The following is a 57,671-nucleotide window of genomic DNA, read 5'->3' as shown; positions in this document are numbered from 1 at the left end:
AAATCACGTGAGGGGATCATTCATATTCGTCCGATTTATCCGCAAATGGAGCTGGAGCTCGAACAGATTTCCCGTTCACGTATGCCTGTACAAGAATTGTTCCGTAAATTCTATCAGCGCCAGACGGGCGGGGCGGAGCCGGAGGATCGTTTGATTGAGCTGTTCTTACAGCTAACCGAAGAAGAACGGCAGCAGCCGGAGGAAGGAGAGGAGAACTAAGGTGAAGCCTATTTTATTAAAAGTTGCAGGATTGCAGAGTTATAGAGAAATGCAGGAAATAGATTTTGAAAGTCTGTGTGAGACCGGGCTGTTTGGGATTTTTGGACCTACGGGCAGCGGCAAGTCCAGTTTGCTGGATGCTATTACTTTGGCGATGTACGGCAAAGTGGAGCGCGCCGTTAATGGAACACAGGGGATTATGAATCACTCTGAGGATTCACTCAGCGTGGCGTTTACCTTTGAGCTCACTTCTTCCGCTGGGGCACATCGTTATCGCGTTGAACGTAAGTTCAAGCGGACAGGTGAGCAAACAGTCAGTAACACCATTAGCCGTTTCATAGAAGTTACACCTGACGGGGATAACGTTATGGCGGATAAACTCGCAGATGTTACACGTTGTGTGGAAGAGCATATTGGGCTCAAGATGGATGACTTCACGCGAGCAGTTGTATTGCCGCAGGGGAAATTCGCCGAATTCTTATCGCTTCGGGGCGTAGACCGCCGACAAATGCTGCAGCGCCTGTTCCATTTGGAACAGTATGGCGATCAGCTTGCGTTGAAGCTTAGCCGACGGGTGAAGGAGAATGAGGCTGCGCTCCGCGCACTCGAAGCGGAGCAGCAGGGGCTTGGCAGCGCAGGCAAAGAGGATGTAAAGGCAGCGGCGGAGCGCCTCGAACAAGCAGCCCAGCATGCTGCGGAATGCCGCCGCAAGTTGGAGGCGGCGCTGCAGGTCGCGGAGCGTTTCACGCGCATTCGCGAGCTGCAAGAGGAACGGACCCGCCGCGAATTGCAGCGGCAGGGACTGCTCTCCAAGGAGGAGGAGATTCTCCTCCTTGAACGGAAGCTCGGCCAAGCTGACGAGGCCGAGGCTAGGCTTCCCGCGCTGAAAGCATGGCGAAGCGCGGAAGACGCCTTCAAGAGCCGATTGACCCGCGCGGAGGGCCAAGAGGTGCTGGCAGCCGCTGCCGAGCAGGAGGCGGCGCATGCCGCTGCGGCCGCAGCTGCTGCGCAGGCCGCGCTTGCGGCGGAAGAGCCGGCCCTCCGGCAGGGGGCCGACACCTACCGCCGCGCGCTCGAGCTCGAGTCCGAGCTCGGCGCCCTGCGGCGCGAACTCGCGGCTCTGCGCGAGCGCCGCGAAGAGGCCTCCCGCAAGCTGGCGGAGCTGCGGGAGGGCATGGCCCGGGAGCGTGAGCTTTTGGCCAAGGGCCAAAAGCGCCAGCAAGAGCTGCAGCAGAGCTTGCAGCCGCTCGGTGTCCGCTCCCAGGAGCGGCAGTCTCTGCAAGAAGCGATGCAGAGACTGCAAGGGCTGCACTCCGCCGAATCCCAGTGGGATTCGGCGGAGAAGGAGCGCCGCGAGCGTGCCACTGCACTCGCGGCTGCGCAGGCGCGCCTCGCGGAGGCCGAGGGCCGTCGCGAGCAGCAGGAAGCTTCTCGCGGGCAGCTGATCCGCGAGGCGGCGCTGCATCAAGAGAAGCTGCTGGCGACAGAAGAAGCTGCGTGCACCGCAGCAGAAAGTCTGGAGCAACATATCAGTTCTTTGGAAGCAGCCCTCAAGGGGTATGAGTTGCACAGACTCTCGCTTGGATTGGCTAAAGAATTGGAAGCAGGACAACCTTGCCCTGTATGTGGCAGCGAACACCACCCGGCCCCTGCTGTATTGCACGATAACGTAGAGCAACAGGAACTGGAGTTAAAGCTTCAACAGGCTCGGGTGTTGTCCAGACGTGCTTTGGAAGCACGCCATATGTTCCGTGGTCTGCGGGAGCAGGACCTGGTTTGGCTGGAGCAGGTGTTTGGTGATGGAGCTTTTGATACGGTAAATCATCCTGCAGCGGCAGGCTCAGAAGTCAGCACTACTGAGGTTTCCTCTACCGATATGTCCATTCCAGATGAAAAGGCTTTGGCAGAACTTGATGCTGCATTTTTAGTATTAAAAAGCCAGTCTGTAGAACTGCGCCGTACAGCGATACAGTGGCAGCAATCGATGCAGGAAGTTCAGCAGCTATGCCTCAAAGAAGCAGCGGGTGCCGAAGGTGAGCGAAGCTGGGTAGAAGGCCTAACCGCCAAAGCCGAGGAACTGAGTGGCCAACTAACCGCTTTGCGGCAGAACTGGGTACAGCAGTTCCCTGATTTGGCACCGGAAGAGGTAGAAAAAGCTTATCGTGAGCTGTTAGCCAAGGATGCTCAAGCTGAGGAAATTAGATCCCGACTGGAAATCAGTGTCAAGTTTCTGGATGAGAAAAGCGCTTCGGTGCAGAATCTTCAGGAGACCATCACCGGACTCGATAAAGAGCTTACTCAGTGGAATACACAGATGGAAGGCAAAGAAGAATTGCAGCGTGAAAAAGAACGGCGTCTTTTAGAGTGGACTAATGGCCGCGCTGCTGCCCCTCTTCTAGCAGAGTGTGAGCGTCGTCTGCAGGAATTGTTAGCAGCTGTGGAGACCAGCCAACGATTACATCTCACGGCAGCGGAAAAAGCGCAGCATGAGATCAAGGAGGCAGCGATTACCCGCCAGGCTGCAGAATCTGCTCGAGAGCATTATGTGACTTCAAGCCATCTGTGGGAGCAAAGCCTAACCTCTTCACCGTTTAGTTCGGCCGCTGAGGTTGAAGGAGCAGCTCTCGCACCTGAAGAACGGGAAATTTCTTCTTCTCGGGTACGTGCCCATCGTGCTGAAGAAGCTGAAGTCTCATTGCAGCTGCGCAATATTGAAGAGAAGCTTGACGGAGCCAGCTTAAGTGAAGAGGAGTGGCAAGTTAGCAAGGAGAGCTTAAGCGTGTGTAAGTCAGAGGATGAAATGTCGCTGCAAGCAAGAGCGCGCGCAGAGCGAGATCTGGAGGATCTGCGGCATCGGCATATTCGCTGGATGGAGCTCGAAGCCCAGCGGCTAGAACATGCTTCTCTACAGGATCATTTGTCCAAATTGCAGACGGTTTTACGTGGAAATGCTTTTGTTGAGTATATTGCGGAGGAACAATTGATGCAGGTATGCCAGTCAGCTTCCCAGCGGCTTCGTTTCCTGAGCAAACAGCGTTATGCGCTGGAGGTTGATTCGGGTGGTGGCTTTGTAATCCGTGATGATGGAAACGGTGGTGTAAGAAGACCGGTCTCCACGCTTTCCGGCGGAGAGACGTTCTTAACTTCCTTGTCACTTGCACTTGCTCTTTCGGCACAGATTCAGCTGCGGGGGCAGTATCCATTGCAATTTTTCTTTTTGGACGAAGGTTTTGGTACGCTGGATCCGGAATTGCTCGATACGGTAATTACCTCACTGGAAAGACTGCATAACGACCAACTGTCTGTCGGCATTATCAGCCATGTTCCAGAGCTTCGGGCACGACTGCCACGCAAGCTGGTAGTAGTACCTGCTGAACAGGGTGGAGGGGGATCTCGGATCCTTTTGGAAAAAATGTGAAGATCTATAATGTGTGTGATTCTTATCACAGATACAGTATCAACGTGCTGTTATAATACAGCTAAGCCGACATTACTTTAGAAACACCTCGGCGGACGTATGGCAGGGAATGAACTCCTTTTCATACGTCCGCCGCCGAATCAGCTTTATAAGCTGTGAAGGGTGTTTCTCTTTTTTTTGTCTTTTTTAGGCCTAACGGTGTTGATATATTTATTTAATGGTTCATTCTGTAACAGATACAGTTTAGGGCAGATTATGCTGAGTTTGCTTGCTGCTTTCGTATTTGATGATTATCCTGTATGATTATCTTATGATGAAGTGGAATTTCACCAATTTTTAGGAGGCAAGCACTCTATGGAGACCGTGTTTAGCAAAATTATTGAGGGTACTATTCCTTCCAAAAAAGTATTTGAGAATGAACGTATTCTTGCATTTTACGACATCGAGCCTGCTGCACCGGTACATGTGTTGATCATTCCCAAGAAGTTCATTGCTTCAATGAATGATGTTACACCTGAGGATCTTCCGCTAATTGCTGAAATCCACAGTGTAGCCCAACAGATCGCCAAAGACCTTGGAATTGCTGAGTCTGGTTATCGTTTAATCAATAATTGCGGACCTGATAGTGGACAAGCTGTGCCTCATCTTCATTATCACCTGCTGGGTGGAGCCAAGCTGGGTGCGCTCACTGGAAACTCAGCTTCGCACGCATAGCATAATCATTTAATGTTGAAGAACTTGCCAGAAAAAAGAATAGCACGAAGGTTGACACGTTATTTCCGTTTGACCTATAATGGAGTTTGATAAACCGTGTTATGCTCTTGGACGGTATGGTCGGAGGGAGGGGAAACCTGTGTCTGAAACGAAAGTTCGCAAAAACGAGACAATTGATGCTGCACTTCGTCGCTTTAAACGTTCCATCGCAAAAGATGGTGTCTTGGCTGAGGTGAAGAAACGCAAACATTACGAAAAGCCGAGCGTTAAGAAAAAGCTGAAGTCTGAGGCTGCTCGTAAGAGAAAGTTTTAGGAGGATTACCCACGCATGAATCTTAGCGAGAGATTGAACGAAGATATGAAGCAAGCGATGAAGAGTAAGGACAAGTTCACGCTCTCCACGATTCGAATGGTTCGTTCTACAATAAAGTATCTTGAAATAGATCTGAAGAGAACATTGGACGACAACGAAGTGCTTGATATCCTTAGTCGTGAAATCAAACAGCGCAAAGATGCCCTCCAAGAATTTGAATCAGCGGGTCGCGACGAGCTTGCCGCGAGTACAAAAGCAGAAATCGAGATTATTATTAAATATCTTCCCGAGCAACTTTCCGAAGAAGAAATTAAAGTAATTGTACAGCAGACCATCCAGGAAACCGGTGCTTCTTCGAAGAGCGAAATGGGGAAGGTCATGAGCGCACTGATGCCTAAGGTCAAAGGTCGCGCTGATGGTAAACTCGTGAACCAGGCGGTTCTGCAATTTCTGCAATAATATAGCACTAGCACCCCTTGCAAAAGGGGTGCTTTTCTATGTTATGAAACGTAAATCCAATTTCAGCGTATTAAGGGTTATGAGTTCTGGGTCAAGCTAAAGAAGGGAGGTAAAATCATTGAGAAGATTACGGAAAATACTGTTAGCTAGCATTCCTGTGGTCCTGCTGTTACTCCTCCTGACACCCTTTGCAACGAATGTAAGCGCTGACGGGGCAGCCCCGAAAACACCGGGGGTTACGAACAGTGAGCTGAAAAAAGGTCCCGTGTTTATTATTCCGGTAGATCAAAAGATTGAACGGGGTTTGCAAAGCTTTTTGGAAAGAGGATTTGAAGAAGCCGCTAATTATGGAGCAGTCCTTATTCTACTAGAGGTCGATACACCTGGAGGGTTGGTGAAATCGGCAGAAGAGATTGGGACGATGGTAAGAGAGAGTGAAATACCAACAGCTGCCTATATTAAAGGTGATGCCGCTTCTGCAGGCAGTTACATAGCACTTAATGCAGGTGCAATAATCATGAAGCCGGGCAGTATGATCGGCTCCGCTTCCTTGGTAGACATGAATGGTCAAAAAGTCGATGATGCCAAAATGATATCCTACTGGAGATCTAAAATGATCGGCGCTGCTGCTCTGAATGATCGTGATCCAGACATTGCTGCTGGAATGGTGGATAGTAATTTGGTCGTGGATAAGCCAGAGCTTGGAGTGACTAAGACACAGGGAGAAATCATTGCCTTGTCTAGTGAAGAAGCTTTAAAAGCTGGTTACGCTGATCAAATTACAGATACCCCTGAAGAAGCAATTCAGTGGCTTGGATATACTACAGACGACATCTTTCGCGTAGAGCATACCGGTGCGGAAAAAATGTCGCAATTTCTGACCAATCCGATTATTATGACGATTCTGCTGTTCATTGGGATTACAGGCGTTGTCATTGAACTGATTGTTCCAGGCTTTGGTGCGCCAGGAATTATCGGGACGTTGGCTTTTGTGTTATATTTCTTCGGCAACTATGTTGCAGGATTCGCCGGAGCGGAAACTTGGCTCTTGTTTATCATTGGGCTTGTCATGCTTGTGCTGGAGCTCTTTGTGCCTAGCTTCGGAATATTGGGGCTCCTAGGCTCTGTCAGCCTTGTAGCGGGTGTTGTACGAGCTGCTTACAGCTATAAGCATGCACTGCTCAGTCTAGGTATCTCTTTCGTAGCTGCGACTATAGTTGTAGTAATTGTTGCGGTCATTTTTAAAGAACGAGGGATATGGAACAGATTTATTTTGAAGGAAAGCCTTACTAAAGATCAGGGATTTGTGCCTGTAGAAGAGAAGCTTAGCTTATTAGGCGCTACAGGAACCAGTATTACTCCACTTCGTCCCTCAGGAACGGCTATGATAGGCGGCGAACGTGTGGATGTTGTTACAGAAGGTAGTTTTATTAGTGCTAATGCACCGGTCTCTGTTATTAAAGTAGAGGGCGGACGGATTGTTGTGAAAGAAATCAAGGAATAAGGTAAATACTGGAACCAATAATAGTTCTACAACAAATTTACGGAGGTTATATAGTATGGGTGAAGCATCTTTGATTCCTATTCTGTTCATCGCGGTAGTGGTGATTATTGTATTGAGCGTGTTTTTAAGTTTCTTCCCGGTTATGCTCTGGATTTCAGCATTAGCATCGGGCGTTAGAATCAGTATTATTACGCTGGTGGCGATGAGACTGCGTCGTGTAACCCCAAGTCGTATCGTTAACCCAATGATTAAAGCGACTAAGGCAGGTCTTGGACTGAACATTAATCAACTGGAGAGTCACTATCTCGCAGGTGGTAACGTAGACCGTGTTGTTAATGCGCTTATTGCAGCACAACGTGCAGATATTCCTTTGGAATTTACTCGCGCAGCAGCCATTGATCTTGCAGGACGTGATGTGCTGCAGGCTGTGCAAATGAGCGTTAACCCTCGTGTAATTGAGACACCGGTTGTTGCGGCTGTTGCTAAGAACGGGATTGAAGTTAAGGTAAAAGCGCGCGTAACTGTTCGTGCCAATATCGACCGCCTCGTGGGTGGTGCGGGTGAAGAAACGATTATTGCCCGTGTTGGTGAAGGGATTGTAACGACAGTAGGTTCGAGTGATTCCCATAAAGATGTCCTTGAGAACCCGGATTTGATTTCGCGGACGGTATTGTCCAAAGGGCTTGACTCAGGTACTGCTTTTGAGATCCTCTCCATTGATATTGCGGATATCGATGTAGGCAAGAACATCGGTGCTTATCTACAAACCGAGCAAGCAGAAGCAGATAAACGCATTGCCCAAGCCAAAGCGGAAGAACGCAGAGCGATGGCTGTCGCTCACGAGCAAGAGATGAAGGCGCGCGTAGTAGAGATGAAGGCGCTTGTTGTGGAAGCTGAATCTCAGGTGCCTATGGCAATGGCTGAGGCGCTCAGAAATGGCCAAATCGGCGTGATGGATTATATGAATATCAAAAACATCGAGGCAGATACCCAAATGCGGGGCTCTCTCGGCAAAATGAATGATCAGGACGACAATAACCGTCCTAACAATAATAAATAAAAGGGGATGTGAATCTCCATGAGCTGGATCTATATTATTGCGGTTATTATATTCGCGATCGTATCCAATGTGAATAAAGCAACTAAAAACAAGCCCAAAGGAGCTCCTCGCGGGGGAATGCCCACTTTTGGGGGCGGAGAGGATTCTCCGCTCCGCCGGGTAAAACGCCCGGATATCGATGGAGGGCGCCAAGCGGAGTCTGGCAGTGGATTTCCTGCTCCTGTTAGCACCTCTTCCCGGCAGTCGAGGTCAGAGGATAACCGGGAGTATGATGCCTCTCCTGCCTTTCCAGAACCCGCGTATATACCAACTCCAGATTATTCTACTGGAGAAGGAATGTCTTTGGAGCATGCCGATGACGGAGTTGAATTACGCACACAAAGAATGCAAGAAGAGGTACGGCGCCTTCAATCTGCTTTTGACGGGATAGCGGGTGCAGATACCAAAAGATCAAATAAGACTAAGAACACAAACTCACCCTCTGCGGGAGACCAGACACATGGAACAGGGAGTCGTGACGACCTGCGCAATGGTGTAGTCTGGGCAGAGATTCTGGGACCACCGCGTTCTCGTCAACCGCATTCCACCCGAAGATAATATTTACGGATCATAGTAACAATAAAGCCTCGGTTTCCTATCTTTACGATAGGTTGCCGGGGCTTTTTTTGCTTTTTTCACACTAGAAGGGTCCTCCTTTGTTACTTCTTCTCATAAAAAAAAGCGTTGCCGCATAAGGTGTACAGAAGGCAGGAAGGGGGAACGTCTACTTATGACCCGTATTGGCCGCAGGCTGCGGGGATGGACAAACGGGGTACTGGATCTACCACAGGACTTATTACAGGAAATGCCCCGGATCACCCTGATCGGCAATAAGGAACTGCATATTGAGAATCATCGCGGCGTGCTGCATTTTTCCTCTGGTCAGCTTAAGCTCGCGTTAGCTAAAGGATCGCTTGAAATCACAGGCGAGGGACTTGTCATCCGAAATATTCTAGGCCAGGAATTGGCTGTAGAAGGCGTTATCGGGGAGATCAGATATAACGAAAGCGAGGAGAGATCATGAAGGAGCCACCTCTGTCATCACTGCGGGGGTTCGTTACACTGCATGTGACGGGACCTCAGGTGGAGCGATTTATTAATTTCATTTCTGAAGCAGGAATCATGATTTGGGATGTGAGGCCCGCTGAGGGCGGCGCTTCCCTTAAGCTGCTTCTGGATGATTTTTATGTCCTCCGGCCGATTTTAAAAAAGACAGGCTGTCGTATGCACGTTACCGGTAGAAGCGGACTTCCATTTCTTATGGCGCGGCTGTGGAAAAGGAAATTTTTTGGCATAGGTATTTTGATGTTTGGAATTACACTTTTTATGTTATCTACGATGGTATGGAGTATTAGAGTCGAAGGGAATGAAAAAATTGCTTCTGAGGATATATTGGCTGCCGCTCGCCAGGAGGGTGTGTACCCTTTTCAGTGGATATGGCGTCTGGAGGAGCCGGACAAGCTCTCTAAGGGGCTGCTGGCCCATTTACCGGGTGTTTCTTGGATAGGGCTGCAACGGACGGGGACGAGCATCAAAATTCAGGTTGTAGAGGCTAAACAGCCCGATATCAAACCTTTGCTTAGCCAACGGCATTTAATTAGCCGAACAGATGCGGTGGTAACAGAAATATATGCGGAGCAGGGCAGACCGGTAGTAGCGCGTAATTCGCGTGTGAAAAAAGGGGATATCCTGATTTCCGGTGCTCTTGGAGACGAAGAAAATGTAGAGTATGTGGTAGCCAAGGGTGAGGTTAAGGGGTTGGTTTGGCATGAGTACAATATCGAGGTTCCGCTTGAAACAACAAATAGCACCTACACTGGGGAGCGTAAGGATCGCACCTATCTCGTGTTGGGGAAATGGGCTATTCAGCTGTGGGGTTATGGCAAATCCTCCTTTGAGAATTCAAAGACGCTCACAGAGCATGATCCGCTATCTTGGCGCTCTATTGAGCTGCCGCTGGGCCTGATGACTGAGAAAGAAATGGAGATCAATGAAACAAAGGATACGATAACTCCAGAAGCTGGAGTTGCGAGGGGAATTGAGCGGGCGAAGAATGATATTTTAGCTCGATATGGTGTTGATAGCGTCATCAAAAGTCAAAAAGTTTTGCATGAGAAGAAAGAGAATGGTAAAGTTTATATGAAAGTGATCTTTGAAGTAGAAGAAAAAATTTCCGAAGAACTGCCAATAGTAAACAATTGAGGAGAATGAGGCTACTTGTCAGAACAGACTGCAAGCATTCGTATATCTTTGCAAAATGCGGGAGAAGCGCAATCGCTGTTTGGCCCGCAGGATGGATTCTTAAAAATCATCGAGAGTGAAATTCCCGCCATTATTGATTCGCGTGAAGCAGAGCTAACGATTCGTGGAGCTGAGCGGGAAGTAGACATGCTGGGGCAATTGTTTAATGTGCTACTGTCCCTCATTCGGAGCGGTTACATACTTACTGAACGTGATGTGCAGTACGCTGTGGAACTGGCGAAAGATTTTCGTGCTGATCAATTGCTCGATTTGTTCAAAGGAGAAATTACTACAACTTTTCGCGGAAAGCCTATCCGTGTCAAAACGGTCGGCCAGAAGCATTATGTGACAACGATCAAGAAGCGTGATATTGTATTCGGAATCGGTCCTGCAGGAACGGGGAAGACCTACTTGGCAGTGGTGCTTGCAGTTACGGCACTGAAAGAAGGTTCGGTTAAGCGTATTGTTCTTACGCGTCCCGCAGTAGAAGCAGGAGAGAGTCTAGGATTCCTTCCAGGGGATTTGCAAGAAAAGGTAGATCCATATCTGCGTCCGCTTTATGATGCATTATACGACGTTATGGGGCCCGACCAGGTGGCTAAGGCACTTGAACGGGGATTGATTGAGATTGCTCCGCTGGCTTATATGCGCGGACGTACATTGGATGATTCATTTATCATCTTGGATGAAGCGCAGAATACAACACCTGAGCAAATGAAAATGTTCCTGACTCGACTCGGCTTCGGGTCCAAAATGGTGATTACAGGTGACGTTACCCAGATTGACCTGCCCCGCGGCAAGAAATCCGGTTTGATTGAAGCCAAAGCGATTTTATCCGGCATAGAAGAACTTGGCTTTGTCTACTTCGCGGAACAGGATGTAGTACGGCATTCCCTGGTGCAGAAAATTATCGTTGCCTATGACCGCTCTGCCGAAAACCTCCAATAAAGGGGATTGTCTTCATGGCTTCAAAGCAACCATCTAAATTAAGCGGATTTGTATATACGAACAACGGATGGAAGTATAGCGCAGTGACACGCTATGCTCTTTTCCTGTTACTCGGACTAGTGTTCTACTTCAGCTTGTCGCCAGAATTGCTACCTAAGAAATATGATATTAAAGAGAATACTTACAGTGCAAAGGAAATAACGGCACCGAAACAAATTAAGGACACCAAAGCTACGTTAAAAGCAGCTGAGGAAGCGGCCGAAAGCGTATCTCCCAAGTACAAAATTATCCCGATGAGGGCAGACAACCTAGTGACCTCGCTGCTGGACCGGATAGATCGCCTCAATCAGGATGATCTGATCTCGCAAAGCGATAAGACGGGGATTTATCGTGATGAAATCCCGCAGAGAGCCAGCGATTTCATCTTGAATTTCGTAGCTTCCAATCGGGGCAGCGCTACATATTCAGATCACCTCTTGGATGAAATGCAATCTGTCATCAAAGAGCAGACCTATGTCATTCCGGAAGAGACTTACATTAAGATTCCGCGCCTGACCTCTCAGGACATTATCGAGATGAAGCCTGTCGCCCGAGATATTGTAACTAGGCTGATGAATGATCAGATTACGGATGCGCAGACCGCTCGCGCCAAGGTAGCGGAACAGGTCAGTATTAGTTCTCTAAGCCAGCGTACAGCGCGTGAGGTTGTTCAGGAGCTTGTACGTCTTGTGATCACAAGTAACAAGTTCTACGATGAGGATGCTACCAAGGAAGCAAAGGTACAAGCCCGGGAGAACACACCTGATGTATTCATTGAGCAAGGGGACACGCTTGTTGCTAAGGGGCAGCTAATTACTCCAGAGCTCTACACTCTTTTGGATGAGAATGGACTACTAAGCAATGAGGTGAATTACTGGCCACAGTTAGGCCTATTGATTCTCTCTGCGATGCTCTCCGTCGGTTTGCTTGCGTTCATTCGTTATTCAGGCGGCACCTCAGGCTTTAAGTACAACAATTCTCAGCTATTGATGCTGGTGCTTGTATTTGTTATAACTATTATCTCTATGCGGCTGGCCGCTGTTTTGCAGACCGATGTCCGATCTTATATCGGATTCCTGGCACCGGTGGCGATCGGCGCAATGTTAATTGCAATGCTTCTGGACATGCCTTTGGCCTATTTCTGCTCCATTCTATTCAGTGTACTGGCGAGTGTTATTTTGAATGTGCAGCAGAACTCAATCTTTGATTTTAACTTTGGTTTCTTTGCTATCGTGGTTTCGTACGTGGCTATCTTTGCGACTCACCGTGCGGGTCAACGCTCCACGCTCCTTAAAGGCGGGATTATGGTATCGCTTTTTGGCTGTCTGACAGTCTTTATGCAGATACTGTTAGGTGGAGGAGCATGGAAAGAGGTAGGTACCTTGTATTCGGTTGGTTTTGCTTTTGCAGGGGGACTATTGACGGCTGTACTTGTGATTGGGCTAATGCCTTTTTTCGAGGCAACCTTTGGTATTCTATCGGCATTGAAGCTGGTAGAATTGTCTAATCCAAACCACCCGCTGCTGCGCAAACTGCTTACCGAAACGCCGGGAACCTATCACCATAGTGTAATGGTAGGTAACCTGTCAGAAGCTGCCGCGGAAGCGATTGGAGCAGATGGGCTATTGTGCCGGGTTGGATCGTATTATCATGATATTGGCAAAACAAAACGTCCGTTTTATTTTATCGAGAATCAGAATAATATGGAAAATCCACATGACTCTATTGAACCGAAGCTTAGTAAATCTATCATCGTTGCCCACGCCCGTGACGGGGTGGAAATGCAACGAGAATATAAGCTGCCAAAGCCAATCCGTGACATTGCGGAGCAGCATCATGGAACAACGTTCCTGCATTATTTTTACCATAAGGCACTGAAGCTGGCGGAAGAAAAAGGTGTCGAGGCTGATTTTACCGAGGAAGATTTCCGTTATCCTGGACCGAAAGCCCAGTCGAAGGAAGCAGCCGTTGTGGGAATTGCCGACAGTGTCGAGGCTGCAGTGAGATCATTGCGTAAGCCAACTGTTCTGCAGGTGGAAACGATGATTGAGAAGATTATTAAAAGTCGACTGGATGATCATCAGTTTGACGAATGTGATTTGACGATTAAAGAATTGGATATTATTGCACGGACTCTGAAGGAGACGGTTATGGGAATTTTCCATTCACGGATCGAATACCCAGAAGATGTGCGTAAGCCGAAAAAAGAGGAAGGGGCACCTAACCCATGAGTTTGGAGATCGTTTGGGATAACGAGCAGGAAGAATACGAGATAAAGGACGATCTCATTACGCTGCTGGAGAGTATTTTGCAAAAAGCAGGTGAAGCGGAAGGGATCGATCGGGGCGAGGTAGCTCTTACTTTTGTCGATAACGTTCGTATACATGAGTTGAATTTGGAATATCGGGGCATTGACCGTCCGACGGACGTGCTTTCTTTTGCTATGAATGAAAGCGGAGAGGACGAGCTGGACATTATATACGAGGTAGAGGAAGGCGAGGCGCTGGAAGATGTTCCAGACGTACTTGGGGATATAATCATTTCCGTAACTCGTGCGCAGGAGCAGGCGCTGGAATATGGCCATTCACTGGAACGAGAGCTTGGTTTTCTTTTCGTTCACGGATTTCTGCATTTGTTAGGATATGATCATCAGGATGAAGCCTCAGAAGCAGAGATGATGTCCAAGCAAGAAAAAGTACTATCTCAGGTTGGGTTGACGCGCTAATGGTGAAGAACACGGCGGTAGGGCACAAGAAGTTCTGGCACTCTTTTCGGTTTGCATCGCAAGGCTTAGTGTCGGCATTCAAATCCGAGCTTAACATGAAGGTGCATTGCTGTTTAGCGGTGGTTGTGCTAATAGCCGCTGCCGTGTTCAGACTTCCGCTGGCCAGTTGGATGTTGCTGCTGTTCTCGATCACGCTTGTCCTAACTGCCGAATTGCTTAATACGGCGATTGAAGCGACGGTTGATCTGATCTCGCCAGAGATTCATCCACTGGCTAAGAGAGCAAAAGATACCGCCGCAGGAGCTGTGCTTCTCACGGCGGTGTTTGCTGTCTTAGTTGGGATCTATGTTTTTTATCACCCTGTGATGGACTGGATTAGCGGACTTATGTCATAATCAGGATACAAAATCAATTCAGGGGAGAGGCGGACCCGCGTTTTGCGATTCCGCCTCTTTCGTTACTGAATAATTTGAAGTGAGTTATGTACCCGAATATATCTCATGAAGTACACTGATAAAATTTAGCGCACGCTGAGAAAATAACGATAAACGAAACTAATTAGATGTTTACGAAGTGAGTTTTGTGCGAAGAAAAATCAATGAAGTCAATACTCAACAAACTTTAGGAGGACAAAATATGGATTCTACTCTTCTTATGCAAGAGGCGATTAAAGCACGAGCAAAAGCTTACATTCCATATTCCCGATTCGGAGTGGGAGCTGCCCTTCTTGATCAGGATGGTCATATTCACCACGGCTGTAATGTGGAAAATGCTGCTTTTGGACCAACCAACTGTGCGGAACGGACAGCACTATTCCGTGCGATTGCGGATGGACACGCTGTTGGTTCTTTTAAAGCAATTGCCGTAGTAGCTGACTCTGACGGCCCCGTTTCACCTTGCGGTGTGTGCCGGCAAGTAATGATTGAGTTGTGTTCGCCGGATATGAAGGTTATTCTTGGGAACATGAAGGGTGATATCGTTGAGACTACGGTGGGAGAATTGCTTCCAGGCGCTTTTGGTCCCGTAGATCTGAAGCAAGGACAAGCTCCAGAATAAAATGAGGTTTTGATTTAATGCCTGTGCCTGTTTAAAGGCAAATCAGGCATAGTTAGACGAAGGTTGCTACTTTAATTGCACAATGTACAGTTAAATTGCTACTCTTTCGCGACAAAAATGAATTTAGTTGCAGATAGTACAATTAAATTTATGATAAAGCCCATATTTGGCTCTTAAGACAGGATTTAATTGCACAAAATACAACTAAAACACCAAAAACATAAACTCAACCTAAAATTAATTGTACAAAGTACAATTAAAAGTGTTCTAGTTCTACCAAGTTAGGCTAAACTGGTGCAAACTATGTGTTTTTAGAGTAACATTACGAGGTAAGCGCCACGGCAAAAGCCGTCAGCGATTTTAATTACGTAAGGTTACTTGTAACACAGCCTAAAGCCAATCATCTCAGTAATCTTTATTCATGGTGAGGGCAATGCGAACCGTGTGAATAAGCGACAGTGAAGCGTGTCCCCGATAGGGGAGGAAAGCGCTCATGCACCATAGTCCCTCTAATCCAGCCTAACGTTGCAGTTACGCCCATTTCCGGGTGTCCAGAGGGCCGGGGCCCTTGGGGTCCCCCTTGGCTAAGGGGGATTTAGGGGGATCGAAAAAGATCTTAAAAGATTTTCAAACGCAAATTTAGAAGGTAAGTATGGAAGGAAGATAATATGAAATTCAAATCAGGCTTTGTCGCAATTATCGGCAGACCAAACGTAGGTAAATCAACACTCATGAACCAGGTCATTGGCCAGAAGATTGCCATTATGTCGGATAAGCCACAGACAACCAGAAACAAAATCCATGGTGTTTACACAACAAACACTTCACAAATCGTATTCCTGGATACACCGGGAATTCATAAAAGACAGTCCAAGCTAGGCGACTACATGAACCAGACTGCAATGAGTACACTGGGTGAAGTAGAAGCTGTGTTATTCCTTGTGGATGCGTCAGAGGGCTTGGGCGGTGGAGACCGTTACATTGCCGAGCAATTAAATGGTCTGAAGACACCGGTGATTCTGGTGCTCAACAAGATCGATAAAATAGAGCCGGAAGCTCTGCTCCCGCTTATGGCTCAATATAACAAGCTGCATGATTTTGCCGAAATTATTCCGATTTCTGCGAAGATGGGCAGCAATGTTAACACGCTGTTAGAGCAAGTTGCCAAGTACTTGCCGGAAGGCCCTCAGTATTATCCGGAAGATCAAATCACGGATCACCCCGAGCAATTTGTCTGCGCGGAATTAATCCGGGAGAAAATTCTGCATTTGACTCGTGAAGAAGTGCCACACTCTATTGCTGTAGCCATCGAAGATATGAAGGTTGAGCCTAATGGAGTAGTGCATGTTTCAGCTGTTATTTTTGTTGAGCGTGATTCGCAAAAGGGAATTATTATCGGCAAGCAAGGGGCAATGCTGAAAGAGGTCGGCAGACGGGCTCGGACAGATATTGAGAACCTGCTGGGTTCGAAGATTTTTCTGGAGCTATGGGTAAAAGTGAAAAAAGATTGGCGCAATCAGGACCGCGTTCTGCGGGATTTGGGCTTCCATAAAGACCTTTAAGTTAATTCCGTTATTCCTCGTTTGGTAGGAATTGCAAGGATAGAACCTGCTCCATCGCACCATCCTAATTCTTGATAAGAGACATCGTCTTTCCCAAGAAAGGATGAATACGAATGCGAAACTTTTCGTGGAAGTATTTTGCAATGACAGGAGACGTCGATGCTTACCTGCTGTATAAGGAAGCTGGCCATCCGCTTGAAGATAGTGGATTACAGCTAGTGGAGGAAGAGAAGGCCTGTGATGAAGAAGCGCAATAAGGACTGGTTGCTTGCCGAATGGTTGGGGGAAGAGGCATGCTACACAGGGTGGAAGGGATCGTCATCCGCAGCATGGACTACGGCGAGGGGAACGCAATTATTACGCTTTGCACCGAGAACGCGGGAAAAGTAGGGGTTCTGGTGCGTGGCGCAAAGAAGGTCAAAAGCCGCCATGCTGCATTGATCCAACTGTTCACCGTTGGGGAATTTGTTTTTTTTAGAAATAATGGAGGACTTGGGACACTAAATTCTGGCGAAATTACGAAGTCGCACCATCCGCTGCGTGAGGATTTGATCAAAGCTGCTTATGCGTCTTATGCGTGTGAACTGCTTGATCGTGTTCTGCATGATGAGGAAACGGGAAGCTTTTGGTTTCGCCAGCTTACGGCCTGTCTTAATGCACTTGAAGAGGACAAGGAACCCGGCGTTATCATAAATGTCTTTGAAATGAAAATCTTACAGGCAGCCGGTTATGGTCCTGAATTCGATTCTTGTGTAATTTGTGGTGCCGAGAAGCCGGATGATCAACTGCTGGTCAGCCCTCGCCTTGGTGGAGCACTGTGCCGCAGTTGTAAACATAATGACCCTCCAGCCATGGAGGTCTCTGCTCGTGCGTTGAAGCTGCTGCGATTATTCGCCAGACTTGACCTGACTAGACTAGGCAATGTGGATGTAAAGGAAAGCAGCCGGGATGAGCTGAAAAAAATTATGCGGGCCTTTATGGATGTGCAACTCGGATTAAAGCTGAAGTCACAAAGTTTCCTAGACCAGCTCGACAAGTACAAGATTTGACGAAAGCTGATTTTTCCGTTACTATAGGATCAGTTTATTATATGATCGTCGTTATGCTCCAATTGGGGAGAGGCGTGCATTGATCGGGAAAGTAGTGGACTGTATTGTCGTTATTCAGCGAGCTGGGGGCAGTGGAAGCCTAGCGGGACAACGTTCATGAACATGGCACCCGGGAGTACGAATGCGGCGAATGAAAGTGGATTTCGTTCTTGTTTTGGCAGCAAACTTGCTTATACAAGGTATGAAATCAAGTAGGGTGGAACCGCGGGAGAATAAGTTAAGCTCTCGTCCCTATGTCTGTTAATCAGGCATGGGGGCGGGGGCTTTTTGTTGCTGTCAGGAGCTAAAAGTGCCGCCTCCATGGTAGAAAGTTTTAGGCAAGCTGTTGTAAAAAACTTGTAAAGCGAAGGAGACGGTATTATGAACTTCCAGCAGATGATTTTGACACTGCAGCAGTTCTGGGCTGAACAGAACTGTATCATCGTACAGCCTTATGACACAGAAAAAGGCGCCGGCACGATGAACCCTATGACTTTTTTACGCTCACTAGGTCCTGAGCCTTGGAGAGTGGCTTACGTAGAGCCTTCACGTCGTCCCTCCGATGGTCGTTACGGAGAGAACCCGAACCGTCTGTATCAGCATCACCAATTCCAAGTAATCATCAAACCCTCACCAGATAACATTCAAGAGATCTATTTGGATAGCTTGAAAGCACTCGGTATTGATCCGCTCTTGCATGACATCCGTTTTGTAGAGGATAACTGGGAGAATCCGTCACTGGGCTGTGCGGGTCTGGGATGGGAAGTATGGCTGGACGGTATGGAGATCACTCAATTTACTTACTTCCAGCAGGTAGGTGGCATCGAAGCTAACCCTGTTGCTGTAGAAATCACTTACGGGATGGAGCGCTTAGCCTCTTACATTCAGGATAAAGAAAATGTGTTCGATCTTGAATGGGTAAGCGGTATGACTTATGGTGATGTTTTTCATCAGCCGGAGTTCGAGCATTCTACCTACACTTTTGAAGTATCGGATGTAAAAATGTTATTCTCGCTGTTCAACATGTATGAAGAGGAAGCACGTAGAGCGATGGAGAAACATCTTGTGTTTCCAGCCTACGATTATGTGTTGAAATGCTCACATAGCTTTAATCTACTCGATGCGCGTGGGGCAATTAGTGTAACTGAACGGACTGGATTTATTACCCGAGTGCGTAATCTTGCCCGCTCCGTAGCGGCAACATATCTTGAGGAACGCGAGAAGCTTGGCTTCCCGCTGCTGAAGAAAGAAGGTGCTGACCGTGTCTAAAGATATCCTGTTTGAGATCGGTCTGGAGGAAATTCCTGCACGTTTTATCCGTGCTGCGATGGAACAGCTGCAAGATAGAATGTCCAAGTGGTTGGATTCTGCACGTATAAACCATGCTGGAGTTACTGCATATGCGACGCCACGTCGTCTCGCTGTATTTGTTAAGGACGCGGCTGAGAAGCAAGAGGATATTAGCGAAGAGGTCAAAGGACCTTCACGCAAAATCGCGCTGGATGCTAACGGCGACTGGAGTAAAGCTGCGCTAGGATTTGCCCGCAGTCAAGGTGTATCTCCAGAGCAATTTACATTTAAAGAACTAGCTGGCGTGGAATATATTTATGCCACAAAAAATAGTGCGGGTGTAGAGACTGCTTCTTTGCTCACAGAAGGACTTCTGGGTATTGTAAATGCGATGACTTTCCCGAAGAACATGCGCTGGGGAGCTTACGATTTTAAATTCGTTCGTCCGATTCGCTGGATGGTTGCTCTTTTTGGTAAAGAGATCATTGATTTGGAAATTACGGATGTAAAAGCGGGTAATGTGAGCCGTGGACATCGTTTTCTGGGTACAGAGACTGTAATCTCGGAGCCTGCACAATATGTGGAGAGCATGCGCGCGCAGCATGTACTTGTGGATGTGAAGGAACGGGAAACGCTTATCCTGGATCAAATCAACAAGTTGGCTGAAGAGAAAAGCTGGACGATTGCGATTAAAGAAGATCTTTTGGAAGAAGTACTGTTCTTGGTAGAAACACCAACCGTGCTCTTTGGAACCTTTGATCCATCTTTCTTAGAGATTCCTCAGGATGTGCTGATTACCTCGATGCGTGAGCATCAGCGTTATTTCCCTGTTTTTGATGCAGCTGGCAAGCTACTTCCATTCTTTGTAACCGTACGTAACGGGAATGCAGAATCCTTGGATGTTATCGCTAAGGGAAATGAAAAAGTGCTTCGTGCTCGTCTATCAGATGCCAAATTCTTCTATCAAGAAGATCAAAAGATGAAGATTGACGATGCGTTAGCCAAGCTTGAGAACATTGTTTACCATGAAGATTTGGGCAGCGTAGGGGATAAGGTGCGCCGTATTCGCCAAATCTCTGATCGTCTGGCTGTGAAGCTTGGACTATCAGCTTCTGCTGTGTCCGAAGTAAGTCGCACTGCGGATATTTGTAAATTCGACCTTGTAACACAAATGGTTTATGAATTTCCTGAGCTGCAAGGAACAATGGGTGAAGATTATGCACGTAAAGCAGGCGAGCCTGAAACTGTGGCAAAAGCGATCTTCGAGCATTATCAGCCACGATTTGCAGGAGATGCTGTACCTTCAACAGAAGCAGGTTCAGTTGTCAGCATAGCGGACAAAATCGATACGATTGTTGGCTGCTTCTCCATCGGCATCATTCCGACAGGATCTCAGGATCCATATGCCCTGCGCCGTCAGGCTGCAGGTATTGTCCAAATTGTGCTTGAGCATAAATTGCCAATTACGCTGCGCGAAATTTTTGAAGCGGCGATTGAAATTCATGAAAATTCAGGAAATACGAAACATTCTGGAGATGAACTACGTATAAACCTGTACGAGTTCTTCGGTCTGCGTGTAAAACGTCTTTTATCTGACAATGTACGCTATGATGTTGTGGACGCTGTTACAGCGGCTGGTTTTGACGACGTGGTAGATGTTGTGGGCAGAAGCCGTGCTCTTATGGCTGCTGTGTCCGACCAAGCAGATTTCAAGATTACCGTAGATTCGCTTACTCGTGTCAGTAATTTGGCAAGTAAAGCAACCAGTGAAGTGATTGATCCTGCTTTACTTAAAGAAGATGCTGAATTGCAGCTTTTTAATACATGGCAGGAGCTTCACGCACCTTACCTTGAAGCTATGGCGGCAAAAAATGCCGAAGAAGCACTTCGGATTCTTTCGGGTCTAAAAGACGCCGTTACAACATTTTTTGATTCCGTTATGGTTATGGCGGAGGACGAGCAAGTGCGTGCTAACCGTTTGGCTCTGCTTGCTGGTATTGATGCTGACTCCAAGTCGTTCGCTGATTTCGCGAAGCTTGTCTGGTAATTTTAATCAAGAAAATTTGAATCTTATGGTATAGAATGTTGGTTTGGGGTATAAATATACGGAACGGTGCCAATGCGTCATTTGACATCCGTTCCGTATTTATGCTTAGAAAGAAGGATTTCTTGCGGAGAGGGCGTATATATATTACACGGGAAATTGGTGATGATCATGGAGAAGTCCCAGTCTAGAACGATAGTGGTGGATGGGGATGCTTGTCCGGTCAAAAAAGAGATCGCTGAGGTAGGTCGCACCTTTGGTGTTCCGGTACTTATGGTATCTTCTTATGACCATGCACTGAAAGCTGAAGAGGGTGTAACGGTTGTGCAGGTGGATCGAGGAGATCAGAGTGCCGATCTATATATTGCCAATCATATTACTGCAGGAGATGTGGTATTGACTCAAGATTATGGTCTTGCGGCACTTGCACTAGGTAAACGATGCAGTGTGCTTTCATTCCGTGGTCAGGAATACGACAATTTCAAGATGGATTTTATGTTGGAGGGTAGACATGCCAGGGCTGTGGAACGAAGACGGGGACATTATTCCAAGGGTCCAAAACCCATAACGGCAGAAGAAAAAACTTATTTTCAACATAAACTGACAAAACTTTTAATACTTTTGCAGGAGAATGTGGAGCAATAGCGAATTATATTTATTTGTTAAGAGATGAAGGTGGTTGAAGTGGCTAGCGGACACGGCAATATTCCGGAAGAGGTTATCGAAAGCGTGCTTGCGCGTCATGATATAGTCGATACAGTCGGTAAGGTTGTTCATTTGTCCAAGCAGGGGAAATATTTATGGGGCCTCTGCCCGTTCCATTCGGAGAAAACCCCTTCCTTTACTGTTACCCCCGACCGGGGAGTATTTCATTGCTTTGGCTGCGGTATGGGTGGAAATGCCATCAAATTTAGGATGGAAATCGAAGGATTAACCTTCCCCGAAGCTGTCAGAATAATGGCTGAAGAAAGTGATATTCCCGTTCCAGAAGGTAAGGGAGGTATGATGTCTCCTCCTGATCCGGAACGCGACCGGTTGATTCAAGCTTATGAATGGTCGGCAAAGTTCTATCATTACTTGCTGAAGAACACGGAACACGGCAAAGCCGCTATGGACTATTTAAGAGGCCGGAACTTCAGTGATAAAATGATTGATCAGTTTCAGATCGGATATGCTCCGGACCGCTGGGATACTTTGCTGCAGTTTTTGGAGAAACGAAATTTTGATCTTGCGGAAATGGAGAAAGGCGGACTTCTGTCAGCCCGCGGTGAGGGCAAAGGCTATTTGGATCGTTTCCGTGGCCGGATTATCTTTCCGATTGCCAACCGTACAGGCAAGGTAATCGCATTCGCCGGAAGAATACTTGGAGAGGGTCAACCTAAGTATTTAAATTCTCCGGAGAGTAGATTGTTTAACAAAAGCCGGATATTGTACAATTTGCACCAGTCCAAAGCATCCATTCGCAAAACTCGACAAATCGTCCTGTTTGAAGGATACGGAGATGTCATCTCATCCTGGGAAGCGGGTGTGCATAACGGCGTAGCAACGATGGGAACGTCCTTGACGGAGGGTCATGTAGCACTGATGAAAAGCCTGGCTGATGAAATTATACTGTCTTACGACGGTGACCGGGCGGGACAAGCAGCAGCCATGAAGGCCATTCCGATGCTTGAAGGCAGCGGCCTGCGTGTAAAGATCGCCTTACTGCCAAGCGGGGTGGATCCGGATGAATTTATCTCCAAGCATGGAGGAGAAAGATTTAAAGATCAGGTTATTGATTCAGCAGTTTCATCCATAAAATTTAAGCTTATATATCTGAAAAAAAACCATATACTCCTAGAGGAAGATGGCAAAATCGCCTATGTCAAGGAAGCCTTAGAAGTTATTGCTTCACTGCATTCCTCAACAGAGCGAGAGGTTTATCTGAAGGAAATCGCTGCTGAACTCGAACTTTCATATGATAGTTTGAAGCAGGATTGTAATTTACTTAGGGCATCGATGCAAAAAAACATCCCTGAAGGGGATAATAACGACAAAAGGTGGAATAATGGTAGGCATAAAAAAGGGCAGGTGCAGACACCGACCTTACTACCCGCTTATCATGTCGCGGAACGGCGTCTATTGTCCTTTATGATTCAGGACCCGGAAGCCGCCACGTATGTGGGCGAACGCCTCGGAGAAGATTTCAACATCGTTGATCATGCGGCAATTGCTGCTTATCTATATGCCTATTACGCGCAAGGCAAACCACCCGGCATTAGTCGGTTTCTATCATCACTTCAGGATGATCGTCTGGAGAAAACTGCGACATCAATATCCATGATGGATACCCCTCCGGACTGGAATATGCAGGTTCTAGATGATTGTATTCGTGAAGTGCGGAAATACCCACTGCAACGCAAAATGGAACAGAAGCGTGAAGAGATGATTCAGGCTGAAAAGTCAGGTGACTTTTTGCGTGCGGCACAAATAGCAAGTGAGATTATAGCCCTAGAGAGACAATGACATGTTGACAGGATGTACCTAGGGAGGAGGGAGTCGAATTATGGCGAACGATCAGCATACTGAATTGGAAGCAGAATTTACTTTGGATCAGGTGAAGGATCAGCTCATTGAGCAAGGTAAGAAAAGATCATCATTAAATTACAAAGATATTATGGAGAAATTATCGCCGTTTGATCAAGACCCCGAGCAAATGGAGGAGTTCTACGAGCAACTCAGTGATTTGGGAATTGAGGTTGTAAACGAGAACGATGAAGAGGTTAACAGCCTCCGACCAAGTGAGGATAATGAGGATAAAGACAGCGATGATTTCAGCTTTGATGACGATCTGTCACTGCCACCAGGGATCAAGATTAATGACCCTGTCCGTATGTATCTAAAAGAAATCGGACGCGTTCCTTTGTTGTCGGCTGACGATGAAGTTGAGCTTGCTATGCGGATTAAGAATGGCGATGAAGAAGCTAAACGCCGTCTTGCAGAGGCGAACCTGCGTCTCGTAGTAAGTATCGCGAAACGTTATGTCGGACGCGGTATGCTGTTCTTGGATCTGATTCAAGAAGGTAATATGGGTCTGATCAAAGCAGTAGAGAAATTTGACCATAACAAGGGATTCAAATTTAGTACGTATGCGACTTGGTGGATTCGCCAGGCCATCACTCGTGCGATTGCGGATCAGGCGCGTACCATTCGTATTCCTGTACACATGGTGGAAACGATCAACAAGCTGATTCGGGTTTCTCGCCAATTGCTGCAAGAACTGGGACGCGAACCTTCCCCAGAGGAAATTGCGGCTGAGATGGAACTGACGGTGGAGAAAGTTAGAGAGATCATGAAGATTGCCCAAGAACCTGTATCCTTGGAAACACCAATAGGTGAAGAAGATGACTCTCATCTAGGAGACTTCATTGAGGATCAGGAAGCATTGGCTCCTGCGGATGCAGCGGCTTATGAACTCCTGAAGGAACAGCTGGAGGATGTGCTGGACACGCTCACGGAGCGTGAAGAGAATGTACTTCGTCTGCGTTTTGGCCTTGATGATGGACGGACAAGAACGCTTGAAGAAGTCGGCAAGGTGTTTGGTGTTACCCGGGAACGGATCCGCCAGATCGAAGCCAAGGCATTGCGCAAACTTCGTCACCCTAGCCGCAGTAAACGGCTTAAGGATTTCCTTGAATAGTATTTCATGAACTGGACCTTCTGCTGCTCAGTGGCAGGAGGTTCTTTTATTTGAATTTACGCTGGTAAAAAATGTGTTGACCTTGTGTATCTGGAAAGAAGGATGAGCCAGTGAATTTGGAAAAACGCGACATCATTATAAAAGAGATTCAGTATTGGAGAAAAAGCCGGTTGCTGCCAGAGCAGTATTGCGATTTCTTAACCAATCTGTATGACGATGAGGATGCGAATAAGGATAACAATCCAATTTCGCTGAGAAATTTACAGCAGGGAAGCATCAAAATTTGGCTGTTTTCTTTTGGAATTATTTCCTTGATTTTCTTGATTAGTCTTTATTTTAGCGTTTTTCCCTGGCCTTTGCAACTTGCAACCGCACTATCTGTATTAATTATTTGTTATGGATACTCCGCCGTTTATAAGGACCGGAACAATGTTATCAGTCTTATCCTAGCGGGGCTGGGCAGTGTTTTAACGCTTGGTTTTGGGCTATGGCTGATTGATTTGCATGATCTGGATCCTCAGCTCTGGAGGCCTATTCTAATTGGGTGCTGCGGCTTGTTATGGTGTATTTTGGGATTTTTACTCCGGATAGGTTTGTTGCAGTACTGTGGTTTTGCTTTTTGGGCATTACTGTATGCAGGGTTCTTCGGTGGAAGAAGCCCGGAGGCCTCTATATTTGAACTGGAGTTCCTATGGCTGCCATTGTGTGTGCTGATGGTATGGTTAAGCTGGCTTTTGCATCATAAGGTAAGAGGTGTTGCCAGTGTTTATTTTGCAGTGGGAGTATCGCTTTGGATCATGCCAGAGCTTGACGCTCTTTTATTAAGACAGGATTATCCGCAGTGGATTTCATTGATGCTGATCCTAAAGATTGCAGCAGGGTTAGCTTTGTTGTTTGGGTTTCGAAAAAAATGGATAACGTGGGTGGCAACATGAACAATGTGAAATTATCAGATCGGCTTCAGCAATTGCTGGAGCAAATTCCGCAAGGAAGCAGATTAGCAGATATCGGTTCCGATCATGCCTTGCTTCCTGTGGCCGCTGTCGAAAGCGGTAAGGCTGTGTTTGCAATTGCAGGTGAAGTAAACCCGGGTCCCTTTGATGCTGCTTGTAAGGGCGTTGCAGAGGCTGGACTAGGGAAGGTGATCTCGGTGCGCCGTGGAGATGGCCTTGAGGTTCTGGAACCTGGTGAAGTCAATTGTATCACGATTGCTGGCATGGGAGGCGCATTAATTGCCGCGATTCTGGACCGGGGTCAAAGCCAGGGGAAGCTAAAAGAGGTTACAACCCTTTTGCTTCAACCGAATGTAGGCGAGGATATTTTGCGCCGCTGGTTATTAAATAATAAATGGGTACTCGTAGCTGAGAGAATTTTGGAAGAAGACGGGAAGCTATATGAAGTATTGACGGCTGTACCAGAAAATACGGAAGCTGGAATTACAAATGAAAGTGTATATCGTGAATTAACCTTGGGGGATTCCGCTAAAGTCCTTGGGCAAGAGGCCTTGCTTCAAATGGGACCATGGCTGCTTCAAGCACCAAATGCTGTGTTTTTTGCTAAGTGGCAGGGTGAGATTCAGAAATTGGAAGGCATTTTAACATCGTTGTCACGTTCAGAACTCGAATCTGCTGAGCATAAACGGAAACAGATTCAAGGTCAGATCAGGGAAATTACGGAGGTGCTACAATGTTTGCCAAGGGACAAACAGTAATTCAGTATATGGAGCAACTGGCTCCTAAGCATTTAGCTGAGGATTGGGATAAAATTGGTCTTCAACTGGGCACGCTGCAAAAAGAAATCACTAATGTATTAGTTGCTTTAGATGTGAATGATGAGGTAGTTGAAGAAGCGATTCGTCTAGGCTGCAATTTGATTATTGCGCATCATGCGATTATTTTCCGTCCATTGCAAGGAATCCAGACAGACACACCGGCGGGCAAAATGTATGAAAAATTAATTAAGAATGACATTGCGGTGTACATCAGCCACACGAATCTGGATGTCACCGAAGGTGGAATGAATGATTGGATGGCTGAAGCTCTTGGCATAGAAAACGGAGTACCCATCAAAGGCATTCACTCCGAGCAATTATCAAAGCTGGTAGTATTTGTGCCGAAGGATCATCATCAGAAGGTTCTGGATGCTATTCTGAATGCTGGAGCAGGGGCAATTGGCAACTATAGTCATTGCAGCTTCAATATCGAGGGATACGGTACTTTTATTCCAGGAGAAGGCACGGATCCTTATATCGGGGAAAAAGGTAAGATGGAACGTGCCGAGGAAATTCGTATTGAGACGATCGTCCCGCACTCCATCCGCAACAAAGTGGTGCAGGCTATGCTTAAGGCCCATCCTTATGAAGAGGTTGCCTATGATTTGTACTCAATGGATCTTAAAGGCCGCAGCTTAGGACTTGGGCGGGTAGGAAAGCTCAAAGAGCCTACAACCCTTGGACAATTCGTGGAGACGGTAAAAAAAGGCCTGAAGGTAGACCATGTACGGGTTGTTGGTGATTTGGACCGTCCGATTCGTAAAGCTGCCGTTCTCGGTGGCTCGGGTGGAAAGTATTATAACAGTGCTATTTTCCGCGGTGCGGATGTCCTGGTTACTGGGGATCTGGATTATCATACAGTTCAGGATGCTGCGCTCGCCGGAATCACTCTGATTGATCCGGGACATAATGCGGAGAAGATCATGAAAGAGAAAGTAGCAGAGTGGATGGCTGGAAAATTGGCCGAGCATAAGTATGATACAGCTGTGCATGCTTCGCAGGTGAATACGGAGCCATTTAAGTTCCTATAAAATTGCCATTTAATAATGCTTGTGCCAGACATGTGATGTCTGTATAATATATAATGTTGTTCGGAAAGTTTGACAGACAATCGCCGGTGACGTGAAGACGTCACGGGAGGAAAGTCCGGGCTCCATAAGGCAGGATGCTGGATAACGTCCAGTCGGCGCGAGCTGAAGGATAGTGCCACAGAAATGGACCGCCGATGGCCGCCTTAGGGCGGCACAGGCAAGGATGGAACCGAGGTGTAAGAGACCCCGAGGAACGCTGGTGACTTCGTTCCTGGTAAACCCCATCTGGAGCAAGACCTAATGAGACGCAGCTGAATAAGCAGCCTTAGCCTGAGGCGCGTCTAGGTTGGTCGCTGGAGCTGTGCAGTAATGTATGGCCTAGATAGATGATTGTCGCTTATGGTGGGAGGGTAGTTCCCGATCGAACCACGACGAGCACAGAACCCGGCTTACGGCAAACTTTCCTAACTGCAACGTTATAATAACAACACCATACAAACGGCGACGTATCCCGGTAACCCGGCTTACGCCGCCTTTTTTGTTGCAAACAAATGCGGATACGGCAAATATATAAAGCAGTAAATGCGATAACATGCAGGGATTTGGAACGTGATATGCAGAAATTAGACTATTTAGAAGAATTGCTAGCGGCTGATGATGTCTGATGGCTGGTGGTTGATGAGCTGATGGTAGATAGTAGATGGTTGATGGTTGATGGTTGATGGTTGATGGTTGATGGTTGATGGTTGATGGTTGATGGTTTGATGAGCTGATATGCTAACGGACCGAGATGCAGCTATTTGTGTATTTTATGCCTTTTTGGAGGAGTTTCGGACTGGAGAGCCGTTATTCGGCATAAATAGGGTGGATATCGGGCGTTTTGGATCGAATAGTGACTATGGGGTCCGATAGCAAACCAAATGAGCGGAATTGATGCAAATAAGAGCGCTGGGGTCCGATACAAACCTCCAGAACTCCAGAACTCCAGAACTCCAGAACTCCAGAACTCCAGAACTCCAGAACTCCAGAACTCCAGAACTCCAGAACTCCAGAACTCCAGAACTCCAGAACTCCAGAACTCAGAACTCCAGAACTCCAGAACTCCAGAACTCCAGAACTCCAGAACTCAGAACTCCAGAATTCAGAACTCCCGAACTTCCGAACGCCATGGTTACTTTGACGCCAGAAATAGATTAGTAGCTAGCAAACTGTAACAATGCGGAGCTTGGCTAATCTTCTGCGGAAAGATTGGAGTTAGTAGCGAAATATCAATTGTAACCTCTGGCTGTAACTTCCTGTGAAATCGGAGTTAATTGAGTGGTAGATGTGTTGAGTAACTAGAGGATGTTTGGTGATGCGGAAAGCGAAATGTGGGAAATGGGACATATGACGTGCAAATTTGCTGAATGCGAAATGAGATGTGTAGAAATGCGAATGTGGAAATACGAAATAAGCTGTACAGAGGCGCTGAATAATGGCAATTCGAAATGTGACGAGCAAAAATTGCTGAATGTGAAATGTGAAAATACGAAATGAGCTATGTAGTGCCACAAAAGTAGAAATGCTAAATGTGATTTGCAGAAATGCGTAAAGGTAACATTCTGCAAATGCGCAAAAGTGAAAGCTCAGAAATCTGCTCACAAAAAACGGCTTCCCCGTCCAATAAAGGATGGAGAAGCCGTTTTATTTTGCCATCGTAGGTATTGATTACGAGCAGTTGTTCACGACCGAACGATGTTTTGATTTTGCTGCCATTGTACCAATGCTTTCTCTAGACGCTGGACAGCAACAGGAACTTGCTCGGGTGGCGTGTGTGTGAAGTTAAGGCGCATTTTGTTTTTGTGAGGCTCCGCTGAATAGAATACCTCTCCGGGTACGAACGCTACTCCGTTTTCCACTGCCAGCGGGAGTAATTCCTTAGTATTGATCTCTTCGGAAAGGGTAAGCCATAGGAACATGCCGCCTCTTGGCTCGAGGAAATGTGCTCCTTCCCAGTTATGTGATCTGAGTTCTGCGGACAGGAGCTTCATACGCGAATGATACTCTTTTGAGATGAGGCGGATATGCTGTTCAATATCAAAATGCAACAGCAGCTCATCTAAAGCACGCTGGTCGATGGTGCTGGAATGCAGATCGGCTGCTTGCTTTGCCTTGGCGATGGTCTTGATTAGTTCGGAATCGCCGATAATCCAGCCGGTGCGCAGGGCAGGGGCGACGATTTTGGAGAAGGTCCCTGTGTAGATTACACAATGATCCCCGCCGAAGCTTCTATCGATGGAGGCTAATGAGGGTGGATATAGAGTTTTATCTTCATCAAAGGTTATTTCTCCATAGGGATTGTCCTCTAGAATAAGAACACCGTAACGGCGGCAGATTTCAACCACCTTCTCGCGGCGTTCTTTACTCCATGTTGCTCCAGACGGATTGTTGAAGGTCGGAACTGCGTATAGCAGTTTTGGCCGATGTATCCGAATCTGCTCTTCCAACTGATCCGGCAGAATGCCATGTTCATCATTTGGTATCGAATGAATAGCAGCCCGGTAAGAACCGAGCACTTGTAGTGCTGCCAGATAGGTGGGCGCTTCCACAAAAACTGCATCGCCGGGATCCAGCAATATTTTGCATAACAGATCTATAGCTTGCTGTGAGCCTGTAGTCAATACCATCTCAGAGGCTGTAACCGGGATGCCTTGCCGGGTAAGCCTTTCAGCAATTTTGTCACGTAGTGGAGTAAAACCCTCGGTAAGCCCATATTGAAGCGCTGAGGTGTCGCTGGAGAGCACGCGATTATAGGCATCACGTACGGCCTCCAAGGGAAACAAATCCTCCCCAGGCAGCCCGCCTGCAAGTGAAATGATGTCATTGCCCTGTGTAACTTTTAGAATCTCCCGAACTGCTGATGACCCGAGATGATTGGCTGCCGTTGAGTATTTGATATCCATAAATTAGTTCTCCACCTTTCGATTTGATGCTATCATAATAGGAGTGCTGTATAACAGTAAAGCGTTGAATATAACAGTGGAGGTGAAGGGTTCATGCATATCGATTTGAATCGCAGCGGCAGTAAAACTCTGCCCCATCAAATCAGTGAAACCCTCAGTCAGCGGATCTCATCAGGACTGCTTCAGCAAGGTGTCCGGCTGCCCTCCGTTAGAAGTCTAGCTATAACATTGAACGTGAGTCAGGTTACAGTAAGCAAGGCTTACGATATGCTTGAGAAACGAGGACTTATATACTGCAGACAGGGCAAAGGCTGCTTTGTGGCCGATCCAACCCATAATAGACGTCAAGAAGAGGGTTGCTGGCAGGATTTATATGATGATTATTTGCCGAGGGCTCAGCTTTGGCGGAATTTTGATGTTTCAGAAGTGAAATATCCCTTTCATTTAGCCGCCATCCACAGTGAGCTGCTGCCACTTCAAGATATTGGTGACACCTACGCATCCTTGGTCAAAGAGCAACCGGAGCTTATGGCAACCTACGGGAATTTTCAGGGAGATCTTGAGCTGCGGAATGTCATGAGAGAACATTTGAAATCGCGTGGGATTTCGCTAACTTCTTCCGATTTGATGATAACCAGCGGGACCCAGCAAGGCATTGATCTGGTGGCTCGTACATTTGTTGGTCCTGGAGATACAGTCTATCTTGAGGCGCCTAGCTATACTGGTGCTATTGATGTTTTTGCGGGACGAGGTGCAGAGATGATTTTTGTGCCTACGGATAGTGAAGGGATGCGAGTGGATGTTCTTACAAAAATGTGTGATCAAAGACCTCCAAAGCTAATTTATACCATCCCTACTTTTCAAAATCCAAGCGGCGTAACTATGAGCATCACAAGAAGACAACGACTGCTGGAATTAGCGCGCAGCTACCGTTGCCTCATTGTTGAGGATGACCCATTTAGTGATTTATATTTCCATGCACCACCACCTAGGGCGATTAAATCAATGGATCCCGATGGACATGTAGTCTATATGAAAAGCTTTAGCAAAGTACTTGCACCTGGTTGCCGAATCGCCTGTGTGGCTGCAGAAGGAAATATTCTGTCCCGGCTGATCGCCGCTAAATCTGCGAGTGATCTAGGAAGTCCCTTGCTGACACAGAAGGCCGTATTACCCTTCATCGCTGAAAAATACGACGCCTACGCAGCACAGCTACGAATAACACTCCGTGGTCGTATGGAAAAGGCGGCGAAGCTTCTGAAGCTGTACGCGCCGCCTGGAGTGAACTATATTCTACCAGAGGGAGGACTTAATCTCTGGCTGGAGCTGCCCCCTTCTCCTGATATCGCAAGCCTGCATGACTTGGCGGAGCAGGAGAGCATTTCTTTTTTACCCGGTGATGTCTGTTACTCTGCGGAAACGCCTTCCCGCCACATCCGTCTTTGCTATTCGCAAATGAAGGAATCGGAAATGGAGGAAGGGTTACAGCGGTTTCTGCGCTTACTTGGCCGGTTTTTGCAATGACACGGTTATGGGGTGTTATTTGTTCTTTGTTTTAATTGATTCATTTGCTGGCGTACATGTTGCGGAAAAAGCTGCAATGGAACTTGATTGCCGCTTGCCGCTTGTAGCGTTTTATAAATATCGACCTGACCCCAGCCAAAGTATTTATCATGGCCGGAAGTTCCCAGATCAACAGCGTTTTTGGTCATAAGGTCCATAACTTCCTTATTCGTCAGATTAGGATTCAGTGAACGTACCAGACCCGCCAGCGCAGCGACATGGGGACTGGCCATCGACGTGCCGGATAAAGCGGCATACTGGCTGTCCGGATAGGTGCTTGCGATGCTTTCTCCGGGTGCAGCGACATCAATATAATCGCCGTAGTTGGAGAAGGAGGCTTTTTCCCCTGAAGCATTTGTAGCAGCCACTGCAATCACTTCGGGATAAGCTGCAGGGTATCCAGGCCGTTCTGTATTATCATTGCCTGCTGCAGACACAAGCACGATGTCCCGGTCATAGGCGTATTTAATCGCATCATGGAGGAACTGCGAGTCGGCATAATTCCCTAAACTTAAGTTAATAACCTTTGCGCCATTGTCAGCTGCCCATATGATACCTTCTGCTACGGAATAAGTCGTTCCGGCACCTGAGTTATCTAGCGCTTTTACAGGGAGGATCTTATTGTACCAGCTGATGCCAGCTACACCTTCCCCGTTGTTAACAAGTGCGCCAATGATTCCAGATACATGTGTACCGTGACCTACATCATCCTCGGGTGTGGAACCATTGGTAATGGCATTGTAACCAGTCAAAAGCTTACCTTGTAAATCAGGATGATTAATCTGTACTCCCGTATCGACTACGGCTACAACCACTTCTTTGCTGCCTTTGGAAAGATTCCAACCTAGCTCAGTTTCAATCGCCGGGAGGTTCCATTGGTAAGTGGAGAATAACATGTCGTTAGGCGTGACAGTTCCTTCAGCGTTTTTAGTGATGGTATCATTGGTTAAATACATATAGTGAGGTTCCGTATACTCGGGATGCCATTTGTTGGTGAAATAGGATTTCAGCTGATAATAGGTCATCTTCTCAGAGCGAAAGATATAGGCATATCCCAGCTTGCGTGGCTGCTTGCAGTCGATATCGGCGGTTATCGTCTGGAGCTGTCCCTGAGTCGGAGCATTTCCCTTAAAACGGACTACAATTTCATTCTCATAAAAATGGCTGGCATTTTCGTTATCATGGCCGGTCTTGACTGTAATGTCCTTTAAGTTATCGGTATGGACTGATTCCACATGGTATTTGCCTTCCTTAGGATACGGAATGAGACGCAGGTTCTTCAGCTGATGGTCTGCCACACGCCCAAGCACCTTTTGGTTAATAAGAGCAATAATCCCTACATTTTTCTGTTTGTTCCGCTGAGCGATAAAGTAATATTTTTCTTTACCGATTGTAAACGTTGGAGATTCATAGGATTGATGACCGTGGATTGCTGATTTTGCCGTATTGAGATATTTTAGAAGCTGTTTGTTCTCCTGTTCGGTTCCTTTTGGAAAAGACGACTTAAAGGTCTCAGTCTTTTGTGTGCGGAAATCGATCCACATCAGCATGGAGATAAACCCGTGGTCTTGCTGCAATCGATTCGCATACACTGATTTATCATGAATCGAAGACATCCCGTCTGTTTCAGACAGGAGTTTAGTTAAGTGTCTACTGACATCGACTCTATTCAGATGATCTGTCGCCTCCACATCCTGGCTTAAGGAGGTTTTCTTTAATGTTTTTTCCTGAGAGGGATTTGGAGGTGAATGCAAAGCTGAAGTTGGAGCCGGATTCTGAACAGCGACTTTTGCGGCATCTCTGGTCGTCCCATTAGTGGCAGGGCGCAGGGCAAAGGTAAGTAACCCAACTGTAAAAGCTGCTGTAACCAAACCTGCAACTGTTAGATTTTTTCGTGACATGATTTCCGCTCCTCTATGCAATGTAATGTCTATAGGTTTAGAAGAGAGCGTATCTTTTATGCATCTTAGAAAAGGATACCTTCCTAACGTTTTTTATGATAATATCAGAGAGAATAAGTATCTCGAATTGTCTTCTTGATTTTGTAAGAGATACCTCATTAGATGTTGTTCTTAATAATTGTTCAGAAGGTTAGACTTCTCTGTGTTCACATCCTGATATTGCAAGAATAAAGAGATACGTCTTTAGGGCGGTTTCTTTCAGAGGATTAACTTTATTGACTACAAGAGCAGGGAATAATAAGGAGGAGCAACCGCTATGTCAGCAGCCAATGTGCAGAAATTATGTGAATCGACGAGAGATAAACTTAAAGTGGTAATCGACAAAATGGAAGTATTTCTAAATGAGCATGCATTGCCTCAGCTTGTAGTTGAGGGAGATGAGGAAACTGTACAATTTTACCAAGGTTTTCTGTCCGATCTTCGTCACCTATTAGTGTTCTCGGAAATGTCATATGAGAAATTAGGCGTTGCGCTGCGTCGTGCGACATTCGATGAATCTTTTGCACAGAAAGCGCTTTATAATGTATATCACTATGGCGTGAACAACTTCTTTTATCCGAAAAATGAAAGCTATTCTGAAGATGGCCGTTACGCTTATACTGGTCAGGATGCAATCCGTTTCCGCAAAAAGCCAGTACGTCCCGCACGTGATATCATCCTAGAAATCACCAAAACGTATGAAGATCTTCGCGATGATCTCATTTATTATGAGAACGACTATTTGACTGAGAAACGTATGCAAAATCAGGTTTAACTTCTAAATAGTGATCTAAAGGGATCAGCACTTTGTCATTTTGTAATGACGATGAGCTGGTCCTTTTTTGCGTGGATTAAAAGCCCTGTCTCGATACATCAACTGGAAACCACACTGTCGAATAGCGGGTAAATGGAGCGGACATAATGAAGCCGAGGTGATAATTATGTCGAGTGAAAAACCACTAGTAAAATGTAGCGTGAGCAATTGTCATTATTGGGGCGAGCATAATTTATGCCGGGCTGAAGAAATTGTCATCGAGATCGATAAGCACGTAGGCAATGGTTATAAGGAAGAATATGCTGAAGAAATGACAAATGAAGGTCACCGCGATCATGCCAGTACATCATCTGCAACATGTTGTCTGACGTTTAAGCCGAACGCTTAGGAGGCCGCCAGAATGGACACAGAAAAGGATAATGAATCAAGCTCATCACGGGAACAATCCGGTCCGAGAAAAGTCATTCTTCGTCCGCGGAGAGTGGACTATCCTCGGCGGGACAGAGAGCATCGCGAAGAATACGCTGCTGAGGTAAATCCGGTTCCAATGCAGGTTCGGGATGCCCCGCGGATAGTGGAAGAACGCAAGGACAGTGAAGCGGAATATAGTGGAAGCCGGGTAATGGGGTATGTTGGACTGGGGATGGGGATCGCCTCATTGTTCATCTGGTCTTTTATTCTCGGACCCATCGCTGCCGTAGTTGGTTATTATTCCTATGTCAAAGAGCAAAAAACGCTTGGGGCATGGGCAATGGGCTTAGGGATTGTTGCGACACTAAGTTACTTCGTGATGATTCCCTTTGCGCGCTAAAAAGAACTGAATGGCTTTGATCTAAACAGGCTTTTAGACCTAAATATCAGGGTCTGAAGTCTGTTTTTTCATTCCAACATATAGCAATAATCTCAGATAAAATGTAAGATTAAGCCGTAATTCATCGAAATTTCAACGCGAAACCTTATATATGATTCGAGTAGGACAAAAAAGGAGTGCGCCAGCATGCAGATCAATCCCGCTGTAACCGACGGGTTAGGGCAACTTAAATGGATCAACCTTAAGGCTACAACCGAAAAAACTAGCTCCGCGAATGGAAATGAACGGTCAACGGGAGTTTCAGCTTCTGGATTTGCGACAATGCTTCAGGCAATGTCAACGAGTAGTGAAAGTTCAAGCTATTTGACTTCTCTCCCGGATGCAACTTCAGTCAGCAGCTTGTTATGGCAGCAGATAGGTGGGACAACAGAAACTTTCAATAACATAATTTCCGGGGAAATAACGGGTTCCACACCTACGAGCTATTATGATGATCTCATCCAGAAGGCGAGTGCTAAATATGGCGTGCCGATTGATCTGATCAAAGCAGTGATTGATACTGAATCTTCGTTTAATCCTAATGTGGTCTCTTCGGCAGGGGCTAAAGGTTTAATGCAGCTTATGGATGGCACCGCGAGCGGCTTAGGGGTTACTGATTCGTTCGATCCGGCGCAAAACATTGATGGCGGCGTACGTTATTTATCTTATCAACTGAAACGCTTTGGCGGAGAGGAAAAGATGGCACTTGCAGCGTACAACGCAGGGCCGGGACGGGTAACAGATCTGGGAGTAACCAATGATCAGGAATTATTGGAGAAACTTAGCCTGCTTCCAAAAGAGACACAGTCTTATATCTTTAAAATAGAACGCGCTCGCGCTCAATACGCGGTATAATAAAAAGGATCAAACGGGAAACACCGTTTGATCCTTTTTCGATAATAAGTTCACTCAACGAAGTAAAGGAGACATTTGACATATGCTTTACTGGGATTATGCCGCCGCTACACCGCCCTATGAAGAAGTGGTGCAGACGATGGAACAAATTATGAAGCTGCATTATGCGAACCCTTCCTCTTTGCACCGTGCGGGCAGTGAAGCGGGTAAGCTGATCAGACGGTCGCGTGAAGTATGCGCTGCTGCTTTATCTGTACAACCGCAAGAGATTCTATTTACTTCTGGTGCAACGGAAAGCAATAATTTGGCGATAAAAGGCGCTGCTCTGCAATATCAGACTAGAGGTCGCCATTTGGTAACTACAGAAATAGAGCATCCCTCTGTATATGAGAGTTTCCTGCAATTGCAGCGAATGGGCTGGGAGGTTACTTTTGTAGCACCCGATAGCACTGGCGTTGTTGATCCTGATCGCGTAGCTGCTGCTATCCGGCGCGACACAGTGCTTGTTAGTGTGATGCATGTCAATAACGAGATTGGAACGATACAACCGCTTAAAGAGATGGGAAAGCTGATTAAAGCTGTGAATCCGCGAACCTTATTTCATGTAGATGGTGTTCAGGGATATGGTAAGCTTGCAGTTGATTTAAAGGATTGGCAGGTGGATCTTTATAGCCTGTCTCCTCATAAGCTTCGAGGCCCACGTGGAGTGGGATTACTGTATATCAAAGAGGGAATTAAGCTATTCCCATTGCTTACAGGGGGCTCTCATGAAGAAGGACAACGCGCTGGAACTGAAAATGTACCTGCGATTGTCGCATCCTCCAAAGCTATCCGCATGAGTGGTGAGCAGCGCGAAACCTTCGTTGCCCAGTTGGTTCCACTCCGAGATCGATTATTACGCTTCTTGCGCACCGTTCCTGAATTTGTTATAAACAGCAGAGAGGATGGAGCTCCCCATATTGTGCATTTCTCTTACCCTGGCATGAAGGGAGAGGTATTCGCCCGCAAGCTAGAGGAACTGGGGATGGCTGTCTCCACCCGTTCGGCCTGCTCCTCACGACTGGCTGAGCCTAGTCGTGTATTATTGTCTATGGGTAAAGATGTCTCCAGTGCTTCAGGTGGGATTCGTATTAGCCTTGGCGACAGTCATACAGATGAGGATGTCGCTGCGCTTGAGCAAGCATTAACCACTGCGGTACAAGCTTTAAAGATTGCTGAAGGAGGAATGAAGTAACAAATGAGCATGATGAATAAGGAATCTGCAGAAGGCAGAGCCCATAGTATAGAATACGCTGATATGCTGCTCCTGCGTTTTGGAGAGTTTACTTTAAAGGGCAAAAATCGTACCCGATTTGAAAAAACCGTACTGCGTCATGTGAAGGAATTGATTAAGCCTTATCCAAACGTAGTTCTGAGCAAGGAATTCGGAAGAATTTACGTGGAATTGAACGGGGAATCTGCGATTGAATTGGTACAAGCACTGAAGAATGTATTTGGCATTGCTTCAGTTAGTCCAGTGAAGGTTTCTAAGTCAGAGCTTGAGGATATTGTAGCGGTCAGCCGTCAATTTTTGGAGATAATCGCGCCTGCTCCGGGCACCAGATTTAAGGTTAATGCTCGGCGGGTATGGAAAGAGTTCCCTTACGGCTCCATTGAGATGAATAAACTGATCGCGACACCACTATTGCAAGGATATCCTGGCCTCACCGTAGACGTTAAATCGCCTGAATTAGAGCTGAGGGTCGAAATTCGTCAGGGACATACTTATATTTTCTGTGAAAATATTGCCGGTGTAGGTGGATTTCCATTAGGCACTAACGGAAAAGCGATGTTATTGCTGTCCGGTGGCATTGATAGTCCCGTAGCAGGCTGGTCATCCATGCGGCGCGGACTTGAAGTGGAGTGCGTGCACTTCTACAGTTATCCTTATACAAGCGAGCTTGCTAGACAAAAAGTTGTGGATCTTGCGCGGGTATTGTCACGTTATGCGGGTGTAATCAAGCTGCATCTGGTACCCTTTACTGAAGTGCAGACTTCCTTTACCGGCATCGGCCAGGATAATCTGATTATTACACTGATGCGGCGGGCAATGCTGAGAATTACTACCCAGCTTGCTGAGCGCGAAGGTGCATTGGCGATTGTAACCGGGGATAGTCTGGGACAAGTCGCTAGCCAGACCTTGCCAAGCATGAACGTGATTGGCCGGGCGACAACCCTACCCCTTCTGCGTCCGCTGGTAATGATGGACAAAAGTGATATTGTGGACCTGTCGAAGAACATCGGTACCTATGATTTGTCTATCCTTCCTTATGAGGATTGCTGTACTTTATTTGTTCCAAAATCACCTACAACAAATCCGAATTTACGGATTGTGGATAAGATAGAGGCTACGCTTCCGGGATATTCTGAACTTCTGGAAGCGGCGATTGAAGCCACAGAGACCGTGTTAATCACTCCCTATGGAGATGAGAAGCCTAGTGATGTTGTAAGTGTCGAGGCTGGATTACAGGAAGAATGGTTCTAAAATAATAAACCAAAAAACTGCCTTGGAGCGTAGTGAAATCTACGTTCTGAGGCAGTTTTTTTGTGGTTTAGACGATTGTGCCCTCCTGAGGCTCTTCTGGTTTTGATTGGCGTTTCCAATGTCCCGCTGCCAAAATACCTATAATGATCACGATTATAAACAGATATTTGAGCAGCGGATGATGATTAAAAAATGGCGCAAGCTGATGTTCATCCGTAATCATACTTGAAGCAGTGAAACCTAAGACAGCAGAACCAATATAAATGATCCATGGATATTTGTTGATTAATTTAATAAAAAGGGTACTTCCCCACACAACGATGGGGACACTGATCAGCAGTCCTATGATAACCAGTGAGATATTATGCTTGGCAGCTCCGGCAATGGCGATCACATTATCAAGGCCCATGGCAGCATCAGCTAAAATGATTGTCCCTACAGCGGACCACAAGCTTTGACCTGCCTTGATATCTGTTGAAGTGTTCTCACTGGTTAACAGCTTATAGGCAATCAGAATGAGTAAAATCCCTCCGGCAAGCAGTAACCAGGGGATTTTCAACAGCCATACGACCAGAATCGTTGCGAAGATCCGCAACACTACAGCACCTGCTGTTCCAAATACGATAGCCTTCTTTTGCGTGTCTGACGGTAAATTACGCGCCGCAAGACCGATCACAATGGCATTATCTCCCGCCAAAATAAGATCTAGAAAAATAATGTTGAGCAGCGATAATATAAACTCCCAGATGGATGTATTCAAAGCGAAGTCACTCCCAAGTTTGTTAGATTGAGCTTCAAAATATGCTTAGTTTTGTATACGCAAAAAAAGGAGCCAACATGCGTTCACGCTCAAAAAAAGTTGGACAGGAAGCATAGCTTGTCATTTCCGAACATACAAGTAGTTACATGTGACTCGGGGAGGTAAGTGCGAATGGATTCATTATTGCTCCTTGGTGAAATATTGATGATTAATCTGGTGCTGAGCGGAGATAATGCAATGGTTATCGCAATGGCCAGCAAGGATCTTTCGGCGAAGCACCGAAAGACTGCAGTATGGTGGGGCTCAGCAGGCGCAGTTGTTCTGCGGTGTTTGCTTACTTTTGTTGCGGTATTGCTATTAAAAATCCCTTATATTCAGGCTGGAGGGGGAATGCTGCTGCTATGGATAGCGTTCAAGCTGCTTTTGGAGGAAGAGGAGGATCTCAGAGTAAGGGAATCATCCTCAGTCTGGAAAGCAATCCGAACGATTCTTGTAGCAGACTTCATTATGAGCCTGGATAATGTACTAGCCATTGCAGGAGTAGCTAAAGGAGATTTGGCTTTAATTGTCATCGGGATTGCCCTTAGCATTCCGATAGTAGTGTGGGGAAGCGGCATTATTGTAGGCTGGCTGCACCGGTTTCCAGTGCTCGTATTTATCGGTGCTTATATATTGGCGTTTACAGCAGGGGATATGTTGCTTCAGGATGCAAAATTAGGGACGATGCTCTCCTTTTTGTTCCCTTCCTCACATTCCTATTTGCCCATTGCCTTAGGAATATTAGTTGTCGTTACGGGAGCAATAAAACGCAGAAAAACATCTGCAGGTTAATAAATTGCAATAAAAGGCAATACTAAACGGACATCTCCATAAAATGGAATTGTCCGTTTTTTTTGCGTGATCAGAAGCGCTTATCGACACTGATTAATCACAGGGAGTGATGGCATTTTGTGTATGTTTCGGATAATATATGAGTAAGAATCCTGTCGCTTTCAGGCTATAAGGTGACGAGGAAATGAGGTAGACGTGAAATTGAAGGGATGGGTGAAGGATGTCTTCAAAGAAAGATATACAGCTAGGAATTTTTATTGTTGCTGCTGGCATCGTGATTTTATTAGGTAAGCTGGGCGTCTTCGGATTTTTGGGGCGCGCGCTTTGGCCTCTAGTGATTTTAATTCCAGGAATAGTACTACACATGTTATTTTTCAGCCGTCGTGCTTCGGCCTCGGTATTGGTTCCTGCCGGGATATTAACGGTGTATGGTTTGTTGTTTGGCCTCTGCAATATTTGGGGATGGGGGCTTATGAGAAACTTATGGCCTGTGCTGTTGCTTGGTCTTGCCGTGGGCTTGTATGAATACTCCATCTATGAACCTAGACGGACGGGTGGCCTGTCAGCAATTGCTGTAACATTAGGCTTACTAAGCCTTGCGCTTTGTATTTTCAGCCTTATGGGCACCGGCGCGATATACCTGATCGGGATTGTATTAATAGCTGTAGGAATTTGGCTGATTACCGGTCGAGGCAGAGCACGTGGCCGGAATAGATGGTATCGAAGCTAATTGCTGTAGGATCTTGTGAAAAAAAACGGAAATTGGTAACTGTTTTTTCATAAAAAGACTTGCTTTTCATGGTACTTTCACTATAATATTAATGTTATGTTGAAGCGTCGGCTTTCTGCCTGGCGCTTCTTTTGTGAGACTGCCGTGACATGCTATGAATTTTAACAGTTTTAATTTGATAAATGAGAGGATTTGGATACAAATCATGCATTCAAGAAAAGATATTCGCAACATTGCGATCATTGCCCACGTTGACCATGGCAAAACAACACTCGTCGATCAGCTCCTTCAACAATCGGGGATCTTCAGCGCCCATGAGCACTTGCAAGAACGTGCTATGGACTCTAATGATATCGAACGGGAACGTGGAATTACAATCCTAGCTAAAAATACAGCAATTACTTATAAAGAGTTTTTGATCAACATTGTGGATACACCTGGACATGCTGACTTTGGTGGCGAAGTAGAACGGATCATGAAAATGGTTGACGGTGTATTGCTGGTTGTTGATGCTTATGAAGGCTGCATGCCGCAAACGAAATTCGTTCTGCGTAAAGCATTGGAACAAAAACTTACACCGATCGTTGTCGTGAACAAGATTGACCGTCCAGCTGCTCGTCCTAAGGAAGTTATTGATGAAGTGCTCGATTTGTTCATCGAACTTGAAGCAAATGACGAACAATTGGAATTCCCGGTTGTTTATGCATCTGCTCTTAATGGTACATCAAGCATGGTTCCTGAGAAACAAGATGAAACGATGCTTTCGCTCTACGAAACCATTGTTGAACATATTCCTGCTCCAACCGAAAGTGTTGAAGAACCGCTTCAATTCCTCGTAACGTTGATGGATTATAACGAATACTTGGGTCGTATTGCGATTGGACGTGTTAACCGCGGTGTGATCAAACAAGGTCAATCTGTAACAGTTATTATGCGTGATGGTAAGAGCAAAACTGCACGTATCGAGAAATTGTTCGGCTTCCAAGGTTTGAAACGTATTGAAACAGAGCAAGCGGGCGCAGGGGATATCGTTGCTATTGCAGGGATCAAGGACATCAACATTGGTGAGACCATTGCTGATCCTGCAAACCCTGAAGCACTTCCGGTTCTGAAGATTGACGAGCCAACCATGCAAATGACATTCCTAGTGAATAACAGTCCTTTTGCTGGTAAAGAAGGTAAATGGGTAACTTCCCGTAAACTACGTGAGCGTCTATTTAAAGAACTTGAAACAGACGTGAGTTTGCGTGTGGAAGAAACTGATAGTCCTGATGCATTTATCGTTTCTGGACGCGGTGAGCTTCACCTTGGAATTCTGATCGAGAATATGCGTCGTGAAGGTTATGAAATGCAAGTTTCTAAACCACAAGTAATCATTAAAGAAATCGACGGTGTCAAAATGGAGCCGCTTGAGCGTCTAATGATTGATATTCCAGAAGAGAGCATGGGCTCTGTTATGGAGAGTCTGGGTACTCGTAAAGCCGAAATGGTCAATATGATTAACAACGGTACGGGTCAAGTACGTCTGGAGTTCCTGATTCCTGCACGTGGATTGATTGGTTACAACACTTACTTCTTGACTTTGACACGCGGTTACGGCGTTATGAACCATGCTTTTGACAGCTACGCTCCACTGGTTGCTGGTCAAGTTGGCGGACGTCATCAAGGTGTGCTTGTAGCAAGTGAGACTGGATCAACAACTCAATATGGAATCGTGGGTGTTGAGGATCGTGGTATTCTCTTCTTGGATGCAGGTACAGAAATTTATGAAGGTATGATCGTAGGCGAGCATACCCGTGATAACGATATTATCGTTAACATCTGTAAGGAAAAAGCACTTACCAACATGCGTACCTCAGGCAAAGATGATACTGTAAAAATGAAGACACCACGCACCTTCTCTTTGGAAGGCGCACTTGAATATTTGAACGATGATGAATATTGTGAAATTACACCTAAATCCATTCGTTTGCGTAAAAAGATTCTGAACAAAGGCGAACGCGAACGTGTAGAGAAACAACGTAAAACAGCACAAGCCAACGCGTAAACACATGCTTATGAATAAGACCGCCGGATTATTGCATCCGGCGGCTTTTTTTAATATAAGAAACAAAAAATTCCCCTACTGATGATATAATGTAAACGTATCTTAAATTTGGGAGGAGTGCGGTTATCTATGCAGGTGTGGTTCGCTGAGCATCCAATCGTCGCTTATATTGTTATCTTTATATTGCTTACTTTTGTTTATAATCAAGTCTTTCGTGTGAATCAAAAGTTATCGATTGGCAAGGAAATCATGCTCTACATAATGATGGCGGTTGGCTCTGGCATGCTCCTCATTTTCCAACATGATAAGCTTCCGATTATCCAGTGTCTGTTGGTTGCTGTCGGATTAATGCTGATGGTACGGATACGTTATATAGTAGAAGCTCGACAGAAGAGAAAGGCTGCGGCAGCAGCGAAGAGATCGTAATCGCAACTTTTGTACCTTAAGGATCGTCTAATTAATGTAGCAATTCTAATTCTAAATGAAATGAAAAGGACTTTATTCTATTATGAGTACAAGAAACAGCGGTTTACCTCCAAGAGCAAACGGGCAACAACCTACTAATAGAAAACAGCCTGTGAAGGGTGCTTCTAAGAAAAAAACGAAAAAGAAAGTGAAAAAGAGAGGTTTTTTTGGCAGATTAGTTAGAGTATTGTTAACTTTGCTAATTATTGCGATCCTCGGCGTGCTGGGTTATGGCGGTTATCTGTATTGGAAGCTTGAGCATGGCGTATTTAATGCAGGGGTTGAGGGTACGGTTGCTCCAGGGCATTCCGCTTCAGAAAAACCACTGACAATGCTTATACTGGGAACGGATAACAGACCTAAACACGAGTCTTATTTGACTGACGTAATCATGGTTGCAGCACTTAATCCTAAGACTAAATCAGCGACTATTGTTTCGCTTCCTCGTGATACCTACGTGGAGCTAAGTGGCTATAAGAAGACGAAAATTAATGAATTTTATGCTCGCTTCAAGGGTAAGGAGAAATCCTCTGGTCTACTGGCTGAAGATGAGATGAAGACGATGATGGGTAAGTATTTGGATATTGATGTAGATTATACAACGATTCTTGATTTTCAGGGCTTCCGTGATGTAGTGGACGAGCTTGGGGGAGTCGAAGTAAATATTAGTGAAAATATGTGTTATACAGACACTGTGGATGGCACGAATATCAATCTGAAAAAGGGTCCGGCAGAGCTGGATGGAAAAAATGCACTGGACTATGTGAGGTATCGTAAATCCAATTGCAAGCCTAAGACCAACGCATCAGATGATTTTGATCGCAACAAACGCCAGAACGAAGTTCTGAACAGTCTGGTGGATCAGATGCAATCGCTTGGTGGCGTATTAAAAATCGGCAAGGTGCTTGATGCAGTGGACAGTAACATGAAGACAGATATCGAAAATTCGCAAATCAAAGATATGATTGCGACGTATTGGAAGATTTCCAAAGAGAATATCGAATTCAAGCCGGTTACTGGAACGTGGCGAAGTCCATATGTATATATTAATGATGAGGAGTTTGAGGCCGCTAAGAAAAGCTTGCAGGATCGGATTGCAGGAATTTCCATTGGAGCTGATTCGACAGCTGCTGAGACGCCTTGAGGACCTTAATATCTTCCATAGCTAAAATTGAATGCAAGTTTCAGCCTGTGCTATAATATAATAAATCGAATGAATTAACGTCGCATAGGGGGCCAGTACTTATGTCCGAAGCCGTTGCTCAGCTGAATGAAACTTTGCTATCGATGCTGCAATCGGAAACCTTTGTTCTTCTAAACACAGTTGATGCGGAGACAGGCGGTCCTACATCCACAGCTATTTCGTGGCTTTATGCTGTTAGTCCTAGTACTGTGCGTTTGGCTATTGATCATCGTTCAAGACTTGTGAATAATATGAAGGTTAATCCATTAATAACTATAACTGTGTTTGGTGAAGGAACTGTCTATGCCATTAACGGTAGTGCTGCTGTAAGGCAGGACCCGCTAGAAGATGTTCCTTTTAAGATGTGCTGTTTTGATGTTGAAATTCAAGCGGTCCGCAACGCGCTTTTTTACGGCGCGCAGCTGGACTCCGCCCCAAGATATGCGAAAGTTTATGATGGACGTGCCGCTGAGAAGTTGGACGGACAAGTATTTGCTGCCATGAAAAAAGCCTAGTGAAAATATCACTGGGCTTTTTTTGAACTCAAAGAACATCTTTTGTTCTTAATCTCTACTGTGCATTTTTTTGCGGCTTGGTATCCTCTGGCAGCTGTGGCATGATTCGTCCGATAATATCGGCCAGCTCGGATGAGAATCCGGATATCGGATGTCCCTTGGAGATATGGCGGCTCATTTCCGCTAATCTGCTGGAGAGATCCATATCCGCAGTGACAAGCGCCCGTACACTTCTTGGGTCTTTGCGGATGGCTTCCGCTACAGAATATTTGATGCTTCCTACACGTGAACGGCCCAGAGAACCTTCTACATCAAGACCAACTATGGCAACTTTGTTCATGACTACACAGTGTGCGCCATTTACACCGGGAACTCTTTTGGCCAACTGTTCAAAATGATCCTTAAGTGCAATTTCACTTTCTCCATTAACATTGACGGCTTGACCAGCTTTTGAGGTGGCTTTAGGATTAGTCGCACCATCATTGGACAATTGCCGAACCTCATGGTTCCCCGTACCCTTTACAGCATTCGCAGATTGTTTATTCTGAGGAGAGGGTGATGTCTTTTTATTAGCGATACCGCAGCTTGTCAGTAGCAGCAGTACCAGCAACAGACATATTGATTTTCTCATATGTGATTACTCCTTTCAGCCAAAGAATCGTTTCTGTACCATATCTTTTCCCTTGGCGGAAAGAGTTATGTATGATCAATCAAACCAGGCGCTGTGGAGGGGATAATATGAACAAGATATTTGTGCTAGATACCAACGTGCTTTTGCACGACCCCAATTCAATTTTCTCTTTCAAGGAGCATGAGGTGGTTATTCCGGCTGTTGTGCTGGAAGAAATCGACTCCAAGAAGCGCAATGCTGACGAAATCGGTCGGAATGCCCGTACGGTATCCCGATTGCTTGATGGACTCCGGGAACTAGGTCATTTGCATAGTGGTGTGGAACTGGAGCATGGAGGCAAGCTGAAGGTAGAACTTAACCATCGCAGTTTTGTGAAGGTACAGGAAATGTTTGGCGAGGTGTCTAACGACAATCGGATTTTGGCTGTTGCTCTCAATTATTTGAATGAAGAGAATGAGAAGCCCGATCCGCGTCCCGTTGTGCTTGTGAGCAAGGATGTACTGGTTCGTATTAAAGCGGATGTACTGGGAATTACGCCAGAGGATTATTTGTCAGATCGTACTGGAGACTTAAATGAACTATACACTGGTTACCAATCTCTGCAGGTTCATCCCGCATTGATTGATGAATATTACAGTCACCGCTCTCTGACGGTAAAACAGCTTGCGTTGTCGTATCCGTTGTACCCTCATGAATTTGTGATTCTCAAGGATGAGATTGGCACTGGCAAATCAGCTCTTCTCAAAGTGAATAGTGATGCCACACGTCTGGAGCCACTCTATCTGGGCAATGATTCGGTTTGGGGGATTAGCGCCCGTAATGCTCAACAACGAATGGCACTGGAGCTGCTGCTAAATGATGAAATCCCACTCGTAACGATCACGGGTAAGGCTGGGACAGGGAAGACGTTATTGGCGCTTGCAGCCGGACTATTCAAAGTGGAGGATGAACATAAATACAAAAAATTGCTTATCGCCCGTCCGGTCGTTCCTATGGGTAAAGACATTGGGTATTTGCCCGGTGAGAAGGATGAGAAGCTTAGACCCTGGATGCAGCCTATTTATGATAATCTGGAATTCCTGTTCGATACCAAAAAAGCTGGCGATATCGATAAAATCTTAATGGGGTTAGGAAGTATACAGGTAGAAGCCTTAACCTATATTCGCGGCCGTTCAATCCCATCGCAGTTCATTATTATTGATGAGGCGCAGAACCTTTCCCGTCATGAGGTGAAGACCATTGTCTCCAGAGCGGGAGAAGGAAGTAAAGTCATTCTAATGGGCGATCCGGAGCAAATCGATCATCCATATCTGGATGCTGCGAGCAACGGACTGAGCTATATCGTCGAGAAGTTTAAGCAGCAAGGGATTAGCGGACATATTACTTTGGAAAAAGGTGAGCGTTCCCGCTTGGCGCAATTGGCCGCGGATCTACTCTAACCGTTCATCAATCCTATTTTCAGCCGGGAGAAGCAAACACTCCCGGCTTTTTCCTGCCCGCCCGGAAACGGCAGAGGAATTTAAAGTTGGTTGTGGTGATTAGAGCCATGGAAAGAAAGTTTGGAACTGTAGAAGCGAAGCGTTCGCCTTTATCCTCGGATTTTAACCGCATGATGCGGTAATTAGTTCAGGAAATCTGAGGATAACAGCGATCGGAAGTCCAAAGCTTTCTTGTAATGGCGGTCAGATTACCTTCCTATTTTTAATGCCTCTGGCGTTTCACCCATATAATAGAAAGAGAACGGTTTCACAAACTAAAGACAAGTACCGGAGGGTTTGGTAAAATAGGGGAGACCAATCAAAAGGGAAGGTGGGAAATCGTGCTGAAACGCAAAAATTATTGGCTGCTTTTTGCAATTTTACTACTATCGCTGACAAGCCTGTCGCCCAGTATGGAATTGAGTACCAGTAACGATCCACGTCCTATGAAAAGACCACAAAGTCAGTCGACCCATCCCTCTTCCGGAGATGAGGGAACTATAGATAGCTTACACATAAGAGTATCGTTAAATAGCGAAGAATTTAGTGAACTGGAGCTCCTTAGCAACCGTTATACCTTAGAAAGTGGAGTAAAGGTTATTTTAAGCAATGTGGATATGGAGGATGCCGATGAGGTATTGAAGCATGATTTAACGATCGGGGACAGCCCGGATATAGTCATGGCAGATGGACGAAGCATTCTGGACTGGGCCACACGTGGATATTTATTGCCGATGGATGTGTATCAGAGCGTTCCGGGGAGTGCACCGTTAACACAGTTGATCCCCTGGATGCAGTGGAATGGATATAATTGGGGAGTCCCGTTAGATATAGATCCTTACGTGCTTGTTTATTCTCCACAACGGCTGGCGGAGCTGGGTTTTAATGCATTACCCAAAAGCCTCGAAGAGTGGAATATCCTGCTTCAGAATGTGCTAAAAGAGCAAGGGAAATATTTACTTGCGATGGATACCCGCAATCCTTATGGATTGTCAGCGGTAATGGAGAGCATGAATAGCAGCTTGTTAGCAGATAACCAAGAGGTGTTGAATTGGATTCAGAACGCCCGCAGTTATTTTTATCTCACCAGCCGCTACAATAAAGATGTCTGGGATATGCTACAAGGAGGTAGTGTCGCCGTTGCTTCATTACCGTTATCCGAGTGGCAGAAGCATGGAAATTCATCCCTTGCTGCTGTACCGGCCCTGACTGCTAATAATGGGGGTGGGTTTGAATCCTGTTACAGTCGATCTTTTGCCCTTCCAGCTCAATCTCAAAGTCCAAAGGAAGCTGTGAATTGGCTGACCTTTATCACCTCAGAGGATGCTCAGCTGGATTGGTTGGAGAATACGGGTAGCTTGCCGGCGCTTGATGTTCTTTATCGTTCGGAGCATGCTTTTAAATACAAGCTTCCTTTCGATGTTGAGCTATTGCTGACAGAAGAAACCGCCCCGGAGGATGAGTCACAGGGCGGCTGGAGTAAGGTTGTTGAAGCTGTATCGTTACTATTAACAGGGCAGATAGATGCGGAAGGCTACAAAGAATTTCTAAAAGAAGGCCTAAAATGAAATGGAAAGCTTAACATGCAAGACGCCCTCTTGGCTATCTACTGCCGTGGCACGAAGGAAAGATACTATTTTGCCTGGATAAAAGCCTAAGTCAAATTCTTCTTCCAACGTTTTTCTTGTTGTGTCAGGCAATTCAAGACCGTTAAATACAATATGATCGACTTGGAATATAAGGCCGTTGATCGGTTCTTCCTGAATGGTGTAGTGACCGGTCAGTGAAAGGGCTAGCGCTCCGCTTTTTCCAGTGGCAGTAATCGATCCGTCATTGAAATGAAAGGCGAAGTCTTTAAACAGCGAATTCTGCGATTGCAAAAATTCATTCAGATCCTCTTCCTTCAGGTTTAGCTCATAAGTCATTCCTTTTCGAGTCAGTACACCCTCTCGATTCTGAACAAACTGTGGTAGTTTATTCATTGCGGAGGATAACGCCTTGAAATAGGTTTTTACCTCGTGCAGGCCGATATTCTCCCAATATAATGTGAATTCTTTAAGTAGAGTACTCATATTTTCAGGATCGCTGCTATTTTTAATCCCACCCTCAATATCCTTGTTGAGCGCGTTTACCCGAACTTGCTGTTCCTCCAGAGCCGTACGCAATCGGGCGAGCTCTTCCGAGTTTCGCTTCGCAGTCTGAAGGGTATCCTTCAAATCCTTATATTGTTCTTCATATTGTGAGAGAATATCGCGGTCATTTCCAATAATAATCTCATAATAATCGAACAGAGCCAGGAATCTGCTGATACTTTTTGCTGAAAAAAACGCGGCCAGAAGATTATCTCTATCCCCCATATAATAAGAACGCACAACTGCACCTGCCCGTTCCTGTTGGTCCGCAATGGCTGTTTTTTTCTGGGTAGCTTGTCTGTTCAGGCTTTCTACCTTTTGTTCAAGTGCTTTTTGTTCGGCTGTAATCTTGATGATTTCACGTTCAATTTCTGCAGAAGACAAGGTCTGTTCAAGTAGTTTACGGGTTTCTTCATTATCTGGTATAGCAGAATTGAAAAAATCACCGCTAGGATCGGCAGACAAGTACTTCACAGGTTGTAACGGAAACAAAGTACAGCAGAAGAGAATTAGTATGGTTGCAATCATGCGGCTTTGTAAATTGCGGGAGCGCACCACACCACCACCTTTTTTTTGAAATGATATATGTATGTACTAATAATATGTTTAACCCTTCTAAAATAGCATACAAACAAAAAAACGGAAGTGATCCTTATAAGATAAGGACCTCATCCGCTCCAAAAGAGTACTGCAATTTATAGTGGAAGACCCATTTGAAAGATCGTCCAATAACTAAATCCGGTGAAAGTCAGAATCATGTATGCCCAGAAGAGAAGAACATAAGTTTTTTCAGTAAATTTCATATAGCCAAGTATTACGAAAAATGCAGTTTGCAAAAAGAAAAGCAAGGCCATTTCTGTTAGACCTCCGGCGAAAGCCATCAATCCAATAGCTAATGTGAAAAAACCTAATACCCGAAACATGCGGTCCAAGAGAGAGTCCCCCTTCCAGTATGTATCTCACGAATATTCCTTCGATTTATTATACCCTCAACATAATTATGTGTAAACGAATTCATTGAAAAAAATGCACTAATCTTCAAAAAATGTGATTTTTATAATTGACCTGAGTGATTAGTGCTTTAAAAAAGAGAATTTATAGTTTTATGCGTATGATGTACGCAGATAATGGAAATACAAATTAGTATCAAATAGATTCTATGAACTCTATGAGAAGCATAGAAATGGAGTAAGCAGCTTTTATCCCTATTCACTACCCGGCAGAACTGCCGGTTATGGAGATGGTTATTTCATGACGTTGTTAGGAGGTTTGGCTTTATGACAGCCGTTAGACAGGACGCTTGGAGTGCAGAAGATGATCTAATATTGGCAGAAGTAACTTTGCGACACATTCGGGAGGGCAGCACACAGCTTGCCGCTTTTGAAGAGGTGGGTGAAAAAATCGGCAGAACTTCGGCCGCTTGCGGATTCCGCTGGAACAGTTGTGTTCGGAAAAGTTATGAAGGTGCCATCGGTATTGCTAAAGGGCAACGTCAAAAGCGTAGCTACCTGAAAAAGCAGCCGTCAGTAAGAGGAGCGCAAGTAGCTGGTCTCATTCTGGGTGATGTCGATGAGGAATTTGGGCGCGGTGAGGGATTAAGTGAAAACACATTATCCATTGATGCGGTCATTCGTTTCTTAAGACAATGGAAGGGTACGATCCAGGAAGCAGGACGTCAGCTGAAAATGCTGGAAAGAGACCTGCGCGAGAAGGAAGATGAATTAACAGAATTACGATCTGAGAATGAGCGGTTGTCTAAAGAGGTTAATCTTGCTCAAAGCGACTACCGGGTAGTCAACGATGATTACAAAGCTTTAATTCAGATTATGGATCGTGCTCGCAGGCTTGCTTTCTTAAATGAAGAAGAAGAAGAAATGAAGACTCGTTTCAAAATGGATGGTAACGGAAATTTAGAACGCATTGAATAAACGATAGGTTAACTAACAACCCCGCAAGTGGTCTGCTTTTTAAGCACCACTTGCGGGGTTTTTGGTATACTTAGAAAAATTGTGCTTAAGATCAGCAGGAGGGTTATATGAAAATTGATATAATTGGTGCAGGTTCACTCGGGCTGCTGCTGGCAGGGAGACTGATCCAAGCCGGGAATGATGTGAGGCTATGGTGCCGAGGGATAGAACAATGCCAACGATTAGGGCGTGATGGCTTAACGGTTACCTACGAGGATGAACGCGAGCCGATAACAATTTCGGAAGATCAGTTTGTATCCGCGCCAATAGGGGAGTTCGCAGGTGCTTATCTAGAAGAGCCGAGTGATTGGATCGTGGTGACGGTTAAACAGAATACTCTACATAATGATTTGCCTGAATTTCTATCCCTACTTAAGGAAGAGCAAGTACATATGATTTGTTTTCAGAATGGTACAGGACATATGGAGATGTTAGGAGGCTTGTTGCCAAACGCCAATTTATATGTAGCTGTGACTACGGAGGCTGCGAAGCGTAAATCATTAACTGAGGTCATTCATGCAGGAGCAGGGGAGGTGTGGATAGGAAAATGGAGCTTAGGGGATGGACAAGCTCATAGCATACATAATGATTTAAAAGCGAATAATTTAATAGAAGTTCTCATAATGGCAGGATTCGCAGCCTTTTTGTCGAATGAAGTGGATACCATGATTTACCGGAAGCTCTTGATCAATGCCGTTATAAATCCACTCACGGCGATTTGGCGTATTCCAAATGGGGAGCTGTTGTCTTCAGAGCAACGCCTCCAATTAATGAAGGAAGTTTTTGAAGAAGCAATAATGGTGTATGATTTCTGTGAAATTACTTATGATAAGGATGCTTGGGATAACATCCTTCAGGTGTGCCGGTTAACGTCTGGCAATATTTCATCTATGCTGGCAGATGTACTTGCTTCAAGAACCACAGAAATTCGTTGGATCAATGGAAGTCTTGTAGAAATGGCAGAACGATCTGGAGTGTCGGCACCATTAAATCGCTGGCTCTGCCAATTAGTAGAAGGTATTGGGGTATGATCTCTGGGGAGAGGTGAAGCTATGGGACTGCTGATGGATTCGGTTATTACTTTAAGCGTTATTCCGATTGTGCCGTTTTTGATTGTTTTTTTCATTGGAAAGGGCTTAAAAAAAGATAAAAAGAAAACTTTTATGCTCGCTATGGACGTGACCACATTTTTTTTATTATTGTCGGTCTCCGCATTGTTTAATAACATCTTTAATTCCGGTTTTGGGTTTTACCTTATACTAATTATTGTATTAATATCCGCTGGACTGATTGGCGGAGCTCAAAATCGGATGAAAGGAAAGGTAGATGGGAAGCGGTTATTTCGGGCAGTTTGGAGACTTTCGTTCTTTTTTATGAGCGTCGGATATTTATTATTTATGTTTGTTGGGCTAATTACCTACATATCACAAGCGATGTAACGTTCCACTGCTTCGGTGAAGCGTCAACGTCACAAAAGTTTAAAGTTTTAAAAAAAAAATATTTTCTGAAAACATTGCACTAGATTTTTTTGACCACTGGTTGTATAATCATAAACCATATACCACATTCTATTTAGGGGGAACTGCTAGATGAAGAAGAGTAAAAGTCTATTGCTAATGATTGCATTAGTACTTGTTATCGGCACAGTGCTTGCTGGCTGCGGCGGAAACAATGCAAACAGCGGCAATAAAGGTAACAATGCTAACACTGGTAACACGGCAACTGGTAATGCAGCTACAGAAGAAAAATTGGCTGCTGACCAAACATTGAGAATTAACCTTAGTTCTGAGCCTCCAACATTTGACCCAGGATTGGCTCAAGATAGCCAAGCACACACTGTCCTGACAACAATGTACGAAGGTCTGACTCGCATGAATGCTGAATCTGGTCAAGCTGAACCAGGTGTTGCTGAAAGCTGGGAAGTTTCCGCTGACGGTCTGGTATATACTTTCAAACTCCGTGATTCACAATGGAGTAATGGCGATCCTGTAACAACAGAAGACTTCGTTCGCGCTTGGAAACGCGTGCTCGATCCTGCTGCTGCATCCGCTGCACCTTACGCTTATCAATTGTACTACATCAAAAATGCTCAAAAGTTCTACAACAAGGAAATTACCGATTTCAGTCAAGTAGGTGTTAAAGCGGTTGATGAGAAAACTCTTGAAGTTACTCTTGAAGCCCCAACTCCTTACTTCCTTGGATTGCTTTCCTTCTACACTTATTACCCTGTACACAAATCCATTGAGAGTAATCCTAAATGGGCAACAAGCAAAGATACTATGATCGTTAACGGTGCTTTCACTCTTACTGAGTGGACTACAGGTCAAACACTTGTTGTAACTAAAAACGATAAATATTGGGATAAAGATTCTATTAAACTTAACAAAATCGACTTCTCCCTTGTAAACAGCGGTGCAACTGAGCTGCTCAGCTACAAGAACGGTGAATACGATCGTGCCGGTGGACCAACTGGTGAAATTCCATCAGAACAAATTCCAATCGTGCAAAAAGAACTTCCTAACGAATTCAGCCGTAAAGGTATTGCTTCCGTATACTACTACGAATTCAATATCACTGAAAAACCTTTCACAAACGCTAAAATCCGTAAGGCTCTTGCAATGTCCATTAACCGTCAAGCTTTGATTGACAATGTAGTACAAGGTGGACAATTCCCAGCATACGGTTATGTACCTCCGGGTATCGCTGGTGCTGATGGTGAATACCGTACAGCAGTTAAAGATAGCTACTTCACTGAAGATCTAGAACAAGCTAAAACATTGCTTGCTGAAGGTCTGAAAGAAGAAGGTATGGATAAACTGCCTACATTCTCCCTGACTTACAACACAAGTGAAGGTCACAAGAAAATCGCTTTGGCGATTGCTGATATGTGGAAAAACAATCTTGGTATCGACGTACAAACCGTTAACCAAGAGTGGGCTGTATTTATTGAAAACCGTCAAAACCTGAACTACCAAGTTGCTCGTGCGGGTTGGACTGCGGATTACAATGATCCAATGACTTTCCTTGATATGTGGGTAACAGGTGGCGGTAACAATGATACTGGTTACGCTAACCCTGAGTATGACAAATTGATCAGCGAAGCTAAAACAAGCACTGACTTGGCAGTACGTCAAGAAAAGTTTGCTGCAGCTGAGAAATTGCTCATTGAGCAAGATATGGTTCTGATTCCTTTGTACTACTACACTAACAACTCCCTGACTAAAGAGTACCTTAAAGGTGTTACTCTTGACTTTAGTGGTGCAATTGACTTGACTCGCGGATACTTGCTTGAGCACTAAGATATTGCTTTAGTAATTACAACAGAATAGTTAGTTGACTGAAGTTGCAGAATACTTCGGGATATATATGTGGAATTCCATATATATCCCTTTTTTTTGTATTCCTGTCTATTTGTTAATTAATGTTATTAATAACATATATAGAAAATAGACAAAAATCCGTTTTTTTCATAAAATCATTATTATGTGTATCAAAAATTGTCGGAGGAGGTGTGATGGGGATGGTTCGTTATGTCGCAAATAAGTTTTTCTATATGTTGGTTTCTCTATTTGTATTGATTTCAGCTACCTTTTTCTTGATGAAAGCTATTCCGGGGGATCCGTTTACTTCTGAAAAGAAGGTACCGCCAGAAATTAAAGCACGTCTGATGGAACAATATGGTCTGGACAAGCCGCTCTCTCATCAGTATTTTAAGTATTTAGGTGATATTATCCAAGGTGACCTAGGTGTCTCAATGAAACGCCTAAATCAAGATGTATCACATTTGATCAGTCAAACCTTTTCAGCGTCGCTGAAGCTGGGACTCGTCGCAATCGTTGTGGCGGTTATTGTCGGAGTATTTCTCGGCATGTTGGCGGCACTCTATCACAGAAAGTTTATTGACAGCGCAGCTATGGTGCTGGCAGTTCTGGGGATTGCGGTTCCGAGCTTTGTAGTCGCGTCATTACTGCAGTATGTATTTGCTTTCAAACTGGGTTGGGTACCGGTTTCAGGTTTTAAAGGGCCAATCTATTATTTCTTACCCGTGGCCGCGCTCTCGGCACAGCCGATCGCCTTTATCGCCCGCTTGACCCGTTCAAGTATGCTTGAAGTTTTGAATGCGGATTATATCAAAACGGCTAAAGCAAAGGGATTGAGCTGGATGGCTATTCTGAGCCGCCATGTACTTCGTAACGGAATTCTACCTGTTGTTACTTATATGGGTCCAATGACAGCTAACATCGTAACTGGTTCGGTTGTTATCGAGCAGATCTTTGGTGTTGGGGGTATTGGTAAACAGTTCGTGGAAGCGATTGGTGTCCGTGACTATACCGTTATTATGGGGATAACCATTTTCTATGGTGTATTACTCATGGTTGCCCGCTTTATTACGGATATTGCTTATGTATTAATTGACCCACGTATGAAATTAAGTGGAGGAAAGGAGGGCTAAATAGTGGCTACTGAAAATAACTTGTTAAATCTAAAACCGGAAGATTTTCAAAAAGTCGGTGTAGATGAAAAAGAAGCCGAAGTTATCCAGCGTGAGAGTCTCTCTGCTTGGAAAGACTCTTGGCAACGGTTGCGTCAAAATAAAATGGCGATGACTGCGCTCGGTATCCTGGGTTTGATTGTACTTGCAGCGATTTTTGCACCTTTTATCTCGAAATATAACTATTATTCTAATGATTTGATGAGCACCAATAAGCCCCCTTCCTCCGATCACTGGTTTGGAACGGATGATCTTGGTCGTGATATCTTTGTTCGTACTTGGTACGGTGCACGGATTTCCTTGATCGTTGGTCTTGCTGCGGCAGCCATCGACTTGTTCATCGGTGTTATCTACGGAGGCATTATGGGCTTCTTCGGTGGCCGTGTAGATAATATTATGAATAAATTCTCTGAAATTTTGTATTCTATTCCTTATTTGCTGGTTGTAATCTTGCTCTTGGTCGTTCTTGAGCCAAGTCTTGGAACAATCATCCTAGCTCTAACCATTACAGGCTGGATTACGATGTCGTGGATTGTGCGTGGAGAAATTATGCAGCTCAAGAATCGTGAATTCGTATTGGCGTCCCGTTCCATGGGTGCTGGTTCTGCGAGACTGTTGTTCAAACACCTTCTGCCGAATGCGGTTGGTCCGATTATCGTAACCATTACACTGTCTGTACCAAATGCTATCTTTGCTGAGGCCTTCCTAAGCTTCTTGGGTCTTGGTGTACAAGCTCCTGTTGCTTCACTTGGATCGATGATCAATGACTCACTCACCGGCTGGTTGTACTATCCATGGCGCTTCTTGTTCCCTGCGATCCTAATCAGCTTAACAATGCTTTCTTTCAACATTTTCGGTGATGGTCTTCGTGACGCGCTTGATCCTAAGCTGAAGAAATAGGAGGAATATGGATGGAACCTATTTTACAAGTCAAAGATTTGCATATTTCCTTTTTTGTTAAGGGCGGAGAAGTACAAGCTGTCCGTGGTATGAATTTTGAAATTGGCAAAGGCGAAACGGTTGCCATCGTCGGCGAGTCCGGCAGCGGTAAGAGTGTAACTGCTCAATCGATTATGCGGTTGATCCCTTCTCCACCTTCTAAAGTGAAAAAGGGAGAGATTATTTTTCAAGGACAGAATCTGCTAGACAAAAGCATGAAAGAAATGGAATCTATTCGCGGTAAAGATATTGGCATGATTTTTCAAGACCCGATGACTTCTCTGAACCCAACCATCAAAGTGGGCAAACAGATCACTGAAGTTTTGATTAAACATCAGAAAATGTCAGCGGCCGAAGCGAAAAAGCAAGGTATGGAGATGTTGAAATTAGTAGGCATCAAAAATGCGGAGGCTCGCTTTAACCAATATCCCCACGAATTCTCAGGCGGTATGCGCCAGCGTGTAATGATCGCAATCGCGTTAGCTTGCCGTCCGGCTTTGCTGATAGCAGATGAGCCTACAACAGCTCTAGATGTAACCATTCAGGCGCAGATCATGGAAGTTATGAGAGAGATGCAGCAAAAACTAGGTACCTCCATTATTCTGATTACACATGATCTGGGCGTAGTTGCTGGCATGTGTGATCGGGTGATTGTAATGTATGCAGGTGAGGTTGTGGAGACCGGAACAAGATGGGAAATCTTTAAAAATCCACAACATCCATACACCAAAGGTCTGCTGCGCTCAATGCCGCGTCTGGACCAAAAGAAAGGCGAGCCGCTTATTCCGATCATCGGCACACCGCCAGATCTGATCAAGCCGCCGATCGGCTGTTCGTTCACTGCTCGTTGCA

At 45.6% G+C, this 57,671-nt stretch carries 55 protein-coding genes and 1 other RNA gene (2 of these 56 cut by a window edge); 50 read left to right on the top strand and 6 right to left on the bottom strand.

Annotated elements, in window-relative coordinates; all coding sequences use genetic code 11:
- The 28 genes from MHI25_RS24015 to MHI25_RS23880 all read left to right on the top strand — a co-directional run.
- Positions 1–219, top strand: the final stretch of a protein-coding gene (locus MHI25_RS24015; protein ID WP_076136581.1) for an exonuclease SbcCD subunit D. It extends 963 nt beyond the left edge of the window; 219 of the gene's 1,182 nt are visible here — the last part of the coding sequence; its start codon lies beyond the left edge, outside the window; its stop codon occupies positions 217–219.
- Position 220: 1 nt separating this feature from the next.
- Positions 221–3,637 (top strand): AAA family ATPase, encoded by a 3,417-nt coding sequence (locus tag MHI25_RS24010; protein ID WP_340394492.1) that lies wholly within the window; start codon positions 221–223, stop codon positions 3,635–3,637.
- A 354-nt stretch (positions 3,638–3,991) separates the two neighbouring features.
- The gene (locus MHI25_RS24005; RefSeq protein WP_036683863.1) at positions 3,992–4,351 is read left to right on the top strand and encodes a histidine triad nucleotide-binding protein; all 360 of its coding nucleotides are present in this window, start codon (positions 3,992–3,994) and stop codon (positions 4,349–4,351) included.
- A 139-nt stretch (positions 4,352–4,490) separates the two neighbouring features.
- Positions 4,491–4,664 (top strand): 30S ribosomal protein S21, encoded by a 174-nt coding sequence (rpsU, locus tag MHI25_RS24000; protein WP_036657994.1) that lies wholly within the window; start codon positions 4,491–4,493, stop codon positions 4,662–4,664.
- 15 nt (positions 4,665–4,679) lie between these two features.
- A complete protein-coding gene (locus tag MHI25_RS23995; RefSeq protein WP_036683862.1) occupies positions 4,680–5,123 on the top strand; it encodes a GatB/YqeY domain-containing protein in 444 nt (147 codons plus the stop codon).
- A 118-nt stretch (positions 5,124–5,241) separates the two neighbouring features.
- Complete coding sequence (locus tag MHI25_RS23990; protein WP_248549505.1) at positions 5,242–6,627, top strand: NfeD family protein; 1,386 nt, start codon at positions 5,242–5,244, stop codon at positions 6,625–6,627.
- 55 nt (positions 6,628–6,682) lie between these two features.
- Positions 6,683–7,687 carry a flotillin-like protein FloA gene (gene floA / locus MHI25_RS23985; protein WP_036683849.1) on the top strand — a complete coding sequence of 335 codons (1,005 nt, stop codon included), beginning with the start codon at positions 6,683–6,685 and terminating at the stop codon, positions 7,685–7,687.
- 18 nt (positions 7,688–7,705) lie between these two features.
- Positions 7,706–8,284, top strand: a complete 579-nt coding sequence (locus tag MHI25_RS23980) for a hypothetical protein (protein ID WP_076304276.1) — start codon at positions 7,706–7,708, stop codon at positions 8,282–8,284.
- A gap of 172 nt (positions 8,285–8,456) precedes the next feature.
- Positions 8,457–8,750 (top strand): sporulation protein YqfC, encoded by a 294-nt coding sequence (gene yqfC / locus MHI25_RS23975; RefSeq protein ID WP_036683844.1) that lies wholly within the window; start codon positions 8,457–8,459, stop codon positions 8,748–8,750.
- Positions 8,747–9,928, top strand: a complete 1,182-nt coding sequence (gene yqfD / locus MHI25_RS23970; protein WP_076128997.1) for a sporulation protein YqfD — start codon at positions 8,747–8,749, stop codon at positions 9,926–9,928. The genes yqfC and yqfD overlap by 4 nt, the downstream gene beginning before the upstream one ends.
- 15 nt (positions 9,929–9,943) lie before the next feature.
- Positions 9,944–10,915, top strand: coding sequence for a PhoH family protein (locus MHI25_RS23965; protein ID WP_036683834.1), 972 nt, complete (start codon positions 9,944–9,946; stop codon positions 10,913–10,915).
- Between the two features lie 14 nt (positions 10,916–10,929).
- Entirely contained in the window at positions 10,930–13,185 is a 2,256-nt protein-coding gene (locus MHI25_RS23960; RefSeq protein WP_036683831.1) for an HDIG domain-containing metalloprotein, read from the top strand.
- Entirely contained in the window at positions 13,182–13,679 is a 498-nt protein-coding gene (ybeY, locus tag MHI25_RS23955; protein ID WP_076129001.1) for an rRNA maturation RNase YbeY, read from the top strand. The genes MHI25_RS23960 and ybeY overlap by 4 nt, the downstream gene beginning before the upstream one ends.
- Entirely contained in the window at positions 13,679–14,074 is a 396-nt protein-coding gene (locus MHI25_RS23950; RefSeq protein WP_076129003.1) for a diacylglycerol kinase family protein, read from the top strand. The genes ybeY and MHI25_RS23950 overlap by 1 nt, the downstream gene beginning before the upstream one ends.
- Positions 14,075–14,315: 241 nt before the next feature.
- Positions 14,316–14,735, top strand: a complete 420-nt coding sequence (locus MHI25_RS23945; protein WP_076129005.1) for a cytidine deaminase — start codon at positions 14,316–14,318, stop codon at positions 14,733–14,735.
- A 668-nt stretch (positions 14,736–15,403) separates the two neighbouring features.
- Entirely contained in the window at positions 15,404–16,297 is an 894-nt protein-coding gene (era, locus tag MHI25_RS23940; protein ID WP_036683823.1) for a GTPase Era, read from the top strand.
- A 113-nt stretch (positions 16,298–16,410) separates the two neighbouring features.
- On the top strand, positions 16,411–16,554 hold the full coding sequence (locus MHI25_RS23935) for a YqzL family protein (protein WP_076098533.1): 144 nt from the start codon (positions 16,411–16,413) through the stop codon (positions 16,552–16,554).
- A gap of 36 nt (positions 16,555–16,590) precedes the next feature.
- Positions 16,591–17,346: a DNA repair protein RecO gene (recO, locus tag MHI25_RS23930; protein ID WP_036683821.1), complete on the top strand. Its 756-nt coding sequence runs from the start codon at positions 16,591–16,593 to the stop codon at positions 17,344–17,346.
- 420 nt (positions 17,347–17,766) lie between these two features.
- Positions 17,767–18,654, top strand: a complete 888-nt coding sequence (glyQ, locus tag MHI25_RS23925; protein WP_036683820.1) for a glycine--tRNA ligase subunit alpha — start codon at positions 17,767–17,769, stop codon at positions 18,652–18,654.
- Positions 18,647–20,722, top strand: coding sequence for a glycine--tRNA ligase subunit beta (gene glyS, locus MHI25_RS23920; RefSeq protein WP_076185259.1), 2,076 nt, complete (start codon positions 18,647–18,649; stop codon positions 20,720–20,722). Before glyQ ends, glyS begins: the two co-directional genes overlap by 8 nt.
- Before the next feature lie 162 nt (positions 20,723–20,884).
- On the top strand, positions 20,885–21,364 hold the full coding sequence (locus tag MHI25_RS23915) for a DUF188 domain-containing protein (protein ID WP_076103766.1): 480 nt from the start codon (positions 20,885–20,887) through the stop codon (positions 21,362–21,364).
- Positions 21,365–21,388: 24 nt separating this feature from the next.
- A complete protein-coding gene (gene dnaG, locus MHI25_RS23910) occupies positions 21,389–23,224 on the top strand; it encodes a DNA primase (RefSeq protein ID WP_232061436.1) in 1,836 nt (611 codons plus the stop codon).
- A 40-nt stretch (positions 23,225–23,264) separates the two neighbouring features.
- Entirely contained in the window at positions 23,265–24,398 is a 1,134-nt protein-coding gene (rpoD, locus tag MHI25_RS23905; protein WP_036683799.1) for an RNA polymerase sigma factor RpoD, read from the top strand.
- Positions 24,399–24,508: 110 nt separating this feature from the next.
- On the top strand, positions 24,509–25,333 hold the full coding sequence (locus MHI25_RS23900) for a hypothetical protein (RefSeq protein ID WP_036683797.1): 825 nt from the start codon (positions 24,509–24,511) through the stop codon (positions 25,331–25,333).
- Positions 25,334–25,338: 5 nt separating this feature from the next.
- Positions 25,339–26,109, top strand: coding sequence for a class I SAM-dependent methyltransferase (locus MHI25_RS23895; protein WP_076192145.1), 771 nt, complete (start codon positions 25,339–25,341; stop codon positions 26,107–26,109).
- Entirely contained in the window at positions 26,085–27,200 is a 1,116-nt protein-coding gene (locus MHI25_RS23890; RefSeq protein ID WP_340394490.1) for a Nif3-like dinuclear metal center hexameric protein, read from the top strand. The genes MHI25_RS23895 and MHI25_RS23890 overlap by 25 nt, the downstream gene beginning before the upstream one ends.
- A 64-nt stretch (positions 27,201–27,264) precedes the next feature.
- Positions 27,265–27,667, top strand: an RNA gene (gene rnpB / locus MHI25_RS23885) — RNase P RNA component class A.
- A 466-nt stretch (positions 27,668–28,133) separates the two neighbouring features.
- Positions 28,134–28,397 (top strand): hypothetical protein, encoded by a 264-nt coding sequence (locus tag MHI25_RS23880; RefSeq protein ID WP_340394489.1) that lies wholly within the window; start codon positions 28,134–28,136, stop codon positions 28,395–28,397.
- Positions 28,398–28,921: 524 nt separating this feature from the next.
- Here MHI25_RS23880 and MHI25_RS23875 read toward each other — a convergent pair.
- Positions 28,922–30,142 carry a PLP-dependent aminotransferase family protein gene (locus tag MHI25_RS23875; RefSeq protein WP_076304284.1) on the bottom strand — a complete coding sequence of 407 codons (1,221 nt, stop codon included), beginning with the start codon at positions 30,140–30,142 and terminating at the stop codon, positions 28,922–28,924.
- A gap of 93 nt (positions 30,143–30,235) precedes the next feature.
- Here MHI25_RS23875 and MHI25_RS23870 point away from each other — a divergent pair, with 93 nt between their 5' ends.
- Positions 30,236–31,666, top strand: a complete 1,431-nt coding sequence (locus tag MHI25_RS23870; protein ID WP_248549389.1) for a PLP-dependent aminotransferase family protein — start codon at positions 30,236–30,238, stop codon at positions 31,664–31,666.
- A 5-nt stretch (positions 31,667–31,671) separates the two neighbouring features.
- On the opposite strand, the gene MHI25_RS23865 is transcribed toward MHI25_RS23870, so the two are convergent.
- Positions 31,672–33,606 (bottom strand): S8 family peptidase, encoded by a 1,935-nt coding sequence (locus tag MHI25_RS23865; RefSeq protein ID WP_280753443.1) that lies wholly within the window; start codon positions 33,604–33,606, stop codon positions 31,672–31,674.
- A 316-nt stretch (positions 33,607–33,922) separates the two neighbouring features.
- Between MHI25_RS23865 and MHI25_RS23860 the strand changes: the two genes are divergently transcribed.
- The 6 genes from MHI25_RS23860 (at position 33,923) to thiI (ending at position 38,649) form a co-directional block, all read left to right on the top strand.
- Positions 33,923–34,420, top strand: a complete 498-nt coding sequence (locus tag MHI25_RS23860; protein WP_036683764.1) for a YpuI family protein — start codon at positions 33,923–33,925, stop codon at positions 34,418–34,420.
- A gap of 166 nt (positions 34,421–34,586) precedes the next feature.
- On the top strand, positions 34,587–34,808 hold the full coding sequence (locus tag MHI25_RS23855; RefSeq protein WP_036683762.1) for a DUF1540 domain-containing protein: 222 nt from the start codon (positions 34,587–34,589) through the stop codon (positions 34,806–34,808).
- Positions 34,809–34,820: 12 nt separating this feature from the next.
- Entirely contained in the window at positions 34,821–35,231 is a 411-nt protein-coding gene (locus MHI25_RS23850; protein ID WP_038572882.1) for a hypothetical protein, read from the top strand.
- 186 nt (positions 35,232–35,417) lie between these two features.
- Complete coding sequence (locus MHI25_RS23845; protein WP_340394487.1) at positions 35,418–36,125, top strand: lytic transglycosylase domain-containing protein; 708 nt, start codon at positions 35,418–35,420, stop codon at positions 36,123–36,125.
- 82 nt (positions 36,126–36,207) lie between these two features.
- On the top strand, positions 36,208–37,359 hold the full coding sequence (locus MHI25_RS23840; RefSeq protein ID WP_076304288.1) for a cysteine desulfurase family protein: 1,152 nt from the start codon (positions 36,208–36,210) through the stop codon (positions 37,357–37,359).
- Between the two features lie 9 nt (positions 37,360–37,368).
- Complete coding sequence (thiI, locus tag MHI25_RS23835; protein ID WP_232061544.1) at positions 37,369–38,649, top strand: tRNA uracil 4-sulfurtransferase ThiI; 1,281 nt, start codon at positions 37,369–37,371, stop codon at positions 38,647–38,649.
- 67 nt (positions 38,650–38,716) lie between these two features.
- Here the strand turns inward: thiI and MHI25_RS23830 are convergent, their stop codons facing one another.
- Positions 38,717–39,409 (bottom strand): TerC family protein, encoded by a 693-nt coding sequence (locus MHI25_RS23830; RefSeq protein ID WP_076141834.1) that lies wholly within the window; start codon positions 39,407–39,409, stop codon positions 38,717–38,719.
- A 171-nt stretch (positions 39,410–39,580) separates the two neighbouring features.
- On the opposite strand from MHI25_RS23830, the gene MHI25_RS23825 reads away from it, so the two are divergent.
- The 6 genes from MHI25_RS23825 (at position 39,581) to MHI25_RS23800 (ending at position 45,180) form a co-directional block, all read left to right on the top strand.
- Positions 39,581–40,240, top strand: a complete 660-nt coding sequence (locus MHI25_RS23825; RefSeq protein ID WP_076136549.1) for a TerC family protein — start codon at positions 39,581–39,583, stop codon at positions 40,238–40,240.
- 220 nt (positions 40,241–40,460) lie between these two features.
- A complete protein-coding gene (locus tag MHI25_RS23820) occupies positions 40,461–40,970 on the top strand; it encodes a hypothetical protein (protein WP_076129027.1) in 510 nt (169 codons plus the stop codon).
- A gap of 205 nt (positions 40,971–41,175) precedes the next feature.
- A complete protein-coding gene (typA, locus tag MHI25_RS23815) occupies positions 41,176–43,017 on the top strand; it encodes a translational GTPase TypA (protein ID WP_076129029.1) in 1,842 nt (613 codons plus the stop codon).
- Positions 43,018–43,146: 129 nt separating this feature from the next.
- Positions 43,147–43,443, top strand: a complete 297-nt coding sequence (locus MHI25_RS23810; RefSeq protein WP_076179286.1) for a YlaH-like family protein — start codon at positions 43,147–43,149, stop codon at positions 43,441–43,443.
- Positions 43,444–43,525: 82 nt separating this feature from the next.
- Complete coding sequence (locus MHI25_RS23805; RefSeq protein ID WP_340394486.1) at positions 43,526–44,626, top strand: LCP family protein; 1,101 nt, start codon at positions 43,526–43,528, stop codon at positions 44,624–44,626.
- A 101-nt stretch (positions 44,627–44,727) separates the two neighbouring features.
- On the top strand, positions 44,728–45,180 hold the full coding sequence (locus tag MHI25_RS23800; RefSeq protein WP_076129033.1) for a pyridoxamine 5'-phosphate oxidase family protein: 453 nt from the start codon (positions 44,728–44,730) through the stop codon (positions 45,178–45,180).
- Between the two features lie 55 nt (positions 45,181–45,235).
- Here MHI25_RS23800 and MHI25_RS23795 read toward each other — a convergent pair whose 3' ends face one another.
- Positions 45,236–45,811: a YhcN/YlaJ family sporulation lipoprotein gene (locus tag MHI25_RS23795; protein ID WP_076129034.1), complete on the bottom strand. Its 576-nt coding sequence runs from the start codon at positions 45,809–45,811 to the stop codon at positions 45,236–45,238.
- 107 nt (positions 45,812–45,918) lie between these two features.
- On the opposite strand from MHI25_RS23795, the gene MHI25_RS23790 reads away from it, so the two are divergent.
- Positions 45,919–47,250 (top strand): PhoH family protein, encoded by a 1,332-nt coding sequence (locus tag MHI25_RS23790; RefSeq protein WP_036683710.1) that lies wholly within the window; start codon positions 45,919–45,921, stop codon positions 47,248–47,250.
- 380 nt (positions 47,251–47,630) lie between these two features.
- Positions 47,631–48,857 carry an extracellular solute-binding protein gene (locus tag MHI25_RS23785; protein ID WP_076185253.1) on the top strand — a complete coding sequence of 409 codons (1,227 nt, stop codon included), beginning with the start codon at positions 47,631–47,633 and terminating at the stop codon, positions 48,855–48,857.
- Here MHI25_RS23785 and MHI25_RS23780 read toward each other — a convergent pair.
- Positions 48,849–49,949, bottom strand: a complete 1,101-nt coding sequence (locus MHI25_RS23780) for a hypothetical protein (RefSeq protein ID WP_076185283.1) — start codon at positions 49,947–49,949, stop codon at positions 48,849–48,851. The genes MHI25_RS23785 and MHI25_RS23780 overlap by 9 nt on opposite strands.
- 167 nt (positions 49,950–50,116) lie before the next feature.
- A complete protein-coding gene (locus tag MHI25_RS23775; RefSeq protein ID WP_036683705.1) occupies positions 50,117–50,353 on the bottom strand; it encodes a DUF2626 family protein in 237 nt (78 codons plus the stop codon).
- 345 nt (positions 50,354–50,698) lie between these two features.
- On the opposite strand from MHI25_RS23775, the gene MHI25_RS23770 reads away from it, so the two are divergent.
- From MHI25_RS23770 to MHI25_RS23740, 7 genes are all read left to right on the top strand, one after another.
- Entirely contained in the window at positions 50,699–51,349 is a 651-nt protein-coding gene (locus MHI25_RS23770; RefSeq protein ID WP_036683702.1) for an RsfA family transcriptional regulator, read from the top strand.
- Between the two features lie 107 nt (positions 51,350–51,456).
- A complete protein-coding gene (locus MHI25_RS23765; protein WP_076185252.1) occupies positions 51,457–52,419 on the top strand; it encodes a 2-dehydropantoate 2-reductase in 963 nt (320 codons plus the stop codon).
- Positions 52,420–52,440: 21 nt separating this feature from the next.
- Complete coding sequence (locus MHI25_RS23760; protein WP_036683696.1) at positions 52,441–52,827, top strand: DUF3397 domain-containing protein; 387 nt, start codon at positions 52,441–52,443, stop codon at positions 52,825–52,827.
- Positions 52,828–52,977: 150 nt separating this feature from the next.
- Complete coding sequence (locus tag MHI25_RS23755) at positions 52,978–54,687, top strand: peptide ABC transporter substrate-binding protein (protein ID WP_076129042.1); 1,710 nt, start codon at positions 52,978–52,980, stop codon at positions 54,685–54,687.
- Positions 54,688–54,908: 221 nt separating this feature from the next.
- Positions 54,909–55,841 carry an ABC transporter permease gene (locus MHI25_RS23750; protein ID WP_036683691.1) on the top strand — a complete coding sequence of 311 codons (933 nt, stop codon included), beginning with the start codon at positions 54,909–54,911 and terminating at the stop codon, positions 55,839–55,841.
- Positions 55,842–55,844: 3 nt separating this feature from the next.
- On the top strand, positions 55,845–56,780 hold the full coding sequence (locus MHI25_RS23745; RefSeq protein WP_036683689.1) for an ABC transporter permease: 936 nt from the start codon (positions 55,845–55,847) through the stop codon (positions 56,778–56,780).
- Between the two features lie 11 nt (positions 56,781–56,791).
- Positions 56,792–57,671, top strand: the 5' portion of a protein-coding gene (locus MHI25_RS23740) for an ABC transporter ATP-binding protein (protein ID WP_340394484.1). The gene runs 116 nt beyond the window's last position; 880 of the gene's 996 nt are visible here — the first part of the coding sequence; the start codon lies at positions 56,792–56,794; its stop codon lies off the right edge, out of view.

It is taken from the genome of Paenibacillus sp. FSL E2-0177 (assembly GCF_037992975.1).
Lineage (GTDB): Bacteria > Bacillota > Bacilli > Paenibacillales > Paenibacillaceae > Paenibacillus_AQ > Paenibacillus_AQ odorifer.
Note: the sequence above shows the minus strand (reverse complement) of the source record. Positions and strands in the feature narration are given on the sequence as shown.

Excerpts from the sequence above, each read along its gene's own strand:
- MHI25_RS24005 (WP_036683863.1), top strand. The coding sequence starts at position 3,992 with ATGGAGACCGTGTTTAGCAAAATTATTGAGGGTACTATTCCTTCCAAA.
- MHI25_RS23995 (WP_036683862.1), top strand. The coding sequence starts at position 4,680 with ATGAATCTTAGCGAGAGATTGAACGAAGATATGAAGCAAGCGATGAAG.
- floA (WP_036683849.1), top strand. The coding sequence starts at position 6,683 with ATGGGTGAAGCATCTTTGATTCCTATTCTGTTCATCGCGGTAGTGGTG.
- MHI25_RS23980 (WP_076304276.1), top strand. The coding sequence starts at position 7,706 with ATGAGCTGGATCTATATTATTGCGGTTATTATATTCGCGATCGTATCC.
- yqfC (WP_036683844.1), top strand. The coding sequence starts at position 8,457 with ATGACCCGTATTGGCCGCAGGCTGCGGGGATGGACAAACGGGGTACTG.
- yqfD (WP_076128997.1), top strand. The coding sequence starts at position 8,747 with ATGAAGGAGCCACCTCTGTCATCACTGCGGGGGTTCGTTACACTGCAT.
- MHI25_RS23960 (WP_036683831.1), top strand. The coding sequence starts at position 10,930 with ATGGCTTCAAAGCAACCATCTAAATTAAGCGGATTTGTATATACGAAC.
- ybeY (WP_076129001.1), top strand. The coding sequence starts at position 13,182 with ATGAGTTTGGAGATCGTTTGGGATAACGAGCAGGAAGAATACGAGATA.
- MHI25_RS23950 (WP_076129003.1), top strand. The coding sequence starts at position 13,679 with ATGGTGAAGAACACGGCGGTAGGGCACAAGAAGTTCTGGCACTCTTTT.
- MHI25_RS23945 (WP_076129005.1), top strand. The coding sequence starts at position 14,316 with ATGGATTCTACTCTTCTTATGCAAGAGGCGATTAAAGCACGAGCAAAA.
- era (WP_036683823.1), top strand. The coding sequence starts at position 15,404 with ATGAAATTCAAATCAGGCTTTGTCGCAATTATCGGCAGACCAAACGTA.
- MHI25_RS23935 (WP_076098533.1), top strand. The coding sequence starts at position 16,411 with ATGCGAAACTTTTCGTGGAAGTATTTTGCAATGACAGGAGACGTCGAT.
- recO (WP_036683821.1), top strand. The coding sequence starts at position 16,591 with ATGCTACACAGGGTGGAAGGGATCGTCATCCGCAGCATGGACTACGGC.
- glyQ (WP_036683820.1), top strand. The coding sequence starts at position 17,767 with ATGAACTTCCAGCAGATGATTTTGACACTGCAGCAGTTCTGGGCTGAA.
- MHI25_RS23915 (WP_076103766.1), top strand. The coding sequence starts at position 20,885 with ATGATCATGGAGAAGTCCCAGTCTAGAACGATAGTGGTGGATGGGGAT.
- dnaG (WP_232061436.1), top strand. The coding sequence starts at position 21,389 with ATGAAGGTGGTTGAAGTGGCTAGCGGACACGGCAATATTCCGGAAGAG.
- rpoD (WP_036683799.1), top strand. The coding sequence starts at position 23,265 with ATGGCGAACGATCAGCATACTGAATTGGAAGCAGAATTTACTTTGGAT.
- MHI25_RS23890 (WP_340394490.1), top strand. The coding sequence starts at position 26,085 with ATGTTTGCCAAGGGACAAACAGTAATTCAGTATATGGAGCAACTGGCT.
- MHI25_RS23880 (WP_340394489.1), top strand. The coding sequence starts at position 28,134 with ATGCAAATAAGAGCGCTGGGGTCCGATACAAACCTCCAGAACTCCAGA.
- MHI25_RS23875 (WP_076304284.1), bottom strand. The coding sequence starts at position 30,142 with ATGGATATCAAATACTCAACGGCAGCCAATCATCTCGGGTCATCAGCA.
- MHI25_RS23870 (WP_248549389.1), top strand. The coding sequence starts at position 30,236 with ATGCATATCGATTTGAATCGCAGCGGCAGTAAAACTCTGCCCCATCAA.
- MHI25_RS23865 (WP_280753443.1), bottom strand. The coding sequence starts at position 33,606 with ATGTCACGAAAAAATCTAACAGTTGCAGGTTTGGTTACAGCAGCTTTT.
- MHI25_RS23860 (WP_036683764.1), top strand. The coding sequence starts at position 33,923 with ATGTCAGCAGCCAATGTGCAGAAATTATGTGAATCGACGAGAGATAAA.
- MHI25_RS23855 (WP_036683762.1), top strand. The coding sequence starts at position 34,587 with ATGTCGAGTGAAAAACCACTAGTAAAATGTAGCGTGAGCAATTGTCAT.
- MHI25_RS23850 (WP_038572882.1), top strand. The coding sequence starts at position 34,821 with ATGGACACAGAAAAGGATAATGAATCAAGCTCATCACGGGAACAATCC.
- MHI25_RS23845 (WP_340394487.1), top strand. The coding sequence starts at position 35,418 with ATGCAGATCAATCCCGCTGTAACCGACGGGTTAGGGCAACTTAAATGG.
- MHI25_RS23840 (WP_076304288.1), top strand. The coding sequence starts at position 36,208 with ATGCTTTACTGGGATTATGCCGCCGCTACACCGCCCTATGAAGAAGTG.
- thiI (WP_232061544.1), top strand. The coding sequence starts at position 37,369 with ATGATGAATAAGGAATCTGCAGAAGGCAGAGCCCATAGTATAGAATAC.
- MHI25_RS23825 (WP_076136549.1), top strand. The coding sequence starts at position 39,581 with ATGGATTCATTATTGCTCCTTGGTGAAATATTGATGATTAATCTGGTG.
- MHI25_RS23820 (WP_076129027.1), top strand. The coding sequence starts at position 40,461 with ATGTCTTCAAAGAAAGATATACAGCTAGGAATTTTTATTGTTGCTGCT.
- typA (WP_076129029.1), top strand. The coding sequence starts at position 41,176 with ATGCATTCAAGAAAAGATATTCGCAACATTGCGATCATTGCCCACGTT.
- MHI25_RS23810 (WP_076179286.1), top strand. The coding sequence starts at position 43,147 with ATGCAGGTGTGGTTCGCTGAGCATCCAATCGTCGCTTATATTGTTATC.
- MHI25_RS23805 (WP_340394486.1), top strand. The coding sequence starts at position 43,526 with ATGAGTACAAGAAACAGCGGTTTACCTCCAAGAGCAAACGGGCAACAA.
- MHI25_RS23800 (WP_076129033.1), top strand. The coding sequence starts at position 44,728 with ATGTCCGAAGCCGTTGCTCAGCTGAATGAAACTTTGCTATCGATGCTG.
- MHI25_RS23795 (WP_076129034.1), bottom strand. The coding sequence starts at position 45,811 with ATGAGAAAATCAATATGTCTGTTGCTGGTACTGCTGCTACTGACAAGC.
- MHI25_RS23790 (WP_036683710.1), top strand. The coding sequence starts at position 45,919 with ATGAACAAGATATTTGTGCTAGATACCAACGTGCTTTTGCACGACCCC.
- MHI25_RS23780 (WP_076185283.1), bottom strand. The coding sequence starts at position 49,949 with ATGATTGCAACCATACTAATTCTCTTCTGCTGTACTTTGTTTCCGTTA.
- MHI25_RS23770 (WP_036683702.1), top strand. The coding sequence starts at position 50,699 with ATGACAGCCGTTAGACAGGACGCTTGGAGTGCAGAAGATGATCTAATA.
- MHI25_RS23765 (WP_076185252.1), top strand. The coding sequence starts at position 51,457 with ATGAAAATTGATATAATTGGTGCAGGTTCACTCGGGCTGCTGCTGGCA.
- MHI25_RS23760 (WP_036683696.1), top strand. The coding sequence starts at position 52,441 with ATGGGACTGCTGATGGATTCGGTTATTACTTTAAGCGTTATTCCGATT.
- MHI25_RS23755 (WP_076129042.1), top strand. The coding sequence starts at position 52,978 with ATGAAGAAGAGTAAAAGTCTATTGCTAATGATTGCATTAGTACTTGTT.
- MHI25_RS23750 (WP_036683691.1), top strand. The coding sequence starts at position 54,909 with ATGGTTCGTTATGTCGCAAATAAGTTTTTCTATATGTTGGTTTCTCTA.